The sequence below is a fragment of the Collinsella sp. AF05-9 genome (assembly GCF_003465595.1).
Taxonomy (GTDB): domain Bacteria; phylum Actinomycetota; class Coriobacteriia; order Coriobacteriales; family Coriobacteriaceae; genus Collinsella.
This window is the reverse complement of record NZ_QSBB01000015.1, coordinates 1-48,610: the sequence shown is the minus strand read 5'-3', so window position 1 is coordinate 48,610 and position 48,610 is coordinate 1. Positions and strand designations below refer to the sequence as shown.

The following is a 48,610-nucleotide window of genomic DNA, read 5'->3' as shown; positions in this document are numbered from 1 at the left end:
TTTCATGCAGCAGGGGCTCTCAATGTTTTTATGTCCTGCTCATATCGTCTCTGTCGGCAGTTTGGGACGGTCCTTAGAGCTGCAGTGCGCCATGAGCGACGAGGCGAAGCGGATCATCCTGTCTTTCGAGTTCTAAGCAGAATTCCCCGTCTCCGAGTAATGATTAGTGCGCATTTGTGCGTATTTGCGTGCGTAGGATTGCGTGGCTATGCGTGTATAAGCGCCGTCTGCGGCTGTATTTTGACCATTTGGCGGTTATATACGCAAAAGCACGCACATACGCGCTAATTTGTGCGAATATAGAGCTGTCAGAAATGCAAGACGTTCTATGACACAGGAGACACATAATGGCAGATTCCAAGCAGGCTCCACTCGACTCCGCGGCAGCAGCAAAGGCAGCGTTCGCTTCGGTTCAGGACAAGCCGTTCCCTAACGACATCTTTACGGCACCCGAGCTTCGCTGGGCTGTAATCGGTTGCGGCGTTATCGCCAACCAAATGGCCCAGTCCCTCGCTCTGGCCGGTCGCAAGCTTGCGGGTGTCGCCAACCGTACGCTGTCCAAGGCCCAGGCTTTTGCCGAGCAGTATGGTGTCGATAAGGTGTATGAGACGGTTGAGGACCTCTACGCCGATCCGGACATCGATGCCGTCTATATCACCACACCGCACAACACGCATATCACCTATCTGCGTGCCGCGCTGGCCGCCGGCAAGCACGTGCTCTGCGAGAAGGCCATTACCCTCAACTCTGCCGAGCTCGACGAGGCCCGCGCCATCGCCGATGATCACAACGTGGTCCTTATGGATGCCACCACGGTGCTCCACATGCCGCTGTATCAGGAGCTGCGCCGTCGCATGGATGCTGGCGACTTTGGCCGCATGAACCTCGCCCAGCTTAACTTTGGCAGCTATAAGGAGTACGGCGACCTGACCAACCGCTTCTACAACCGTAGTCTTGCTGGCGGCGCCATGCTCGATATCGGCGTGTATGCCCTGTCCGTCATGCGCCTGTTTATGGCCAGCCAACCCGCCGAGGTCGTGTCTCTGGGCAATACCTGCGAGACTGGCGTTGACGTCGCGGGTGGCATTGTCTGCCGTAATGCCGAGCAACAGCTGGGCGTCGTGAGCCTTACGCTCCACTCCAAGCAGCCCAAGCGCTCGGTCATCAGCTTCGATAAGTGCTATATCGAGGTCAACGAATATCCGCGTGCCGATCATGCGACGATCGTGTGGACTGCGGACGGTCATCGCGAGGAGGTCGCCGCGGGCACCGAGGCTTACGCCCTATGCTACGAGATGGCTGACCTCGAGAAGGCCGTCGCCGGAGATGATTCCAAGCGTGAGCTTCTGGATTATGCTTCTGATGTTATGGAGCTGATGACCAAGCTCCGTGCCGATTGGGGAGTCGTCTACCCCGAGGAGGAGTAAGCGATGCTCGCGGAAGATAGGCTCAATGCGATCGTGTCGATGGTGCAGCAGGCTGGCTCAGTAACGGTGCCAGAGCTTGCCGATGCCCTGGGTGTGACGGCTTCTACCATTCGACGCGACCTGCAGACACTTGACCGAGCGCACCGCATCGCCAAGGTGCACGGCGGCGCGACAAGCCTTGAGCGCGCGCACGTGACGCGCGACTTAACGATCAGTGAGCGCAGTGATCTCCATAACGACGACAAGGAGCGCATCTGCGCTCGCGCCGCGGCGCTCGTGGAGCCCGAGAGCTTTGTGTACATCGATTCGGGTTCGACGACGCTCAGGCTCATCGAGCATCTTCCGCGCCTTGACGGCGTCACCTATGTGACCGACTCCGTGCTCCATGCTCAGCATCTCGCCCTGCGCGGCATGCGCACCGTGGTGCTGGGTGGCGAGCTCAAGCCCGAGACCGAGGCGCTCGTTGGCCCCGATGCCTTGGCAACTCTAGACCGCTATAACTTCAACTGCGGCTTTTGGGGTTCCAACGGCATTGCTGCCGAGCAGGGCTTTACGACGCCCGATATCGAGGAAGCGCAAGTAAAGCGTATGTCGATGCGCCATACGGCCAAACGTTACGTAATCTCGGACGCCAGCAAATTTGGCATGGTGGCGCCCGTCAAGTTCGCGGACTTCCGCGATGCAACGATCATCACCGCGGGCGAGGTGCCCGCCAAGTACCAGGCGATGGAAAACGTCATCACGGTCTAGCAACGGGGCGAAGTAAGGCCAAAACCATTTAGTTTTCTCAATAGAAAAGCGGCAACATCCATTACGGGCGTTGCCGCTTTCGTTGTCTACCGGTTTTGTCTAAGTCTGTAACAACTAGACCGTTAAAAGTGGGTTAGATGTTACAGATGAGATTGTTTGGGGCGACGCTGGTGGTTTGTCTAAATCTATAACATCTGAGGCTGATTTTGCCGAGTTACTGTTACAGATTGAGATTTTCCCTTGAGGGGGATTCGAATGTCTCGATCTGTAACAGATAGACCGGAAAATGGGCTCTAACTGTTACAGATCGAGACGTTTTGGGACCGCGGCTGAGTCATCGTGGCGGCATGACGTTTGACCAGATAAAACCTGTCAAAATAAACCTGTCCCTTTTTGGCAGGATTTAGGGCTCCCAGGGGCAGGGGGCTTCGATGTGGATGTGCTCGCCGGTTGCGGGATGCGTGAAGGATACGCTGTGGGCGTGGAGCATCAGGCCGCAGGGACGCGGCGTTCCGTACAGGTCGTCGCCAATCAAGGGATGATGCTCGCTTGCCAGGTGCACGCGGATCTGGTGCTTGCGGCCGGTGAGCAGCTCGACATCAATATACGAGCGCGTAGGCAGGCCACGGCGGCTCTTAAGGCGCTTGAGTACCTTGACGCGCGTCTGAGACGGCTTGCCGCTGGCGCCAACGCGCATCTTGCGGCTATCGTGGCGGTCGCGGGCGATAGGCTTGTCGATGAGCTTCTCGTTCCAGTCGATTTTGCCCTCGGCGAGCGCTAGGTAGTGCTTTTCGAACGCGTGGTCGATAATCATCTGGTCAAAGGCGGGCTGCGTCTGCTTGTCGAGTGAGAACAGCACCACGCCGGTGGTGTCGCGGTCCAAGCGGTTGAGCGGCTGCATGTCGGTCGCGGCAAAGCCGTCGCCCATCGCCAGCAGCAGGTCGCTGGCGTAGTCGGTGAGCGTGCGCTCGCCGGTGCCGTCGCCGTGGACGATCATGCCGGCGGGCTTGTCGATGGCCATGAGCCAGGCGTCGCAGTAGAGGACTTGAGGTTCTTCGTTCACGTGTAAGCCTTTCGGTTAGCTGATTCCCACAAACATGCAGCCCGAGGTGGCACCGCGCAGGCGGGCGGCGGGCTTGCGGCCGGCTTGCGCTGCCTCGACGGCGCGGCGGACGCGAGCGGTGGCGCGGCCCACCTCATCCGTCTCGAGCAGTGTGCCGTCCACCATAAGACGACGGACGCCGGCGTCGAGCAGCTGTGGTACCTGCGGCGTGAGGTCGATGGGGTAGGCGTCGTACAAGCGTGAGCGGCCGTGGATGTCGGTACGCACGGGCATGACCTTTCCGTCGATATTCTTGAGCGAGAGCTTACGGGCACGCAGGCGGCAGCTGGCACAATCGTGGATGCAACCGTTGGCAACCTGCAGAATGCAATGCTCGCTTGTCATAACGCGCGGGCGGCCAAAGACGGTGATGCCTAGAGCCGCGGGCGCGGCGGCGCCGAGCGAGACAATCTCGTCGAGCGTGATCTCGGGCGAGAGCCAAAACGCACCGGCTCCGCGCTCGGCAAGCGCCTCCATGCAGGGCGTGTTGTGCACCGGCAGGCAAGAGCGAATCTCGGCCGTGGCGCCAACCTGGGCGGCCAGGGCAAGCTCGGAGATGTTGCCAATAGCGACCGTGGCGCCGGCAACAACCCATGGGTCAACGCGGACGTGGTCAACGGCGCGGCAGACCTCGTCGAGTGCGGGCACAATACCCTGCTCAAATGCATCGGCAGGGGAGAGTCCGACAGCCTCGAGCGCGTCGGTGGTCATGTAGATGCGCGTTGCACCCTCCGCGCGAGCGGCCTCGGCGGCCTCGAGCGAGGTGACGGTAGCGCAGATCTGCGGCTCATCGCGGTAGTGCTCGGGCGCGGGGCGGGAATCATTGGTGACAATCGCCGGTAGCTCGAGCGTGCGGGCGCGCTCCTCGTACGGTGCCAGAATGGCCTCTTCCAGCGCCTTACAAGCGGCGGCGCGCACCTTGTGCACGGCGGAAAAGCCCATGCCGCAACTCTCGTCGAGGGCCACGTCAAAGCTCGCGGCCTCAAAGGGAGAGGAGCCCATGCGCCCGACGTGCTCAACCAGATCGGATGCCTCGACGGCGCGGGTCTTGGCGGCCTCGACGGTGAAGCCCGTGGCGGTGGCGGTGAGCGCGGGGTCGTCACAGCAGGTGAGCGTGACAGTAAACGGCTTGCCCAGGCGCGCCACGACGGATACATCAACAGCTCGGCGGCGCAGCACATCGCGCTTGAGCGCGGCGCTGGCAGCGTCAATAGCGCGCTGGCTTCGAATCACGCGCACGCGGCAGCCCTCGGGCATGCTACGGGGCACGCGACACTCGATAACATCGCCGGCAGCGGCATCATCGGCGGCGATGGTGGTCAGGAACTGGTCGAACTCATCGTCGTGGCGAAGCTCCAGCAGGTCGCCCTTGCCCACGGGCTCAAACAACTCAATGCGGGCGATGGCGGCGCGGCGACGGCGGTCGTCGGGCTTGAGCCCGCGCACATCGCGGTTGGCCAGGTGGCTGCCGAGCACCGTGCCCACGATCTGGCCGCGGTTGTTGGAGCGCTCGTAACTCATCATCTCGTCACCCGAGGTACCGTCCTGATAGGCGTGCGTAAAGTCGCGGTTAAAGCAGCGCTTGAGCTGGCGCTGGCGGGCGGCTTCCTCGTCCTTGGCAACGGTGGCTCCGGATAGCATGTCGTCAATTTCGTGACGATACACATCAACGATGGAGTACACGTAATCGGGCGCCTTCATGCGGCCCTCGAGCTTGAGCGACGCGGCGCCGGCGTCATACAGACGGCGAACAAGCTGCGAGGTGTTGGTGTCACGCGGGCACAGCGCGCGCTCGCGACCGGCAGGGGAGAGCGAGCGACCGTTCTCGTCGATCAGCTCGTAGGGCAAGCGGCAGGGCTGGGCGCACATGCCACGGTTGGCCGATCGTCCCGCCATGGCAAAGCTCGAAAGCAGACACAGGCCCGAATAGCAAAAGCAGATGGCGCCATGGCTAAAGACCTCAAGGTCCACATCGGGCGCGGCATCGTGAATGGCGGCAATCTCGTCGATGGAAAGCTCGCGCGAGAGGGTCACGCGGTCGGCGCCCTGCTCGCGGCACCAAAGGGTTCCGCGGTCGTCGTGGATGTTCGTCTGGGTCGAGATATGCGTCTCGATGCTGGGCATCGTGCGTTTGACCTCAAAGAACAGGCCCCAGTCTTGGATGATAAAGGCGTCGGCGCCCAGCGTGGAGCAGCGATGGATGAGCTGCAGCGCATCGCTCATCTCGGATTCCTTGATGACGATGTTGACCGTGACGTAGACGCGCGAGCCGGCCAGATGCGCGGCGCGGCAGGCCTGCTCAAAGGCCTCGTCGGTAAAGTTGGTGGCCTTGCGGCGGGCGTTGAAGCTGCCCATGCCGCAGTAGATGGCGTCTGCCCCGGCGGCGAGTGCGGCGGCAAAGGGCTCGGGCCCTCCGGCGGGCGCCAAAAGCTCGGGTCTGCGGTTGGTGGTTCGACTGGCGGTTGCGGTCATATCCTGCCTTTCAAAATGCTCAGATAATCAAAAGTATAGTGGTGCCGTCGCGGCAGGCGATGCCCGTGCTCTAAGCGGGATAAAGTCTTCAGCAGCTTGGACTGGCTGCTTCACATGAGAACCGTTCAGCGGTCCGGGGAAACCGTTGGGCGATAAAATATTCTCGCAACGTGATAATAATCTTGCATCGCGCGGACACCTTGAGTACTATCCCAATCAAGCGCGGTGTTCAGACCGAACTGTGCCTCCCGGTGTGAACGCCGCGCTCCCGTTCCCTTTTACTTGTAAGGAGAAAAACATGAGCAAGACCGTCGTGTCTTCCGATAACGCACCCGCAGCCATCGGCCCGTATTCCCCTGGTATCCAGACCGGCAACATGGTGTTCCTGTCCGGCCAGCTGGGCATCGATCCCGCAACTGGCAAGATGCCCGAGGGCGTCGAGGCCCAGGCCAAGCAGTCCCTTGCTAACGTCGAGGCCCTGCTGACCGCTGCCGGCGCCACCTTTGCCGATGTCGTCAAGACCACAGTCTACCTGGCTGACATTGCCGACTTCGCCGCCGTGAACGAGATCTACGCCTCCAAGTTCGAGGCCCCGTTCCCCGCGCGCAGCGCTTTCCAGGTTGCCTCTCTTCCGGCTGGCGGTCTGGTCGAGATCGAGGTCGTCGCCGCTCTCTAAGGCGTTGACCACAACTAAACATGACATGCAAAAAGACCCTGCAGCGCGTGCGAGCTGCAGGGTCTTTTGTCAGGTGACGAATCGCTTGTGGAGCCGCGCTCCATTTTGCTCGTTAGCCCTCCTTGCGGACTTTTTGCAGGTAGCGGTACACGCTGGGCTCCGAGATGCCCAACGCGGTGGCAGCGCAGGCCACGGCGCCCTTGAGCATGAACACCCCGTTGCCGTTGAGGTGGCGAATGACGTCCACGCGGTCGTTCTGACCAAGCGACGCTACATCCAGCCCGCGCGCGCTCAGCAACTCGGCAATGCTGCGGTCGATGAGCTCCTGGGTGGACTCCGAAAGGCTTTCGACCTCGATAGGGGCGGGCTCCGTGCGCGTCGGCGCTGCGTCGAAGCACGCCATGAGCTGCTGCGCCATGGCGTTGATGGAGCGTACGGTCGAGAGGTCGGTGTTGACGCAGAGCATACCGACGATCTCGTCATCCTCGCGGATAAAGAACGTCGCGGACTCCAACGTCTTGCCGCCGGCACCGCGCCCCTCGTAGCCCGTAATAAACGGCAGGTCGCGATACTTGGGGTCGTGCATGATCTTGAGCGCCAGATCGGTGGCGGGACCGCCGATCTTACGGCCGCTCACGATGCCGTTGCGAATATCGACGATGGCGTGGTCGGGATCCGAGAAATCGTGCAGCACGATTTCGCTGTTCTTACCGAGTATCTGCTCCAGGAAATCGACCATCGGCAAAAAGCGACGTACGGTCTCGTTCACGGGCAACTCCTTTGGGTGAAAGCGGAAGTTTCATAACAATTTTTTCTCATGGTAACACGCTGCTCATCATCTCGTATATCCGCAGGTACATGACGTAATGCAGACGAACGGTATGATTTTGGCGGTAAACGGTTGACCAAAAGAAAAGTTAGATGCTATTTTGACCAGACACTTTCCTGACCTGCGGAAATGCATTATCTCAGCTGAAGAATAGTCTGATAACAAAAAATTATTATTGAGAATGAGAATCATCTTTAATACGATATGCAACGAAGGCACAACCTCAACCCCGCACTGCGTCACAATAGAGCGTTAGATGCGAAAACAACTATTTCGAGGATTGGTGGTCAAATGACCCAGGAGACGGTTACGAACGGCACTGAAGCCCTGTTCACTCGTGAAGGCATGCCTCCCGTTAAGGAAATGATCCCGTGTGCCCTTCAGCACGTACTGGCATCGTTTGCCGGCATCATCACCCCGGCTGTCATCATGGCCGGCGTCTACGGCTTTAATAGCCAGCAGAGCACCGACATCATCCAGGTCGCGCTCATTCTTTCGGCGATCGACACGGCCCTTCAGGCCTTTGCCCCCTTCCGTCGCATCGGCGGCGGCCTGCCCATCGTCATGGGCGTTTCGTTCGCGTTCCTCCCGGCCCTGCAGGCCATGGGCGCCTCGGGCTTTAGCTTTGGCGCGCTGTTGGGCGGCGAGATTGTCGGCGGTGCCGTCGCGGTCCTCTTTGGTCTGGCCTACAGCAAGATTAAGTGGCTGTTCCCACCCGTCGTGACCGGTACGGTCATCTTCTCCATCGGCGTTTCGCTGTATCCCACGGCCGTCAAGTATATGGCCGGCGGTATGGGTACGCCACTGTGGGGCACCCCGCAGGCCTGGTGCGTCGCTCTTATCACCTTCGCCGTGGTCTTTGCGCTCGCCAACTTTGGCAAGGGCACGCTCAAGCTGGGATCCGTGTTCTTTGGCATGATCGTTGGCATGATCGTCTCCATCCCCTTTGGCATGATCGACTTCTCAAGCGTCGCCACCGCTCAGGTCTTCGCCCTTCCCAAGCTCATGCCCTATGCGCTCGAGTTTGATCCCGAGGTCTGCATTACCCTCGCCGTCGTGTTCCCCATGGTTGCCATCCAGGTTATCGGCGACGTCTCCGCCGCCTGCCTGGGCTCCATCGACCGTATGCCCACCGAGCGCGAGCTCTCCGGCGCTATCGTGTCCCAGGGCCTCACCTCTATGGTCGGCGGCCTGCTGGGCGGTCTTCCCACCAGCGCCCTTGGCCAGAACGTGGGCATCATCTGCTCCAACAAGGTCGTCAACAAGTGGGTCTTTGTGATCATCGCGGCCGTCTTTGCCATCGCCGGTCTGTTCCCGCAGCTCTCTGCCGTCCTTTCCGCTATCCCGCAGCCCGTCATCGGCGGCGCGACCGTCGGCGTCTTTGGCACCATTACCATGAACGGCGTGCGCATGTTCACCCGCGAGGGCCTCACGCAGCGCACTACCACCATCGTCGGTACCTCCGTCGTCTTTGGCCTGGGTATCTGGATGGCCAGCGGTTGCCTTGCCGGCGAGGGTATGCCCGCCTGGGTGTCCACCGTCATCGGCTCCAATGCCGTAACCCCCACCGCCATCATGGCCATCGTCCTTAACCTGATTCTTCCGCAGACGCCGGTCGTGGCTCAGCACATCGATGCTGCCAAGGACGCTGCCGTGGATCTGGTCTTGCCCGAGAGCAAGAAGTAACCAATTCGGTGCTATTCGTCGGCGGACGCATCGCCTCGTCCGCCGACGTCATGCGGCGTCAAGCCGCACTTCAAAGGGTTTGTCCCTTTGGTGAAGCGTTGACGGGAGAGGGCCCGTTTCCGGTGTAGGCCGGCGCTTCGCACTCCGCCATGTCAGAGGTGTCAAACCCCGCCTCTGATGTTGAAGGGAGCATCCATGCTTCTGGTCGCTAACGGTTCCGTTTTTACCCGCAACGCTCAGACCCCGTTTATTCCAAACGGTGCGGTCGCCATTGACGGAGATACGATCGTCGAAGTGGGCCCCGAGTGCGAGCTCAAGGTCAAGTACCCGGATGCCGAGTACGTCGACGCCCAGGGCAACCTCATCATGCCCGGACTCATCAATTGCCACACCCACATCTACTCGGGTCTGGCTCGCGGCCTTGCCATTAAGGGCTGCAACCCCACCAACTTCCTGGAGAATCTTGAGCAGCAGTGGTGGAAGATCGATGACAACCTGACGCTCGACGGCACCAAGGCCAGCGCCTATGCCACGATTCTGGACTCCATCCGCGATGGCGTCACAACGATCTTCGATCACCACGCGAGCTTCTGCGAGATCCCAGGCAGCCTCTTTACCATTAAGGATGCAGCTCAGGAGCTGGGCATGCGTTCGTGCCTGTGCTACGAGGTCTCCGACCGCCGCGGCCAGGAAAAATGCGACCAGGCCATTGCCGAGAACGCCGAGTTTGCCCAGTGGGCCGCCAAGGAGCGTCGCGATAACGACAATCACATGATCGCCGCCATGTTTGGCGGTCACGCCACCTTTACGCTTTCGGACGAGACCATGGACAAGATGGCCGAGGCCAACAACGGCCTGACCGGCTTCCACATCCATGTGTGCGAGGGCATGAATGACGTGTGGGACTCCCGTCTCAACCGTGGTGGCATCAGCCCCGTCGAGCGCCTGCTGCAGCACAATCTGCTGGGTCCCGACACCATGCTCGGCCACTGCATCCACGTGACGCCCGCCGAGATGGATATCGTCAAGGAGTCCGGCACCTGGCTGGTCAACAACCCCGAATCCAATATGGGCAACGCCGTGGGCTGCGCTCCCGTGCTCGAGTTCTTCCGCCGCGGCATCCCCGTGTGCATGGGCACCGACGCCTACACCCACGATATGCTCGAGAGCCTCAAGGTCTTCCTGATCATTCAGCGCCACAACGCCGCCATGCCCAACGTGGGCTGGTGCGAGGCCATGACCATGCTGTTCGAGAACAACGCCAAGATGGCGAGCAAGTACTTCGATCGCAAGCTCGGTGTGCTCGAGGCCGGTGCTGCCGCCGACGTCATCGTTATGGACTACAAGCCCTTTACGCCGCTGAGCGAGGAGAACATCGACGGCCACATGCTCTTTGGCATGATGGGCAAAAATTGCCGCACCACCATCATCAACGGCCGCGTCCTGTACAAGGATCGCGAGTTCGTTGGCATTGATGAGGACAAGATCAACGCGTGGACCATGGCCGAGTCCAAGAAGCTCTGGAGCACGCTCAACGATCGCGCCTACTAATTACAAGTAGATTTGCGCGCGTCAGATGTTTCGCCGCATCCGACGCGCGTATAGGCGACCTCCGCGGGGTCGCCGGCGCTGTGCTAGCGCTACACCGTATTTGCGCCCGCCGCGCGGTCTCGCCGGGCGTTACAGAGAGGAGCTCACTATGAGCGACATCATGAGGCCGATCCCGTTTTCGCAGCTGATGAACTGGATCATCGAGGAGCACAAGACTCAGGGCGCCGTCTTTGGCGTGCGCAAGATGGCCACGACCAACCAGGAGGGCGCGCTTCCCATTTTTGACGAGCGCATCGAGACTCCGTTTGGCCCGGCCGCCGGCCCCAATACACAGCTTGCCCAGAACATCGTGGCCTCTTATGTGGCCGGTTCTCGCTTCTTTGAGCTCAAGACCGTCCAGGTTATGGACGGCGAGGAGCTTTCCCGTTGCGTCAACAAGCCCTGCATTGTGGCGCAGGACGAGTGCTACAACTGCGAGTGGTCGACCGAGCTCGAGGTTCCGCAGGCCTTTGCCGAGTACGTGAAGGCATGGTTCGCCTGCCACCTGATCGCTCGCGAGTACGGCCTGGGTAGCCCGGACGGCTTTGTCTTCAATATGTCCGTGGGCTATGACCCGGAGGGCATCAAGAGCCCCAAGGTCGACGCCTACATCGAGGGCATGAAGGACGCCAGCGGATCTGACGTCTGGAACGAGTGTCGCACATGGGCGCTCGCCAATCTGGACCAGTTTGAGCATGTCGATGCCGCGTTTGTCGAGTCCATTCCGGCGCGCGTCTCCAACTCTATCACCGAGTCTACCCTGCACGGTTGCCCGCCAGCGGAGATCGAGCGCATCGCGACCTATCTGATCACCGAGAAGGGCCTCAACACCTACATCAAGTGCAACCCCACGCTGCTGGGCTATGAGTTTGCCCGCCAGCGTCTGAATGAGCTGGGCTTTGACTACATCGTCTTCGACGATACGCACTTCCGCGAGGACCTGCAGTGGGCCGACGCCGTGCCCATGTTCGAGCGCCTGATTGCCCTGTGCGCCGAGCGCGGCCTGGAGTTTGGCGTCAAGCTGACCAACACGTTCCCCGTCGACGTGACGAGGAACGAGCTGCCTTCTACCGAGATGTACATGTCCGGCCGTTCGCTGTTCTCGCTGACCATCGAGGCCGCCCGCCGCATTACCGAGCAGTTCGATGGCAAGCTGCGCATCAGCTACTCCGGCGGTGCCACGGTCTACAACATCCGCGCTCTGTACGATGCCGGTATTTGGCCCGTTACCCTGGCGACCGACGTGCTCAAGCCCGGTGGCTACGAGCGCTTTAGCCAGATGGCCGGCGAGTTTACCGACCTGGATGGCAAGCCGTTCGCGGGCGTCTCTCTCGAGGCCGTGACCGCGATCCAGACCGACTCGCTCACCAACCCGCTCTATAAGAAGCCGCTGCGCCCGCTGCCCGACCGCAAGGTCGCCGGCAAGAGCCCGCTTTCCGACTGCTTTACCACGCCGTGCCGCACGAGCTGCCCCATCCAGCAGGATATTCCCGCCTATCTGGCGGCTGTTGACGAGGGCCGTTACGAGGACGCACTCAACATCATCATCGAGCGCAACGCCCTGCCGTTCATTACCGGCACCATCTGCCCGCATCCCTGCGGCCGTGCCTGCGAGCGTGCGTTCTACGAGCCCGAAGGCGCCCAGATCCGCGCCAGCAAGCTCAAGGCCGCCCGCGAGGCCATGACCGCCGTGCTGCCCAAGCTGCGCGCCCAGGCCGTCGCCAACGACGGCGAGCGCAACGTTGCCGTTATCGGCGGCGGCCCGGCCGGTCTGGCGACGGCGTTCTTCCTGACGCGTGCCGGCGTGCCCGTCACCATCTTTGAGGCCCGCGACTCTCTTGGCGGCGTGGTCCGTCACGTAATCCCCGAGTTCCGTATCGCGAGCGACGATATCTCCCACGACGCCGAGCTCTGCCTGGCCTTTGGCGCCAAGGTGCAGCTCAACGCTCGCGTTGATTCCATTGACGAGCTCAAGGCCCAGGGCTTTACCGACGTGGTCGTGGCCACCGGTGCCTGGATGCCCGGCTCTGCGGGCTTGGGCGAGGGTGCCGAGCTCGATGTGCTGGAGTTCCTCGAGGCCGCCAAGAAGGGCGAGAAACTCGAGCTGGGCGAGGATGTCGTGGTCATCGGCGCCGGCAATACCGCTATGGACGCGGCCCGCGTGGCCAAGCGCCTGGCTGGCGTGAAGAACGTGCGCCTGGTGTATCGCCGCACCAAGAAGCAAATGCCCGCCGACGAGGAAGAGCTCGATCTTGCTCTTGCTGACGGCGTTGAGTTCTGCGAGCTGCTGGCGCCCAAGGCGCTCAACGGCGCCGTGCTGACCTGCGATGTTATGGAGCTTGGCGAGCCGGATGCAAGCGGCCGTCGCAGCCCTGTCGCCACGGGCGAGACCGTCGAGCTTCCCGCCACCACGGTGATCTGCGCCGTGGGCGAGGGCATCGATGCCAGCCTGTACGATGCCGCGGGCGTCGAGCACGACCGTCGCGGCCGCCTTGCCGCCACCTCCACCGGCGTCGAGGGCGTCTGGGCTGCCGGTGACTGCCGTCGCGGTCCGGCCACCGTGGTCGAGGCTATCGCCGACGCCGCCGAGGTCGCCCGTGCCATCGCTGGCGTGGACTTTAACAAGTACGCCGACCAGAATGCTCAGGCCGGTCGCGAGGACGCCTGCTACGAGCGCAAGGGGTCGCTGTGCCGCGACAAGCGCAATTGCACCAAGACCCGCTGCCTAGGCTGCGGCTCGGTGTGCGAGGTCTGCTGCGACGTATGCCCCAACCGCGCCAACGTGGCAATTAAGGTGCCGGGCCTGGCCAAGCACCAGGTCGTCCATGTCGACGGCATGTGCAACGAGTGCGGCAACTGCGCCGTGTTCTGCCCCTACCAGGAGGGTCGTCCCTACAAGGACAAGCTAACCCTGTTCTGGAGCGAGCAGGACATGGAGAACTCCGAGAACGAGGGCTTCCTGGCCGTGGACGAGGATCACTTTAAGGTCCGCGTCGCCGGCACGGTCCGCACCGTCTCGGTCGATGCCGTCAACACCGGTCTGCCCGAGGCCGTCCGCCTGACCATCAAGGCCGTGCGCGACAGCTATCCGTACCTTCTTAAGAAATAGGCGAGTCTCTTATGGCCAAATCCATTCAACATAACGTGGCCTACGTTGCCTGCGGAAGCGGTTGCGCCTCCGCAGGCGGCGACGCCCGCTGCAGCGAAGGCTGCATTGGCTGTGGCGCCTGCGTCACGGCCTGCCCCTACGGTGCCATTGCGCTGGTCGACGGCATCGCCCGCGTGGATCGCTCCAAGTGCACGGGCTGTGGCCTGTGCGGCATGGCGTGCCCGCAGCGCGTGATTGCCTTCGTGCCCGGCTACCAGAATATCCTGGTGCGCTGCAACAACACCGATAAGGGCGCCATCGCCCGCAAGATCTGCGACACGAGCTGCATCGGTTGCGGCATGTGCGCCAAAAAGTGCCCCGCCGGCGCTATCCGCATCGAGGACAACTGCGCCCATATCGACGGCGCGGACTGCCTGTCGTGTGGCATGTGCGCTGTCGTCTGCCCGCATGGCGCCATCCACGACCGCACCGGCATCGCCGCCGGCGTGTAGAAGGGAATCACCATGGCACAGGAATTCACTTTTACCGTTAACGGCGTCGAGCGCACGACGACCCAAAACAAACCGCTGCTGCGCTACCTACGCGATGACCTGCATATCCATTCCGCCAAGGACGGCTGCTCCGAAGGCGCTTGCGGCACCTGCACCATCCATGTGGACGGTGCGGCCGTCAAGGCGTGCGTACTGACCACCGCTCTTGCCGCCGGCCGTAACATCGTGACCGTTGAGGGCCTGCCCCAGGACGTGCGCGAAGCCTTTGTGTACGCCTTTGGTGCCGTGGGCGCCGTGCAGTGCGGTTTTTGCATCCCCGGTATGGTCATGGCGGGTGCAGCGCTCATCGCCGAGGACTCCGAGCCCACCGAGGAGCAGATCAAGTACGCCATTCGCGGTAACGTCTGCCGCTGCACCGGCTACAAAAAGATTATCGAGGGCATCTCGCTGGCCGCTGCGGTGCTCCGTGGCGAAAAGCAGATCGACAAGGACCTGGAGCGCGGCGATGACTACGGCGTGGGCAAGCGCGCCTTCCGTATTGACGTGCGCAAGAAGGTGCTCGGTGAGGGCAAGTACCCCGACGATATCGACGAGCTCGATCAGCCGGGCCTGACCTATGCCAGCGCCGTGCGCTCCAAGTATCCGCGCGCCCGCGTGCTCTCCATCGACACCTCCAAGGCCGAGGCCCTGCCCGGTGTGGTGGGCATCCTGCGCGCCGAGGACGTGCCGGTCAACCAGGTCGGCCACCTTATCCAGGACTGGGACGTCATGATCGCGGCGGGCGATATCACCCGCTGCGTGGGCGATGCCATCGTGCTGGTGGTTGCCGAGGACGAAGCGACGCTCGAGAAGGCTAAGAAGCTCGTAAAGATCGATTACGAGCCGCTGGAGCCCGTGCGTAACATTGTCGAGGCCAGGGCTGCTGACGCCCCGCGCCTGCACGACAGCTTCTTTGCCTTTGGCAACACGGTAGAGCTCAAGGACAACGTGTGCCAGAGCCGCCATGTGACGCGCGGCGACGCCGCCAAGGCGTTGGCGGAGAGCGCATTTACCGTGACGCAGCGCTTTACCACGCCCTTTACCGAGCATGCCTTCTTGGAGCCCGAGTGCGCCGTCGCCTTCCCGTACAAGAACGGCGTCAAGGTGCAGTCGACCGACCAGGGTGCCTACGATACGCGCAAAGAGTGCGCCCACATGTTTGGCTGGGATAGCGAACCCGAGCGTGTGGTCGTCGAGACCATGCTCGTGGGTGGCGGCTTTGGCGGTAAGGAGGACGTTTCGGTCCAGCACCTGGCCGCGCTCGCCGCATATAAGTTCCAGCGTCCTGTGAAGTGCAAGCTCACGCGTGCCGAGTCGCTCGCTTTCCATCCCAAGCGTCATGCGATGGACGGCACCTTTACGCTGGGCTGCGACGCCGAGGGCATCTTTACCGGCCTGGACTGCGAGATCAACTTTGACACCGGCGCCTACGCGTCGCTGTGCGGCCCGGTGCTCGAGCGCGCCTGCACGCATGCCGTCGGCCCCTACAAGTACCAGAACACCGACATCCGCGGCTTCGGCTACTACACTAACAACCCGCCCGCCGGCGCGTACCGAGGCTTTGGCGTTTGCCAGTCCGAGTTTGCGCTCGAGAGCCTGATCGACCTGCTGGCAGAGAAGGTTGGCCTGGATCCGTGGGAGATTCGCTACCGAAACGCCATCGAGCCGGGCGAGGTTCTGCCCAACGGTCAGATTGCCGACTGCTCCACGGCGCTTAAGGAGACGCTGCTCGAGGTCAAGGATGCCTACTACGCGCATCCCGGCCACGCCGGCATTGCCTGCGCCATGAAGAACGCCGGCGTGGGCGTGGGTCTACCCGATGCCGGCCGCTGCAAGATTCGCGTCGAGGATGGCCGCGCCGTGGTCTACGCCGCCACGTCCGACATCGGCCAGGGCTGCAACACGGTCTTTTTGCAGGACGTTGCCGAGGCCTGCGGTCTGCCGCTGAGCTGCATCGCCAACGGCGAGTGCTCCACCGAGAACGCTCCCGACTCCGGCACCACGTCTGGCTCGCGCCAGACGGTCGTGACCGGCGAGGCCGTGCGCGGCGCCGCCTTCCTGCTGCGCGATGCTATGGTTGGCATCGAGGCCGGCAAGCCTGCACCCGATGCTCCCGTGAGTGCGCACGGCGACGGCGTCAAGATCGAGTATGACGACGGTCGCGCCTACCAGCTGCGCACACAGGAACTCGTCGCCGGCCAGGGTATGCATCCTCAGGACCCTGCGGCCACCATCAAGGCGCTCGAGGGATGCGAGTTTGGCTACGTGTATCTGGAGCCGACCGACAAGCTGGGCGCCGATGTTCCCAACCCCAAGAGCCACATCTGCTACGGTTTTGCCACACATGTGGTCATTCTGGATGATGACGGTCGCGTGAGCGAGGTCTATGCCGCACACGATTCCGGCAAGGTGGTCAACCCCATCTCCATCCAGGGTCAGATCGAAGGCGGCGTGCTCATGGGTATGGGCTATGCGCTGACCGAGGACTGGCCGCTCAAGGACTGCGTACCCCAGGCAAGGTACGGCACGCTCGGACTGTTCCGTGCGCCCGAGATTCCGGATATCCACGCCATCTACGTGGAGAAGGACGAGCTGCTGCCCGTGGCATACGGCGGCAAGGGCATTGGAGAGATCGCAACGATCCCCACGGCGCCCGCCGTGCAGAACGCCTACCGCGCATTCGACGGCAAGCTGCGTCCGGATCTGCCCATGGTGGATACGCCGTACAGCCGCGCTCGTCACCGCGGGTAGAGTAGAGCGCGGACGGCCATTACTGACGGGCTGTCCATGCTCAGCATCAACTGCATACGCTGCGCCTTTGGCCCCGGCTCCATCGCGAGCCGGGGCCTTTTGTTTGGAGCGGAAACTGCGTCCCGGAATTGGCGCTCAGAATGGGATGCGCTGCAGAGCCTCAAATGGAACATGCGTTCCAGGACCCGCAACGGCGCCGCCGCGCAATTTTGTGTCCGCACGGGCAGCTACACTTGCTGTGATATGACCGTTCGAGAAACGAGCGGCAAGCAACGGAGAGAGGCCCTAACCGTGTCAGCTGAAAAGATGCCGGGTGTCTCGGCTGTCGATACGACGAACTTTGCGCGCCAGATCGTGCTGGACTTTGAGTTTGCGCCGGTGCCAAAGCAGCGTCAGCGCCGTGGACTGTGCAATGAGATTATCGAGGCCGGCGCCGTCAAGCTCGATTACCACGGCAACGTTATGGGCGAGTTCTCGCAGTTTGTACAGACGGAATTTACCGAAGGCGTTGCGTTCCCCGTTCGCGAGCTCACAGGGATATCGGCCGTGGGCACCGCGATGGCCGATCCGCTCTACATGGTGATCAAAAGGCTCAGCGATTGGATCGGGCGCTACTCCGCCCAGGTGGTCTGTTGGAGCGGGGCGGATCGTCGACAGCTTTTGATCGAGTGCCAAGCAAAGCACATCGATCTTTCCGCATTTCCTACGGACTGGGCCGACCTGCAGGCGTTTTACACCTCGATCATGGACATGAGCAGCCACGGGTGCGTCTCTTTGAGTGACGCAGCGACGTGGTTTGGCATCGAGTTCGACGAGTCGACGGGTCACGCCCACAGCGCCCTAGCCGATGCGCGCGTGACCGCCAAGCTGCTCAAGCAGATGATGGACGGGGACTACCGCGTGAGCCCGCGCGCCCAGGAGGTCCGTCAACGGTGGGGGATGGGCGGGCGAGCTCAGACGCGCCTTTCCAGCAAGTGCTCCGAGCTGGGCGACCTGCTGCTAAAGCTGAAGGCGGAGGGGGTAGGCCTTTTGAGAACGCCATTCGGTTTGGCATGGCGGGGCTGTAAGCGCGAGCCCGCCCTGCTGTTTGAATCGAAGCGTCAACCAGTATGACGAGCTGTCTGGCCTGTCTGCCTACGCCCCCGCAATCCCGCGGGCCGCACTCAACAGCTCATACTCCCTCTGGCTCCACTAGTACAGCTCGGCCGTGCGTACGGCGTCGCGGCACAGGTCCAGGAATGCCTCGGCTCCCTCGCAGAAGCACTCTCGGGCAAAGGCGCCGGATCCGTCCGCAACGCATATGCCGTCAGCAAAGAGCTTCCAGCTAGACGGCTCGCGAGAGTCGTCTCCAAGCAGCTTGATCTGCAGCACGTGCGGGCTGCCGGCGGCGCAGAGTTCTTCCTAGAGCACCTGCACCGTAAAGCGCATCTGGTGGGAGAGGCTGCTCTTGATCATGGCCGAGGCGTAGCCATTTGGCTTATCCAGAAGATGCATGTGATTCGGTTTGACGATCAGGTTGTGGAAGTTACGCTCGCTGCGCACGGAGAAATTGTCCATACGGACTCCTTTCATCGATGTTGGCAGGGCCACCGTGCCTCTTGGCCGGTTGGCGTCGGGATCGTGGAGCCAACTCTCTACCCCGACTCTGGATATAATGCGCCCGCTCCTTGCGGGCAAGAGGAAGTCTATCAACGTGTACGGACAGAAATCAAGCGCCGCCTGCGAAATGACGCGTGAACGGCGTTGGTTTCCCAAGTGATTATTCGGCTTTCATCCGGAAAAGTGTCGAAATCAGCCGTGTAAAAGTACGGAAAAGTGTCGAAATAGGCACCTTAAAACTTCGGAAAAGTGTAGCTGGATGACAAAACAGCACTTAGAAGCCGGTGCTGGATGCGGGATCCTGCGGCCGCCTTCAGCTCTCGCTACTCATCGTCTCCGTCGTTGGGGTCGCCCTTGAGGGTGTTGATGTCCAGATACTCGTTATCGTCCTCTTTTTGCTGGGTCTCCGACTCCGCTTGGGTGGGGCCGGAGAACAGCCGGAATCCCTCAAACGCAATGACGCCGAGCAGGGCAATGACAATGGCGATAAAGGCAACCTTGACTGCCTGCGGAAATTCCGAGAAACGCAGCGCCTTTTCCTCGGCGTAATAATCGGCGAAGCGCTCTTCGCCCGTGCTTTTGGTATACGCCGGCGCGGACGCGGCCTCCGGGTCATATTCCGGTGCAGGCGTGGCAGCGTACGGATCGTTGAGATAATCGCTCGATGCGGTGCCATAATCCTCGGTCTCGATGCGATCGGTGCCAGTATAGCCATCGGAATAATCGGAATATGCCGCACCGCCCTCATAGTCCGCGGCGCTCGTGTTGGCGGCAAAAAGCGGGTTAACTGGAACGTCGAGCGCCGGCATGTCGGTAGAGGTCTCATCCAGATCGGCTGCAGCCCAGGAATCGTAGGCAACCTGATGGGCAACGGGCTCATCGAGCCTTGTGATCGGAGGCTTGCGTGCCGCAGGAACAGGCAACTGCTGGGCGCTGTACATAACGGTGCTGTCGGCCGATTTGCCCTGCGTCGCTGCAGCGAGAAATGCCGCCGTCTCGGACGGGTCGCTTGCGGGGTGGGGAGCGGGCGCGGGCGCCGAAATGGGTGCGGGCGTAGATGCGGGCGTCGAAACAGGCGGCTGCGCAGGAGTCGGCGCAGCCGCGGGCTTAGGCGCAAGTGCGGGATTGGGGCTTGACGGGCGAGCCCCACCGCCCATGAGTTCGTCGGCGGTCCACGGGCGATCATCCATCACGTCGTCAAGGCTCAGCGAAAACAGGTCGTCTTCACCCTCATCGAACATGCGGTGCACATGTCCACCAATTGCCGGAATCAATCCGCGACCGGTGCATGATGCCTTGCTCAACGCCATTCTATTCCACCCTTTCGAAATACTAATGACATCGATTATATGGAACTTCCCAAGCGGCTCGGTCTTGGATTCGAGCTTTCCAGAACTCGCGCCCAAAAGGGGAGGGGCAATCTAGGCGAGTGTCTACTTGTCGTCGGCCGCCGCCTTGGCCTCATTGAGGTAGCTATAGAAGCTGTACTTGGAGATGCCAAAGAACTCGCAGGCGCGCTCGCTCGACTTGGAAATGAGGAAGGCGCCGCGACGGTCGAGGTAGCCAATGGCGCGAATGCGCTCATCTTTGGTCATGAGCGCCGCGGGCTTGCCCACAAACTGCTCGCACTCGTGCAGCAGGTCCTCGAGCAGGTCGCCGATGTTCTTGGTAATGGGCTCGGGCTCGGTGTAGCCCGTGCCGCCGGTGCCGGTAAAGGCGTCGAGCGAACGCTCAAAAGCCTTCATAAGCGTAATGTCAAAGTTGATGCCCAAAATGCCGACGGGCTTGCCTTCGTCGTTGCGGATAAAGATGGTCGAGGACTTGAGCAGCTTGCCATCGGTGGTTTTGGTGAGGTATGGCTCGCGGTCGTGCACGTCGGTGGTGCCCTCGTGCATGGACTCAAACACAATATGGCTGGGGCCGTCACCCAGTTTGCGCCCGCTGACGTGGCCATTTTCGATCACTACGATGGAGTGGTCCACGTCCTCGGTCTCCAGATCGTGGACGACGACTTCGCAGTTGGGGCCAAATTGGAGCGCCAGACCGTGTGCAAGGCGCTTGTAAAACTCAATCTGTGCGGGGGTCATGGGTGCCTTCCTAAAAATTAGTTTGGGCACACTTTGCCATAAACCACACTTGTTCGCAAATAACGAAAGCGTTGCTGCGTTATGTGACCGTTCGGCGGCGAAAAGGTACCGATTGCGGCAACAAACAATTTGTTAGGTTATCCAATCAAAAAGTGTGATAGAACATTGCTAACAAACTTTTTGTTTGGCATCCACATAAAAGTTCAGCCGTGTGAATGGGATCGGGCTGAAACGCGTATGCGGGGGCCGGCAAGAGAGGACTTAAGGAGTTCACCGTATGGCCGATAAGATCCAGTGGGCGGGCAACACGATGCCCAAGAGCGATGACAAGCACTTGGGAATCATGAGCCTCGACCACGTGAAGAAGGCCCGCGCCTTCCACCAGTCGTTCCCTCAGTACACCGTTACTCCGCTTGCCCGCCTGGACGGCCAGGCCGCGCGCCTGGGCCTGTCCAACCTGTGCGTTAAGGACGAAAGCTATCGCTTTGGCCTCAACGCCTTTAAGGTCCTGGGCGGCTCGTTTGCCATGGCCAACTATATTGCCGACGAGACCGGCAAGGACGTTGCCGACTGCACCTTCGATTACCTGACCTCCGATCAGCTGGCCGAGGACTTTGGCCAGGCTACCTTCTTTACCGCCACCGACGGCAACCATGGCCGCGGCGTGGCATGGGCTGCCAACAAGCTGGGCCAGAAGGCCGTCGTGCACATGCCCAAGGGTTCCACCAAGCCCCGCTTCGATAACATTGCCGCCGAGGGCGCCACGGTGACCATCGAAGAGGTCAACTACGACGAGTGCGTGCGCATGGCCGCCGCCGAGGCCGACGCCTGCGAGCGCGGCGTCATCGTTCAGGACACCGCCTGGGAGGGCTACGAGAAGATCCCGTCCTGGATCATGGAGGGTTACGGCACCATGGCTTCCGAGGCTGCCGAGCAGCTGCGCGAGATGGCTATCAACCGCCCGACGCACGTCTTTGTCCAGGCTGGCGTAGGCTCGCTCGCCGGCGCCGTGGTGGGCTACTTCACCAACCTGTATCCCGATAACCCGCCCACCTTCGTCGTGGTTGAGTGCGCACCGGCCGCCTGCCTGTACAAGGGCGCTGCCGCCGGCGACGGCGACCCGCGTATCGTGGACGGCGACATGCCCTCCATCATGGCCGGCCTGTGCTGCGGCGAGCCCAACATCCTTGGCTGGGATATCCTGCGCAACCACACCACCGCCTTCGTGTCCTGCCCCGACTGGGTCACCGCTCGCGGCATGCGCACCCTGGGCGCTCCCGAGAAGGGCGACCCGCGCGTCATCTCCGGCGAGTCCGGCGCCGTGACCACCGGCCTGGTCGAGACCCTCATGCTCGATCCCGAGTACGCCGAGCTCAAGGAGCTCATCGGCCTGGACAAGACGAGCTCCGTGCTCTGCTTCTCCACGGAAGGTGACACGGACCCGGATCAGTACCGTCGCATCGTCTGGGAGGGCGAGTATCCGACTTGCTAATACTGGGCGGAGCAAATAGGTATCGCTCTGCCACCTCACAGGTAGATTCCTTCGTTTGAAAGGTTATGAACAATGACTAAAGAACTCGATTTCGACGCTATCAAGGCTGCTGCGGAGTCTCATCGTGCTGATATGACTCGCTTCCTGCGCGCCATGATCTCTCACCCCTCTGAGTCTTGCGAGGAGGGCGAGGTTGTCGCTTGCATCAAGGCCGAGATGGAGAGCCTTGGCTATGACGAGGTCAAGGTCGACGGCCTGGGCAACGTCATGGGCTTTATGGGCGAGGGCGACAAGATCATCGCCATCGACTCTCACATCGACACCGTCGGCATCGGCAACATCGAGAACTGGGATGCCGATCCCTATGAGGGCTACGAGACCGACGAGATCATCTACGGCCGCGGCGGCTCCGACCAGGAGGGCGGCATGGCTTCTGCTACCTACGCTGCCAAGATGATGAAGGACATGGGCCTCATCCCCGAGGGCTACAAGATCATGGTCGTCGGCACCGTCCAGGAAGAGGACTGCGACGGCATGTGCTGGCAGTACATCTACAACAAGGACGGCATTAAGCCCGAGTTCGTCATTTCCACTGAGCCCACCGACGGCGGCATCTATCGCGGTCACCGCGGCCGCATGGAGATCCGCGTCGACGTTCACGGCACCTCCTGCCACGGTTCCGCTCCCGACCGCGGCGACAACGCCATCTACAAGATGGCCGACATCATCGCCGACGTCCGCGCCCTCAACAACAACGGCTGCGACGAGTCGACCGACATCAAGGGCCTCGTCAAGATGCTCGACCCCAAGTACAACCCCGAGCACTTTGAGGACGCCCGCTTCCTGGGCCGCGGCACCTGCACCGTCAGCCAGATCTTCTACACCAGCCCCAGCCGCTGCGCTGTCGCTGACTCTTGCGCCATCTCCATCGACCGTCGCATGACCGCCGGCGAGACCTGGGAGTCCTGCCTGGACGAGATCCGCAACCTGCCGGCCGCCAAGAAGTACGGCGACGACGTGAAGGTCTCCATGTACATGTACGACCGTCCGTCCTGGACCGGCGAGGTCTACGAGACCGAGGCTTACTTCCCCACGTGGATCAACAAGGAGACCGCTCCGCACGTCAAGGCCCTCGTCGACGCCCACAAGGCCATGTTCGGTGACGAGCGCATCGGCTGCGAGCCCAGCATGGACAAGCGCACCGGTCGTCCGCTGTGCGACAAGTGGACCTTCTCCACAAACTGCGTTTCCATCCAGGGCCGCTATGGCATCCCCTGCGTCGGCTTTGGCCCGGGTGCCGAGTCTCAGGCTCACGCTCCCAACGAGGTCACCTACAAGGACGACCTGGTCACCGCTGCCGCCATGTATGTGGCTGCCCTGAACCTCTACGATCCGAGCCAGGCCGATGGCGACGCTACCGTGTTCCGCGCCGGTCTGACCAACAACAAGATCGACTAGTCCCATTCCTTGATCTTGTTGAGCCGGGGGCCGCTCGTGTCCCCGGCACCCCCTGTTGACTTGGGGCCCGCGGTCGTTATCTCCCATGCTTCCTCAACGGTAGCGGGTCCTCGTCATAGCGCTCTGCATGTTCTAGCCACACGCGCATGCCGGAGCACATCTACTCATTGCGATCGTTTCATCTATGGAAAGGATATTTACATGGACGCCAAGTTTACCGAGCTCGTCGAGCAGCTGAACGGCCTCGATTTTAAGGGCATGTACGGCAGCGACTTCCTGCACACCTGGGATAAGACCACCGATGAGCTCAAGGCTCTCTACATCGTTGCCGACGCCCTGCGCGAGCTGCGTGAGAACAACGTTTCGTCCAAGATCTTCGACTCGGGCCTGGCCGTCTCCCTGTTCCGCGACAACTCCACCCGTACGCGCTTCTCCTTCTCTAAGGCCGCCAACCTGCTCGGCCTCGAGCTGCAGGACCTGGACGAGAAGAAGTCCCAGATCGCTCACGGCGAGACCGTCCGCGAGACCGCTACCATGATCTCCTTCATGGCCGACGTCATCGGCATCCGCGACGACATGTACATCGGCAAGGGCGACGCCTACATGGCCGAGGTCTCCGAGTCTGTCCAGCAGGCCTACGAGGACGGCGTTCTGGATCACCGTCCCACGCTCATCTCCCTGCAGTCCGATTCCGACCACCCCACGCAGTCCTCTGCCGACATGCTCTACCTCATCAACGAGTTTGGCGGCCTCGAGAACCTCAAGGGCAAGAAGGTTGCCGTCACCTGGGCCTATTCGCCTTCTTACGGCAAGCCGCTGTCCTGCCCGCAGTCGCTGATCAGCCTGCTGCCCCGTTTTGGCATGGACGTCACCCTGGCCCACCCCGAGGGCTACGATCTCATGCCCGAGGTCGTCGAGCGCGCCAAGGGCTATGCCGCCGAGTCCGGCACCACCTTTAAGCAGGTCAACACCATGGCTGAGGCCTTCGAGGGCGCCGACATCGTGATCCCCAAGAGCTGGGCTCCGTTTGCCGCCATGGAGAAGCGCACCAACCTGTACGCCGAGGGCGACGACGCCGGCATCGCTGCGCTCGAGAAGGAGCTGCTCGCTCAGAACGCCACCCATCAGGATTGGTGCTCCACGACCGAGCTCATGGAGAAGACCGCCAACGGCCAGGACACCATCTTTATGCATCCGCTGCCCGCCGACATCTCTGGTGTCTCTTGCGAGCACGGCGAGGTCAACGCCGACGTCTTTGACATGCACCGCGTGGGCATGTACAAGGAGGCCAGCTACAAGCCGTACGCCATCGCAGCCATGATGTTCCTGCAGAAGGTTGCCGATCCCGCCGCTACCCTCAAGGCCCTCGACGAGCGCAACACCGCCCGTTGGTTCCAGGCCTAAAGCCGCGCTGAGGTAAGCCATGTAAAGGGGGCGCTCTGCCAACCGGCGGGGTGCCCCTTTTTGCATCGTGGGCGTGCGGGATAAGCGCTTTCGATGTAGATGCCCCGCGACGCGAGTTATGGGTACGATGGTTTCAGGGGAGGTATCGCCATGAAACTCGGTTGCGTCATTATGGCTTCGGGCGAGGGCAAGCGGTTTGGCTCTAACAAGATGCTTGCCGATATCTATGGCAAGCCGCTGATTGCCCGGACTATCGATTCGGTTCCCCGGGGCTTTGACGTCGTGGTTTCGACGCGTTGGCCCGAGGTCGCCCAGATTTGCGAGGACAAGCATTGCCCGTGCGTGCTGCACGATGGCAAGCTCAGGAGCGAAAGCGTCCGTGCGGGCCTTTCGTGGGGGGCGAGCCGCGGCTGGAAGGGTTGCCTCTTTTTGCCGGGCGACCAGCCGCTCGTGAGTTCGGATTCTTTTGAGGCCATGGTTCGCGCGTTTGATGAGCGTGGCCGCAAGTATCCGGTGCGTCTTGCGTGCAACGGTGAGCCTTCGAGCCCGGTGCTCTTTCCGGCGGAACTGTTCGATGCACTTATGTGTCTTGAGGGTAAGGACGGCGGCGGTTCGATCCTCAAGGACCGTACCGACGTGGTGCTGGTCGAGGCGCGTGCCTACGAGCTGTGGGACGTCGATACCGTCAAGGGACAGCGACGCATAACGGAGCATATCGCCGCCTGCTCGTATTTTGATCGCGTGGCCAACTGCATCAATCAATAAGGAGCAATTATGATCATCATCAAAAACGGCGCACTCGTGACGCCCCAGGGGCTTCGCCGCGCCGATCTTGCCATGGATGGCGATAAGATCGTGCGGATTGCCGCGGCGATTGAGCCGGCCGAGGGCGATACCGTCGAGGATGCTGCGGGCTGCTGGGTGTTCCCGGGCTTTATCGACGGCCACACACACATGCAGTGCTGGACCGGCATGGATTGGACGGCCGATAGCTTTGAGACCGGTACGCGTGCGGCTGCCTGCGGCGGTACGACGACCATCGTGGACTACGCGACGGCCGATCGCGGCGTGACCATGCCCGATGCCTTGGCCGAGTGGCATCGCCGCGCCGACGGAACCTGCACGGCCAACTACGCCTTTCATATGGCACTCGCCGAGTGGAACGAGCGCAACCGCGCCGACCTCTCGGCCATGCGCGAGGCGGGCGTATCGTCGTTCAAGACCTACTTTGCCTACGATCATCTGCGCCTGGACGATGCCGAGACGCTCGAGGTGCTGGAGGAACTCAAGCGTATTGGCGGCATACTGTGCGTGCATTGCGAGAACGGTACGCTGGTGAATGAGCTGCAGAAGCGCGTGTTTGAGCAGGGTATCCACGGGCCCGAGGGCCATGCGCTCAGCCGTCCGGATGTGTGCGAGGCCGAGGCCGTGAGCCGTCTGCTGTATCTGGCACACCTGGCCGGCGACGCACCGGTCAACGTGGTACACCTTTCGACCAAGTTGGGGCTCGAGGCCATTCGCGCTGCCAAAGCGCGCGGGCAGAAGAACATCTATGTCGAGACCTGTCCTCAATATCTGATGCTCGACGATACGCGCTACTTGGAGCAGGGCGAGGACGGCTTTGCGGGCGCCAAGTATGTGATGAGCCCGCCGCTGCGCCATGCCGGCGACCGTGCGGCACTGCGCGAGGCGCTTGTGGCCGGCGAGATCGATACGATTGCGACCGACCACTGCAGCTTTAACCTGCACGGGCAAAAGGACCGCGGGCGCGATGACTTCCGCGCGATTCCCAACGGCGGGCCCGGTGTGGAGCATCGCCCCGTCGCGATCGCTACGAGTTTTGAGGGACAGCTGGGCCCCGAGGATCTGTGCCGCTTGATGAGCGAGAACCCGGCGCGCGTCTTTGGCATGTATCCGCGCAAGGGCTGTCTTGCCGAGGGCTCCGATGCCGACGTGTGCGTGTGGGATCCCAAGGCGCGCTGGACGATTAGCGCCGCGACGCAGCATCAGGCTGTGGACTATACGCCGCTCGAGGGCTTTGAGGCGCACGGCCGCGCCAAGGCCGTGTTTGTGAACGGCGTGCTGGCTGCGCGCGACGGCGAGCCCACCGGAGCCCAACCCGGCCGCTACGTGCCCCGCTAACGGGAAGACCGCCGGGGTAGCTAATTTGGGAGATGATTTTTTGGGACGGGGTAGCAAAAAGAGCCCCGTCCCAAATTTGCTACCCCTGGAGGCTGGTGGCGATGAGGGGGCGGCCGAGGGCTGCCTCGAAGCAATCTGCCATCGTTGGATCGGCAAGCGTGTCGACTTGGTTGAGCATGATGCGGGCATTGTCGAGGTTCAGCATCTGCAGCTCGGCATTGAGCACCATGGCGACGCGCTCTGGGGTGGCAGCGTCGGTGGGCTCGCAGCCGCAGCGCTCGCAGAAGAGCTCGGGGCGGTGGACAACCTTGGCGACGGGCTTGCCCAGCCCTGAGGCGCCGACGACCCAGACAACGTTTGCCGTGGCGGCGGGAATTACCGGCTCCCAGGCGGCATGCGCCTTGAGCGGGAGTCGCTTGCTGCCATCTGCCTCGGCCAACACATAGTCAAAGCGCTGCGCCAGCTGGTCGAGCGGCTCAGCGGGGGCGGAGAGCTTGCCTGTCTCCGGGTCCAAGACGCCTGCCTGGCAGATGCTTCCGCGCACAAGGCCCGCGCAGGCCTCGCAGGTGCAGCCGGGGGCATGCGCGGCACCCGGCTTCCAAGGCGCGGCATCCAGGCGACGGTTTGACCCGTCCCACGGCACGCCGGCGACGGGAAACATGTGCGTGGTGGTGCAGAGGAGCACGCGGCCGCCAGCGCGCATGAGCTCGAGACCCAGCGTCTTTAGCAAGGTCGACTTACCGCCACTGCCGATAATCGCGGTAATGCCCGACTCGATCCTGAGCGCGGAGGCAAGATTGCCGCTAACCGTTTCCATCTGTTCACCGCCGTATAATACTGTGATAATAAATAATCATCAGAGTAGCGGCCGAACCGCTTTTGCTCTGCTCAAACCGTAGCACAGGGAGGTGCCCCGGGAATGCTCGTTTATGTTCGCGGCGCCGGCGATATCGCCACGGGCGTCGCCGCTCGCTTGGTGCGCGCCGGCGTTTCGGTCGTTATGGCCGATATCGCGGTTCCCACGTGCATCCGCCGCACAATCTGTTTTTGCGAGGCCATTCGCCTGGGCGAGGTCGAGGTCGAAGGCATTCGCGCTCGCTTGGCACAGACGCCGGCTGAGGCGCTTGCGATTGCCGAGGCTGGAGACGTCGCCGTTGTGGTGGACCCTCAGGCCAAGATGCTCGGCGAGCTGAAACCCGCGGCTGTGGTCGACGCGATTTTGGCTAAGCGCAACTTGGGCACCACGCGCGACATGGCGCCCGCCGTCATCGCTGTGGGGCCGGGCTTTACCGCGCCGGTTGACTGCGACGCCGTGGTCGAGACCATGCGCGGGCATTTTCTCGGCCGTGTCATTACCCAAGGTTCGCCCCAGCCCAACACGGGCGTGCCGGGCATTATCGCCGGCTATGGCAAGGAACGTGTTATCCACAGCCCCGCCGCCGGCGTGTTTCGGTCCGACCGCGCAATCGGCGACATCGTGAGCGCCGGAGACGTGATTGGCTACGCGGGCGATACGCCCATGTGCACGCAGATCGATGGCTGTCTGCGCGGGCTTTTGGCGAACGGCGTGCAGGTGACTGAGGGCTTTAAATGCGCCGATGTCGATCCGCGCGGCGACGCCAGCTACATCAACTATATTTCGGACAAGGCGACGTCGGTCGGCGGCGGCGTGCTCGAGGCACTCGCTATGCTCACCGATGTCTTTAGAGGATAGAAGGCGGCAATGGAAAAGCTCGATGTTGTGAATGCGGCGCTTGCCGCCCTGCGTGCTGGCGAGACGTGCGAGCTGGTGGTCGTGGCCGGTACGGCGGGGTCGTCCCCGCGCGGTGTGGGCGCCTGGATGGCCGTCTTTGCCGATGGCAGCCAGGCGGGCACTATCGGCGGCGGCAAGATTGAGCTCTTTGCGCTGGATGAGGCGCGCGAGCTCCTGAGCGCGGGACAGTCGCGTCTGGTCCGCTACACCATGGGCGGCGAGAACTCCGATACCGGCATGATCTGCGGCGGAGCCATCTGCCTGTGCTATCTGCGCCTGGATGTATCGCAGGCGCCGTTGTTCCAGTCGGTTGCCGACATCTTGGCCTATCGGCGCATCGGCGACTTCGTCATCGACTTTGAGCCGTTTATCGCGAGCGTGCTCGAGGGCGATGTGGCCGAGTACCATGGCGAGGAATCGCGCCGCACCATTGCGGGCTGCCCCGGGCTTTCGCTGGTGGAGGAGGGGAGTAAGGTCACCTACACCAACGCCGCCTCCGAGATTCCCACGGCGCACATCGAGACGCTCTGCCCCGAGGGCCTGACCTATATCTTTGGCTGCGGCCACGTGGGTGCTGCGACGGCGCGGGTGCTCACGGCGGCGGGCTTTGCCGTCGTGGCTTGCGACGACCGCCCCGGCACGCTGACCCCCGAATGGGTGCCAGGTGTCTACGACCGTCGTCTGGTCGACTACAAGAACCTGAGCAAGCAGTGCCCCATCGGCCCGCGCGACCTGGTGGTCGTCGCCACGGCGGGTCACAAGTCCGATATCGACGTGGTGATTCAGGCCGTGCGCGCCAAACCCGCCTATCTGGGCTGCTTGGGTTCGCGCCGCAAGACGGCCTTTGTGCGCGCCCGCCTGGAGCAGGAGGGCTTTACGCAGGAGCAGATCGACGAGCTGCACCTGCCGATCGGCGTTTCCATCGAGGCCGAGGACCCCGAGGAGATCGCTATCTCCATCGCCGCCGAGATGATCCACCTGCGCCGCACCAAGCTCGTCCCCCGCAAGCGCTAATCGCATCCCCATATATGAGTTGCGGTGGAATACGGACTGTTTAAGCCAGTTAAGCCGTCAAACAGTCCCTATTTCACCGCAACTGCCAAGGGATCCGTTTTCCTCCGTCGCATGCGGACGCATTTGTGCGGGGGAGTTGTGGAGTTGTGCAGGCAGACGAGGTTTTTCTGGAAATACGCTCCCGATGCGCGTATAGTACCGATTGTTTTGTCGGCTCCTGCTGCGTCGAGTCCAAACCGCAAAATGCCATGAGCGGCGCGGATGCAGCCAGGAGGCACGAGGACAACCCATCGTGGCCACGCCCCGTGCTTAAAACCCCAAGAAGGAGTGAACAATGGCAGAAGAGAAGTATGTGCCGCGTCTGAAGACCAAGTACAACAACGAGGTCAAGCAGCAGCTTCAGGACAAGTTCCAGTACGAGAACGTCATGATGATCCCCAAGTTTGAGAAGATCGTCGTGAACATGGGTGTCGGCGAGGCCGCTACCGATTCCAAGGCCATCGACGGTGCCGTGCGCGACCTGCGCGCCATCACCGGCCAGCAGCCGATGATCACCCGTGCCCGCAAGTCCATCGCTACCTTCCGCCTGCGCGCTGGTATGCCGATCGGCTGCAAGGTTACCCTGCGTGGCGACCGTATGTGGGAGTTCTTCGATCGTCTGACCTCCGTCGCGATCCCCCGTATCCGCGACTTCCGCGGCATCTCCGCCAAGAGCTTCGACGGCCGTGGTAACTTCTCCATGGGCGTCACCGAGCAGCTCATCTTCCCCGAGATCGACTTCGACTCCGTCGATCACCAGCGTGGTATGGACATCACTTTCGTGACCACCGCCAACACCGATGAGGAGGCCAAGGCCCTTCTGGACGCCTTCGGTTTCCCGTTCAAGAAATAGGTTCACCTGCCCTATAAGCGCCGTTCCCACAAGGGGGCGGCGCTTGGGGCGAACAATACTCTATGTGAGGAGGATATAAGTGGCTAAGACATCGATGATCGTCAAGTGCAATCGCAAGCAGAAGTTCTCTACTCGTGAGTACACGCGCTGCCAGCGCTGCGGCCGTCCGCACTCTGTGTACCGCAAGTTCGGCCTGTGCCGTGTCTGCTTCCGCGAGCTTGCACTCAAGGGCGAGCTTCCCGGCGTTAAGAAGGCCAGCTGGTAAGTCACTACCAGCGTTTCAAGCATCAGTTTGGAACAGGGAAAACGCGCTAAAAAGGCTTTGCCGTTAAGGGCGGCGAAGAACCAAGAGCACGTGTTCATCAAGAACGAAGGAGAATCTGTATGAACCTTACAGACCCGATCGCAGATATGCTTACGCGCATCCGTAACGCTAACTCTGTGAACAAGGCCACGGTCTCCATGCCGAGCAGCAAGAAGCTCGTCGAGATCGCTCGTGTTCTGCACGAGGAGGGCTACATCGAGGGCTACGATGTCGAGGACACCGTTCCCCAGAAGACTCTGCACATCACGCTTAAGTATGGTCCCAAGAAGGCTAAGGTCATCAACGGCATCCGCCGCATTTCCAAGCCGGGCCTGCGTAAGTACACCGGCGTTGCCGACATGCCCCGCGTCCGCGGTGGCCTTGGTACCGCCATTATTTCCACCAGCCATGGCGTCATGACCGACCGCGATGCTCGCAAGCACAACGTCGGCGGCGAGATCATTGCTTACGTCTGGTAATTCGCTCGGTAGGTAGAAGGAAAGGAGATCACCGTGTCTCGTATCGGTAATAAGCCTGTCCAGATTCCCGCCGGAGTCGAAGTGGCAGTCAACGGCAACAACGTTGTCGTCAAGGGCCCCAAGGGCCAGCTCGAGCTCGATGTCTTTGAGAAGCTCGCTATCAACGTCGAGGACAACGTCCTCACCGTTTCCCGTCCCGACGACGAGCGTGAGACCCGTGCCCGCCACGGCCTCACCCGCGCCCTCATCCACAACATGGTTGTCGGCGTTTCCGAGGGCTTCGAGAAGAAGCTCGAGCTCGCCGGCGTCGGTTACCGCGTGCAGCAGAAGGGCAAGAACCTCGAGTTCTCCCTGGGCTTCTCGCACCCCGTGATCGTCGAGGCTCCCGAGGGCATCACCTTCGAGGTTCCCGACAACACCCACGTGAACGTCAAGGGTATCAACAAGCAGCAGGTCGGTCAGATCGCCGCTGAGATCCGCGGTCATCGTCCTCCCGAGCCTTACAAGGGCAAGGGTATCCACTACGTTGGCGAGCACATCCGCCGCAAGCTGGGTAAGGCCGCCAAGTAGTCGTAACCGACTCACTCGCATAAGACCAGCACCCCGTCAGGTGCTGGCAAGATCAACCTTTTTAGGAGTTTACGTATGAACAAGCATAAGGCGAAGCTGGAAGGCCTCAAGCGTCGTCAGCGTCGTGTTCGCGGCAAGGTCTCGGGTACCGCCGAGCGTCCGCGTCTTCGCGTGACCCGTACTAACGCCAACATCTATGCCCAGATCATCGACGACAGCAAGGGCTCCAGCCTGACGCTCGTCTCTGCCTCGACCCTCGAGGCCGAGTTCAAGGGCACCCACACCTCGAACAAGGAGGCTGCGGAGAAGGTCGGTCAGCTCGTTGGCAAGCGCGCCATCGAGGCCGGCATCACCAAGGTCGCCTTCGATCGTGGTGGCCGTATCTACCATGGCCGCGTCAAGGCCCTCGCCGACGGTGCTCGTGCCGCCGGTCTCGAGTTCTAGGAGGTATGTAGCACATGGCTCGTAATCAGAAGCAGCAGCGCGAGGCCTCCGAGTTCGAGGAGCGCGTCGTTTACATCAACCGCGTGTCGAAGACCGTCAAGGGTGGTCGTCGCATGAGCCTCGTCGCTCTCGTCGTCGTTGGCGACGGCAAGGGTAACGTCGGCGTTGGCATGGGCAAGTCCGCTGAGGTGCCCCTGGCCATCTCCAAGGCGTCTCTCGATGCCAAGAAGAACATGTTCCACGTGCCGGTGACCGAGCAGGGCACCATCCCGCACGAGGTTCTCGGCCACTTTGGTGCCGGCCGCATCATCATCAAGCCCGCTGTCGAGGGTACCGGCGTTATCGCCGGCGGCGCTGTGCGTCCCCTCTTTGAGCTTGCTGGCATCAAGAACGTCCTGTCCAAGTCCCTCGGTACCGACAACGGCCTCAACATCATCAAGGCTGCCGTCGAGGGCCTCAAGGAGCTCTCCAGCCCTGAGGACGTCGCGGCTCGCCGTGGCCTGACGGTCTCCGAGATGTTCGTCGGTAAGGAGAACTAAGCATGGCTGACACCATCAAGATCAAGCAGGTCCGCAGCACCAACGGTTGCAAGCAGGACCAGGTCCGTACTGTCCGTGCCCTCGGTCTCCACAGGATCCGCGAGGTTCGCGAGATTGCTGACAACGAGTCCGTCCGCGGCATGATCTTCAAGGTCAAGCACCTTGTCGAGATTGTAGAGGAGTAGCAAATGCAGCTTCACGATCTTACTCCCGCGCCCGGTTCCACCAAGAACCGCAAGCGCGTCGGCCGTGGCAATTCTTCGGGTCACGGCACCACTTCTGGCCGCGGTCAGAAGGGCCAGGGTTCCCGCTCTGGCGGCACCAAGGGTGCCGGCTTCGAGGGTGGCCAGACTCCGCTGGCTATGCGCCTGCCCAAGCTTCCGGGCTTCCGCAACCCCCGTCGTATCGAGTACACCGCTGTTAACGTTGAGCGTCTCGAGCGTAAGTTCGAGGATGGCGCTGTGATCGACGGTGCCGCTCTTAAGGCCGCTCGCATCACCAAGAGCGAGTTCGAGCCCGTCAAGGTGCTCGGCAATGGTGAGCTCACCAAGAAGTTCACGGTCAAGGTCGACAAGGTCAGCGCTTCTGCGCAGGCCAAGATCGAGGCCGCCGGCGGAAAGGTCGAGCTGCCGTGCTAAATGGTCTTAAGAATGCTTTCCGCATCAAAGAATTGCGCGAAAAGATTCTTTTTACCATAGCTATGCTCGTCGTGTACCGCTTTGGTGCGCACGTTCCTGTGCCCGGCATTCCCTTCCAGGGGATGCTGGGCCTTTTCTCGACCGATAACAATTCGGTCGCCGCAGGTGCTATGGCCCTCCTGAATCTTTTCTCTGGCGGCGCGTTGAGCTATGTGTCGGTGTTTTCGCTGGGCATCATGCCTTACATCACCAGCTCGATCATCCTCCAGATGCTCCAGGCCGTCGTGCCTTCCCTGCATGAGCTTGCCCGCGAGGGCGAGGTTGGTCAGACCAAGATTACGCAGTATTCGCGTTACCTCACCCTGGCTCTGGCAATCCTCAACTCCGTGGGTTACCTCTTCCTCTTTAAGAGCTTCGGCATCAGCTTTAATGGCGCCGGCGCTCCCGAGATCATCTTTGACTTCATGATCGTCGGTACGCTCACCGCGGGCGCCATGCTGATCATGTGGATTGGTGAGCTCATCACCCAGCGCGGTATCGGCAATGGCATGTCGCTGATCATCTTTGCGAACATCATGGCCGGTCTGCCGCAGGCTATCTTCTCCAGCACCGAGGGCAATGCCGGTGGCATCATCACCATGGTGATCATCTGCGCCATCATCCTGCTGGTTATCCCGCTGATCGTTTTCCTTGAGCGCGGCCAGCGCCGCATTCCGGTCTCCTACGCCAAGCGCGTCGTGGGCCGTCGCATGATGGGTGGACAGACCACCTACCTGCCCATCAAGGTCAACACCGCGGGCGTCGTGCCGATCATCTTCGCTTCGGCGCTGCTGTACTTCCCGGCTCAGATTGCCGTGTTCTTCCCCGGCATCGGCTGGATTCAGGCAGTTGCCTCTGCGCTTTCGACCGGTTGGCTCAACTGGGTGCTTAACGTTGTCCTCATCGTGTTCTTCGCGTACTTCTACACCTCCATGGTGTTCAACCCCGATGACACGGCCGATAACCTTAAGAAGCAGGGCGGCTTTATTCCGGGCGTGCGTCCGGGTAGGGCTACCGCGGCCTACATCAAGAACGCGCTCAACAAGATTACGCTTCCCAGCGCTGTCTTTTTGGCGCTCATCGCCATCGTGCCTTCGATCATCTTCTCCTTCACGGGTAACCATCTGATCCAGGCATTTGGCGGCACGTCCATCCTCATCATGGTCGGCGTCGTGCTCGACACGGTCGATAAGCTCGAAGGCCAGATCAAGATGTATGATTACGATGGATTCTTTAAATAGGCTAGAGGAGGATTGCTCATGAACCTCGTATTGCTCGGAGCTCCGGGTGCCGGTAAGGGCACCGTCGCACAGGAGCTCGTCGCCGAGTTTGGCGTCGCTCACATTTCCACGGGCGACCTGCTGCGTGCTGCCGTCAAGGGTGGCACCGAGCTTGGTATTCAGGCTAAGAAGTACATGGACGCTGGCGAGCTCGTTCCCAACCAGCTCGTGATCGACCTTGTCAAGGAGCGCCTTGCCGCCGATGACGCCCAGCAGGGCTTCATCCTCGATGGCTTCCCGCGCAACACCGCCCAGGCTGTGACGCTCGATTCCGAGCTCTCCGCCATGGGTCGCGAGATCGACTGCGCCCTTCTGGTCGACGTGGCCCCCGAGGTCATCATCGATCGTCTGTCTTCGCGTCGCACCTGCCGCGCCTGCGGTTACACCGGCACCGCTGCCGATGCTACCTGCCCCAAGTGTGCCGGCGAGATGTATCAGCGCGACGACGACAAGCCCGAGACCATCAAGAACCGTCTCGACGTCTACGAGAAGTCCACGAGCCCGCTCGTCGACTACTATCGTGGCCAGGGTCTGCTCAAGTCGGTCAACGGTGACCAGGCTCGCGAGACCGTGTACGGGGATGTCAAAGAGGCTCTCGGTCTATGATCAAGATTAAGTCTGCAACGCAAATCGAGCAGATGAAGAAGGCAGGAGCGCTATCTAAGATGGCGCTCCGCCACGTTGGAGCCATGGTGCGCCCTGGCGTTTCGACTTTTGAGCTCGATCAGCTCGCGGAGCAGATTATCCGCATGCATGGCGGCACCCCGGCCTTTAAGGGTTACGGCGGGTTCCCGGGAACCATTTGCGCATCGATCAACGATGCCGTGGTCCACGGTATTCCCAACCCCGACATGATCCTGCGCGATGGCGATATCATTTCCATCGATACGGGAGCCGTTGTCGACGGTTGGGTCGGCGATAACGCTTGGACGTTTTTCGTTGGCACCCCAACGCCCGAGGCCAAGGCCCTGTGCGAGGTTACGCGCGATTGCCTTAAGGCTGCCATCGAGCAGGCTGTCCCCGGTAACCATATCGGGGATGTTGGTTATGCCGTTCAGTCTCTCGCCGAGTCTCACGGCTATGGCGTTCTTCGTGACTATGTTGGCCATGGCATTGGCCGCGTGATGCACGAGGACCCCAACGTTCCTAACTATGGAAAGAAGGGGAGGGGCGTTCGCCTCCAGGCCGGCATGGTCATTGCCATCGAGCCGATGGTTACGATGGGTTCCAACCATGTGAGCACGGGCTCCGACGGTTGGATTGTTACGACCAACGACCACCTGCCCGCCGCGCACTACGAGAACACCGTCGCCATTACCAATGACGGTCCGGTGATTCTCACCACGGATGCCCAAGGTGCTTGGTGTTCGCTCCAAGGCGGAGAAATGTAACAAGTTCCACTTAGTTGTGGAGCCATTACGAAGTTATTACGATGCGTGCATACGTGTTGTAGAATACTCAATCGCTGTCGTTTTCTAGAGAAAGATGATTGCTTGTGAAGAAGGAAGACGCAATTGAGCTCGAGGGTACGGTAAAGGAACCGCTGCCCAACGCCATGTTTAAGGTCGAGCTCGAGAACGGTCATTCGGTTCTATGCAACATTTCTGGCAAGATCCGAATGAATTACATCCGTATTCTCCCCGGTGACAGGGTTGTCGTGGAGCTTTCCCCGTACGACCTGACCCGCGGCCGCATCACCTATCGCTACAAATAGCGGCACGCATACACGCACTCCATTTCCGACTGCAGGCTTAGCTCAACCTACGGTCGGATTGTGTGTGAAGACCAGCCATAGTTTTAAACGCCTGCGGCTGGGCGAGTAGATAGTAGGGAAGTAGTTTGAGCGCTACCGAAAGGAAGAACGATGAAGGTACGTCCTTCGGTCAAGAAGATGTGCGATAAGTGCAAAATCATTAGGCGCCATGGCAAGGTCCTCGTCATTTGCGAGAACCCCCGTCATAAGCAGCGTCAGGGTTAAGAGAGGAGACTACGTTGGCCCGTATTAATGGTGTCGACCTCCCGCGTGAGAAGCGCGTTGAGATCGGTCTGACCTACATTTACGGCATCGGCCGCACCACTGCGACGAAGATCTGCGTCGAGTGCAACGTTAACGTGGATACGCGCGTTAAGGACCTCACCGAGGATGAGGTTAACGCCATCCGCGATTATATCGATAAGAACCAGATCATGGTTGAGGGCGACCTCCGCCGTGAGCGCAACCAGAACGTCAAGCGCCTTATGGACATCGGCTGCAACCGCGGCCTTCGTCACCGCAAGGGCCTCCCGGTCCGCGGCCAGCGCACCCACACTAACGCTCGTACCCGCAAGGGCCCGAAGCGTCAGATCGGTGCTAAGAAGAAGAAATAAGGAGCGCTAGATAGATGGCTACTGCTAAGAAGAACGTTCGCGCTGCCCGTCTGAAGCGCGCGGACCGTAAGAACATTTCCGTGGGCCAGGCTCACATTCGTTCTACGTTTAACAACACGATCGTTTCGATCACCGATCCCCAGGGCAACGTCATTTCCTGGAAGTCGGCTGGCCAGGTGGGCTTCAAGGGCTCCCGTAAGTCCACGCCGTTCGCTGCCCAGATGGCTGCCGAGGCTGCTGCCAAGCAGGCCATGGAGCACGGTATGAAGAAGGTTTCCGTCTTCGTCAAGGGCCCCGGCTCCGGTCGTGAGACCGCCATCCGCTCCCTCCAGGCTGCTGGCCTCGAGGTCTCGAGCATCCAGGACAAGACCCCCATTCCGCACAACGGCTGCCGCCCCAAGAAGCGTCGCCGCGTGTAACTGAAAGGATCGTATCAATATGGCAATCGACAGGACTCCTGTTCTTAAGCGCTGCCGTCAGCTCGGGATCGATCCCGCTGAGCTCGGTTACAGCAGCAAGAAGGAATCTATCCGTCAGCCCAAGCGCCGTCGCAAGGAATCTGAGTACGGCATGCAGCTGCGCGAGAAGCAGAAGGTCAAGTTCATCTATGGCGTTCTGGAGAAGCAGTTCCACGGCTACTTCAACAAGGCCCGCAAGATGAACGGTGTCACCGGTGAGAACCTCATGATCATCCTTGAGTCTCGCCTCGACAACGTCGTCTTCCGTCTTGGCTTCGCCCGCACCCGCAAAGAGGCTCGTCAGTCCGTCCGTCACGGTCACTTCACCGTGAACGGCAAGCGCGTGGACATCCCGTCCTACCGCGTCAAGGCCGGCGACGTCGTCGCTGTCGGCGAGAAGTTCCGTGACCTCCTCCCCATCAAGGAGGCCCTGATTTCCTCCGAGCGCTTTGAGGTCCCTGGCTGGCTCGAGGTCGATATCGAGAAGCTGTCTGGTAACGTGCTCGCTCTGCCGACGCGTGAGCAGATCAGCGGTGATATCAACGAGCAGCTCATCGTCGAGCTCTACTCTAAGTAGTCCATCCGGGCTGCTGAGGCTGGAGGTAATACATGTCAGAATTCATTAGGCCTCAGGTTCAGGTCGAAGAGATCAACGAGACGTCTGCTCGTGTCTCCGTCGAGCCGCTCGAGCGTGGCTACGGCGATACGCTGGGTAACTCCCTTCGCCGCGTACTTCTGTCCTCGCTCGAGGGTGCCGCCGTCGAGGCTATTCAGATCGATGGTGCACAGCACGAGTTCATGACCATCCCTAACATGGTCGAGGATGTCACCGACATCGTCCTGAATGTCAAGGGTCTTGTCTTCAGGGCTCTCGGCGCGACCGACGAGGCGACCGCCACCATTTCTGTTGACGGCCCCTGCGAGGTCACCGGTGCGGACTTCTTTATTCCGTCCGAGTTTGAGCTGGTCAACCCCGAGCAGCACATCGCTACGCTTACCGAGGGTGGCCATCTCACCATGAGCATGCGCATCGGCTATGGCCGCGGCTATGTCTCTGGCGAGGCTAACAAGCGCGACAACGATCCCATCGGTGTGATCCACGTCGACTCGCTGTACTCGCCGGTGTCCCGTTGCGCCAAGCTCGTTGAGGCTTGCCGTGTCGGTCAGCACACCGACTACGACCGCCTTGTCCTCGAGATCGAGACCAACGGCTCCATCGCTCCGCGCGACGCCGTGGTCCAGGCTGCCAATATCATCAACCAGCATATGGCTGCCTTTATGAACCTTGCCGAGACCCCCGAGGTCGAGGAGGAGGCTTCGATCTTCGCTCCCGAGGTCACCAACGACAACGCCGAGCTGGACAAGCAGATCGAGGATCTGGACCTTTCCGTCCGTTCCTACAATTGCCTTAAGCGCGCCAGCATTCACTCGGTCCGTCAGCTCGTTGAGTTCTCGGAGAACGATCTGCTTAACATCCGTAACTTCGGTGTTAAGTCGATCGAGGAAGTGAAGGACAAGCTTGAGTCCATGGGCCTGAGCCTGAAGGCTTAATGCTTCGCATATTTGAGGAGAAACTAGACCATGCGTCACAACGTTAAGAAGGGCCTGAAGCTCGGCACCGATGCGAGCCACACCAAGGCCATGAAGAAGAGCCTGGCCAAGGCCCTCTTCGAGAACGACCGCATCAAGACCACCGAGACCCGCGCTAAGGCGCTGCGTTCGGTCGTCGATCCGATCATCACCTGGGCCAAGAAGGGCGACCTGCACTCTCGTCGTCTGGCCATCGCCAAGCTCGGCGATAAGCAGCTCGTTGCCGAGATCTTCGACAAGGCTGCCCAGGGCATGTGGCAGGACCGCAACGGCGGTTACACCCGCATCATGAAGCTCGGCAATCGTAAGGGCGACAACGCTCCTATCGTTATCATGGAGCTCGTCACCGAGCCTTGCACGCCTAAGGCCAAGAAGGCTGCTCCGGCCCCCAAGAAGGCCGCTGCTCCCAAGAAGGTCGAGGCCGTCGAGGAGGCTCCTGCTGAGGAGACCGCTGAGTAGACAATCCGTCTGCATAGGCTATATTCGAGGGGTACGTTCGCGTACCCCTCTTTTTTTGTCGCGATACCGTTGATTGTTTGTTGGGAGCGCCCATGACCGCGCCGTCTGATTTCAATTCGATTCCTGAGCTCGATGCCACGCTTGTATTCCGTGTTGCCTATGATGGCTCGTCCTATAGCGGATTTGCCGAGCAGCCGGGCCAGACGACCGTTGCGGGCGAGTTACGCCGCGCTATCGAGACGCTGCTGCGCCGCCCGATCGATCTGACGTGTGCGGGTCGTACCGATGCCGGCGTGCATGCGGTGGCCCAGTACATTAGCGTGCCCGTAACGGACGCTGAGCTCGCTTGTACGCGCCGTAGGTGGCTGAGGGCTATGGATGCCCTCCTGCCCAAAGATATCGCCATAAACGAGGTCTACAAGGCCCGTAGGGGCTTTTCTGCCCGCTTTGACGCGCGGTCCCGTACGTATACGTACCGTATTGCCGATCGCGATGCGCGCCCCGTGCTCTCGCGCGGTGCGGTGTGGTGGCATCGCTATCCCCTCGACGTCGATGCGATGGCGGCCGCCTGCCCTGCGCTTTTGGGCGAGCAGGACTTTAAGAGCTTTTGCAAGGTTGCCTCGGCCGTTGGCAAGCCCACGCATCGCTGCGTGATGCGTGCCGAATTTGGCCATGAGGTTGCGTTTGGCGAGGACATCCTGACGTTCACCATCGAGGGCAATGCGTTTCTGCATTCGATGGTCCGTACGATCGTGGGCACGCTTGTCGAGATTGGCATGCATCGCCGTGAACCCGAGTGGATGCGCGAGGTTATCGATGCTTGCGACCGTACCGCTGCGGGCCCCACGGCTCCTGCCTGCGGCCTTACGTTTATGGGCGTGGATTACGATCCCGCCGAGCTTGTCGTGCTCGACTAGGGGAGGGCTCGACGTGTCGTGCGTCGACACCTGTCATCTGTGGGCTGCGCGTGTGCAACATCTGTTCTTGGCGTGCAATGCAACCGGTGTCTCATTGCTTTTATTGCCGGGGTGTACCATGAACCACGGTTTGATTCATTGCTGTCGAGAGGACGGATAATTTGGTTCGACGTGGCTCGCATCCGCGACTTTCGGTGATCCTTGTGGTAGAAGGTTCGCCCAGCTATGCGATGCGTGCGCTCGAGAGTATCCAGAACCAAGACCTCTACGATTTGCAGATTGTCGTTGTCTGTCGCGATACTGCGCCCGGTGTGCGCCATTCGCTTCAAGTTGCTGCCGACAGGGACATCCATATTGATTTGATTGACGTCGAGGACGCGACGCGCGGCGCGTGTCTTCGTGCCGGTTTTGCTGCCTCGCGCGGCTCTCAAATCATCGCCATGAACGCCGATGAGTGGTTTGCTCCGCAATCCCTTTCCAAGATGGTCGATATCGCGTGCGATACTGCGGCAGACATAGTGTTCCCCACGGTGTCGCTCGACCGCTATGATGCACATCGAGAGCGCCATTCGCGTGTCTTGGATGCTGCCTCTATTGTCATTGAAGACAAGTCTTCGATGGTGGCCGGGCTGCCTCAGTTGATTTTAGGCGGCTTGGTTGCTCAAGTCTCTGGCGTGATGTATAGCCGTCCGCTGTTTGAGGCATGCCTTTTGTGCGACAAGGCGTTTCGCACAGTTGGGTTTATGGCATGCGCGCTCTCGCAGGCGCAGCGCGTCTCCGGATGCGGCGACGCTTGTTTCCACGCGGTGGCGCCTAAGCTTACAGATGCCTTTGATCCCACCATGTATGCCAGGGTATCCGATGACACCCGAGCACTCGACGAGCTTGCGGACTCACTCTCGGAAGCAGATAGCGGTGGCCGGCTCAAGCTGGCAAGCCAAAAGTTCTACTTTGCCGGACTGGTCGCCTGCATCGAGAATTTGTGTCTGAGCCCGCATGGGGTGTCGTCAATCGAGCGTTCCGCCCGCATGCGTGATATGCTCGAGGCGCCTCGAACCCGTCAGATGGTCGCCGCGCTCAAGGATAACCATCGGGGGCTCGGTCTGTTGTTTGGGCCGATCGCTAGCGCCAAGCCCGCGCGTTGCGTGATGTGTACGCATCTGGCAGCTTTTCTTAACCGGACGGGCGCAAAAACCGCCTAAACGGCTCATTACGAAACAAACTTGCATAGAATTGTTTCGAAATGCGTTCTTATACACAAAAGCCTTCAAATAGCGTTAAACTATTCAATCACTGATTGATTGTCTCCGCCATCTTTTGGAGTGAGGGTTTGTATGGCTAAAAAACGCAATGGGCGCCAGGATGCCATTAGAGATATTGTGCGCAATAAGGACGTCCGCACGCAGCGTGTGCTGGTCGATGAGCTCCGTGCTATGGGCTTTGATTGCACGCAGGCGACTGTCTCTCGCGATATTGCCGATATGGGGCTGCGTAAGCTCCCTGAGGGCATCTATGTTCTGGCAGAGGACCTGCACCTGCAGCGCATGGTTTCCGAGCTCGTAACGGGCGTTCTGCGTACCGATAATCTGGTTATGATCAAGGCTCAGCCTGGCACGGCTTCCGGCATCGCCGCCGCCGTTGATGCGGCAGAGTTGCCCGATGTGCTTGGCTCGCTTGCCGGCAACGATACGATTTTGGTTATTGCCCAGACGGCCGAGGACGGCGAGCGTCTCGAGGCGCTGATCAATAAGCTGAGCAATTCTCGCAAGTAGGCGTGCGGGTCGTGCGCTCGGCACTGCGTGCGCTTACATAGTGGCTTGTAAGGGGTGTCGACGTTGGTCGGTATCCCTTTTTGTTTGCCGGTATAAAGACCGCCCACCAGGTCGCTTCAAACTAAAAGGCCCCGAGCAGTTCAATAAGCTGCTCGGGGCCTTGTTGGCTTTAGTCGCGTACTTCTTAGCCGACCGTATCGTCAGGCGTGGGCGAGGGGTCGGGAGTGGGAGTGGGCGTAGGCGTAGGCGTGCCGCCATCGCCGCCGGTCGAACCACCAGTGGAGCCGCCCGTCGAGCCACCGGTCGTACCGGTGCCGCCGGTGGTGTCGCCGCCCGTGGTCTCGGTGGTCGTGGTCGTCGTGGTAGTCGTTGTGGTGGTTTCCTCTTCCTCTTCGTCCTTGTCCTTGTCGTCGTTCTCCGACTTCTTGGTGTTATTGGTGCCGTAGAACTTCCAGACGCTGTTGTTCTTGTAGGTGGGCGCCGTTCCGGTCGCAAACTCCTCGCGCTCGGTACCGGTCAGAACGGTGTTCATAAACCGCTTAAAGACAGGCAGGTTGGTGCTGTCGCCCAGCAGGTCCGTGCCGTACTTTTGGATGGGGATCTCGCCCGCGGAATAGCCGGTCCACAGGGCGCACGCCAGCTGCGGGGTATAGCCGCAGAACCACAGGTTGGTGGTGTTGTCGGTGGTGCCCGTCTTGCCGGCATAGGGCTGGTTGACACTCAGGGCGCCGGCAGCACCCGTACCGCTGCCCTTCATGACGCCGGACAGAACATCGGTGACCGCGGCGGCCTCGCCCTCGGTAAGCACCTGTGAGGGATTGTCGGTGTGCTGGTACAGCACCGAACCGGTACGAGAATCAATCTCGGTGATGGCGATCGGCTGGCGATAGTAGCCGCCGTTGGCAAACGTCGCGTAGGCGGCGGCCATCTCGAGTGGCGAGATCGAGCCGGTGCCGAGCGTCATGACGGGAACGTCCTCGATGTTGTCCTTGGCGGGGTCGATGCCGAGCTTTTTGACGAGCGAGATGATCTTGCTGTTGCCGACGGCTTCCGCCACCTGGATGTAGCCGGTGTTGGAGGAGTATGCCGTCGCCTGCTTAAGAGTGATGTTGCCATAGCTCTGGTTGGCGTAGTTTTGTACCTCGGTTGTGGTGCCCTTGGCCTTGAGCGGCGAGTTGCAGTTGAGGGTGACGTTGGGGTTCATGCCGTTTTGGATGGCAGTTGCCAGCGTAAAGGCCTTAAAGGTGGAGCCGACGGGACGCTTGGCCGTGGCATGGTTTACGTGGTTCTCGTCGGCGTTGTAGTCGTAGCCGCCCACCATGCACTTGATGTAGCCGGTCTTGGGGTCGACGACGACCATGCCCATGTCCAGGCCGTCAAGCGAGAGCGTGTCGAGCTGCTCGCGGACGGCATTCTCTGCCACCTGCTGCATCGTGGGGTCGATGGTGGTCTTGACGGTCAGGCCGCCCTTAAAGAGCACGTCGGTCGAGAACTCCTGCTCCAGTAGCTGCTTGACGTAGGAGACAAAGTAGGGCTGCGAGTATACGTCGACGCCGCTGCCCGAGATTTCGGTCACGTTGAGGGTGATGGGCTCGGCCTGTGCGGCATCGTGCTCCTCCTGGGTGATGTGGCCCAGGCGCAGCATGTTGTCGAGAACCTTGTTGCGGCGAGACAGTGCCAGATCGGGGTTGACCGTGGGGTCGTACTGCGAAGGCGAGTTGGGAAGGCCGATGAGCAGCGCGGCCTCGCTGAGGGTGAGGTCGGCGGCGCTCTTGGACAGATAGGTCTCGGCTGCGGCCTCGATGCCGTAGGCGCCGTGGCCGTAATAGATGGTGTTGAGGTACATCATGAGGATCTCGTCTTTGGAGTACATGTCCTCCATCTTGATGGCGATGTAGGCCTCGCGCACCTTACGCTCAATGGTCGAGTCGAACTGCTCCTCCTGCAGGATGGTGTTGCGCACCAGCTGCTGGGTGATAGTCGAGGCGCCTTCGTGCCCGCCGCCGAGGGTTGCCACCGCAGCACGCGCGATACCCCACAGGTCGATACCGCCGTGCTCGTAGAAGCGCTCGTCCTCGACGTCAACGGTGCCCTGCAGCACGTAGGGGGAGACCTCGTCCTTGGTGATGGATTTGCGGTTTTGCGTGTAGAAGCTCGCGATCTTGTTGCCGTTGCAGTCGACGATCTCGGTGGGCTCGCTCACCAGATACGCGTTGGCGTCGGTGTAGTCGGGCAGATCGGACAGCCAGCGGTTGACGTTGCCGACCATGCCGATGCCAAACGCCACGCCCGCAATCAGCAGAAAGCCCAAAAACGAGAGCAGGATTATGGGCAGGGCGTGCGTCTTTGAACGGCTGTGTCCCTGTCGTTGGCGAGGACCCATATATTGACCTCCAGGTATGTCGTGCCGGACGGTGGATGTGCCGTCGGGGCAGGATGGACATAAGTTATTACACGATAAACCAAACGGGGCGCGCGAGGCCTCGTGTATGCTGGAAGACGGCATTTTTCAGAGTGAATGCATACCTTGGTAAGGAGTTTGTCGATGGCGATTCGGGCGATGGGGCCGAGCGGACAATGCGAGACTGGATTGGATGTCGTCAGTGCGGCGCTGCCCGAGCTGCTGGCGCCGGCGGGCGGACTCGACCAGATGCTTGCGGCTATCGCCGCGGGTACCGATGCCATCTATGCGGGGTTGGGCGGCTTTAACGCCCGTGTGAGCGCCCACGGCTTTACGGATGACGAGTTTGCGCGCGGCTGCGCCGTGGCGCATGCCCATGGCGTGCGTGTGTACGTAACGCTCAACGTGTTCGTGTTTGACGATGAGTTGTCCGACGCGGTGGCGTTGGGAGCTCATGCACTGGAGCTGGACGCCGATGCTCTGATTGTCGCCGATGCCGGGTTGGCCTGCGCGCTGCGCGCGGCGATTCCCGGGGTCGAGATTCACCTGTCCACGCAGGCGGGCGCTCATAGCGAGGGTGCCGTGCGGCTTGCCGCCGATGAGCTGGGGGTCGAGCGCGTGACGACGGCACGCGAGCTGACGGTCGACGAGATTGCGGCGCTCTGTGCCACGGGCGTGCCCATCGAGGTATTCTGCCACGGTGCGATTTGCATCGGCTATTCGGGGGCGTGCGAGTTCTCGGCCCTGCGGCGTGGACGATCGGCGATGCGCGGCGACTGCACGCAGCCGTGCCGTCTGGCGTACGACCTAGTGGACGAGGCGGGACAGAGCGTTGTCGCCGTCGAGGGAGATCGTCTGCTGTGTCCGCATGACTATCTGGGTATTGCGCATCTGCCCGAGCTTGTAGATGCTGGCGTTGCGTCGCTCAAGATCGAGGGGCGCATGAAGAACCCCGATTACGTATTCAACGTGGTGCGGGCGTGGCGCCGGGCGCTCGATATGCTGCGCGACGGCGCGTGGGACCCCGGTACCGTGGAAGAGCTTGAGCGCGAGCTGGGAAGGTCGTTTAACCGTGGGTTTACCGATGCGTACCTGCGAGGGCGTTCGGGTGCCGAGCTGATGAGCTTTGAGCGTGCAATTAACCAGGGCGTGCGCGTGGGGCGCTTGGTCGCTGTGGGCCACGAAGAGGTGACCGTTGAGCTCGATGCCGCCGTGGCGGCGGGCGATACGCTCGAAATCCGATTTTACCCGGGTGCCGACGCGCGTCCCGATGTGCCCAAGCGCTGGCCACAGGTGCCTTGCCCCGTGGATGCCGCTGCGGGAGAGCGCATCGTCGTGCATTGCAAACGTAAGGTGGACGCGGGCTGCGAGGTCTATCTGATTCGCAGCGCCGGCGTGTTGGATCAGACGGCGGCGGTGTTGGAGCGCATGCGGGCCGAGGCGGATGCGATTGCGCCCGTTGCGCGTGCCGTTGAGGTGCTGCCCTTTGAGGACGCTGCGGTGGATGGCGGTGCGTCGACGGAGTTGGTGGGGTCGGCGGGGCCGGCAAAGCGCGAGGATTTTGCTCGTATGGTCTTTGCCTGGGAGCTGATGGATGTGGGTCCGCGCGATGAGCGAGATCTGTCCGATACAACGGTGGTGCTCGACGAAGTGTGCCGCGCGGGCGACGCCGAGCGGACTCGGGCGCTTATGCAGCGTGCCGGGCGCGTCGTCTGCCGCAATCTGGGACAAGTGGCGATGGCCCGCGAGCTGGGCACAACGTTTGACGTGGCGGCGCCGGTGTTCTGTGCCAATCGGGCCACGCTTACCTGGCTGCGCGGACTCGGTGCGGGGCGGGTGTGCTTGTCGGCCGAGTTGCTCGGCAATGATGCGGAGCGTGTTGCCGAGCTTGCCGCTTGCCCCGGTGTCTTGGGGCCTGTCGATGCCGACCGTCCCGAGCTCATGGTGTGCGAGCACTGCTTGCTGACTGCCGAGGGCGCCTGCGCCACGGATGCAACGGGGCAGGTCCGTTGCCGTGACTGCTCGCGCCGTCAGCAGGCGCGCTTTTTGGTCGAACGTGACGGCACGCGTTTGCCGGTCGTTATCGACGCGTGCGGCAGGACGAGGATTTTCCTGTCGTAGGTGCCGCGTCGCGCTGTTTTGGTTATTATTAGTGGGTTTATGAACTTCCAGCACCGCCGTATCCGGTGAGGGTGCTATAGCAAAAGGAGGATACCCAATGCTGTCTGTTGACGAGCAAATGCGTATCATCACCTCGGGTGCAGCGCAGATCGTCCCCGAGGCCGACCTTCGCAAGAAGCTTGAGAAGGGCGAGCCCCTCAACATCAAGCTCGGCGTCGATCCCACCAGCCCCGACCTGCACCTGGGCCATGCCGTGCCCCTGCGCAAGATGCGTCAGTTCCAGGACCTGGGCCACAACGTCACCCTTATCATCGGCAACGGCACTGCGCTGATCGGCGACCCCTCGGGCAAGAACTCCACCCGCCCGCAGCTTTCGCAGGAGCAGATCGAGGCCAACGCCGAGACCTACGTGAGCCAGGCCATGAAGATCCTGGACCCCGAGAAGACCACCATCGTGCACAACGGCGACTGGATCCTTTCGATGGACCTGGCCGGCCTGCTGCAGGTGTGCTCCAAGTTCACCGTCGCCCGCATCCTCGAGCGCGACGACTTTACCAAGCGCTACCAGTCCCAGACGCCGATTGCCCTGCACGAGTTCCTGTACCCTGTGATGCAGGCCTTCGACTCCGTGCAGATCAAGGCCGACGTCGAGATGGGCGGCACCGACCAGCTCTTTAACCTGCTCGCCGGCCGCGAGCTCATGGAGAAGATGGGCATGGAACCGCAGATCGCGCTCACCATGCCGCTGCTCGAGGGCACCGACGGCGTCCGTAAGATGTCCAAGTCCTACGGTAACTACATCGGCCTGACCGATGCTCCCAAGGATATGTTCGGCAAGACCATGTCCATCCCCGACGAGATGATTGGCAAGTACTATCGTCTGGCCAGTTCGCTCACCCCGGCCGAGGTCGACAAGATCGATGCCGCCCTGGCCGATGGCTCCGCCGACCCCTACGAGCTCAAGCGCGCTCTAGGCCGCGACCTGTGCGACACCTACCACGGTGCTGGCGCCGGCGACGAGGCTCAGGCCGAGTTCGACCGTGTGTTCAAGGAGGGCCAGCTTGCCGACTTCCCCGATAAGCACGTTGAGCTGACCGTCAACGACGAGGGCCAGATTTACCTCGCTGGCCTGCTCAAGGACCTGGGCCTTTCGGCCAGCGCCGGTCAGGCCCGCCGCGACATCGACGGCGGCGGCGTCAAGATCAACGGCAAGGCTGTGGCTCCCAAGAGCTACAACATCGATCCGAGCGCCCTCAAGCTGGGCGACACCCTCTCCGTGGGCAAGCGCAAGGGCTTTAAGTTGGTCTAACGAGCGAGTTGACCTCACAAGTGCAATAAGGCCGCAGCCGGGATTTCCGGCCGCGGCCTTTTAGTTACGCGGTTTTACGAAACCGCGTAACGGCTCGACGCTGCAAACCCGCCAGAGCGGCAATCTGCCTTTCAACTTCGGCGGCATGACCAGAAGGTCA

Annotated in this window: 48 protein-coding genes; 39 read left to right on the top strand and 9 right to left on the bottom strand. The window is 61.3% G+C overall.

All coding sequences use genetic code 11. The annotated features are described in order from the left end of the window. Positions 1–347: 347 nt before the first annotated feature. Positions 348–1,427 (top strand): Gfo/Idh/MocA family protein, encoded by a 1,080-nt coding sequence (locus DWV43_RS06040; protein ID WP_117817332.1) that lies wholly within the window; start codon positions 348–350, stop codon positions 1,425–1,427. Positions 1,428–1,430: 3 nt separating this feature from the next. Beyond that, positions 1,431–2,177, top strand: a complete 747-nt coding sequence (locus DWV43_RS06035) for a DeoR/GlpR family DNA-binding transcription regulator (protein WP_117817331.1) — start codon at positions 1,431–1,433, stop codon at positions 2,175–2,177. Positions 2,178–2,580: 403 nt separating this feature from the next. Here DWV43_RS06035 and DWV43_RS06030 read toward each other — a convergent pair whose 3' ends face one another. Then, a complete protein-coding gene (locus DWV43_RS06030) occupies positions 2,581–3,240 on the bottom strand; it encodes an RluA family pseudouridine synthase (protein ID WP_233539213.1) in 660 nt (219 codons plus the stop codon). A gap of 15 nt (positions 3,241–3,255) precedes the next feature. Next, positions 3,256–5,751 (bottom strand): U32 family peptidase, encoded by a 2,496-nt coding sequence (locus tag DWV43_RS06025; protein WP_117817330.1) that lies wholly within the window; start codon positions 5,749–5,751, stop codon positions 3,256–3,258. 298 nt (positions 5,752–6,049) lie between these two features. Here DWV43_RS06025 and DWV43_RS06020 point away from each other — a divergent pair, with 298 nt between their 5' ends. Beyond that, positions 6,050–6,427 carry a RidA family protein gene (locus DWV43_RS06020; RefSeq protein WP_117583058.1) on the top strand — a complete coding sequence of 126 codons (378 nt, stop codon included), beginning with the start codon at positions 6,050–6,052 and terminating at the stop codon, positions 6,425–6,427. Positions 6,428–6,539: 112 nt separating this feature from the next. Here the strand turns inward: DWV43_RS06020 and DWV43_RS06015 are convergent, their stop codons facing one another. Continuing rightward, entirely contained in the window at positions 6,540–7,196 is a 657-nt protein-coding gene (locus DWV43_RS06015; RefSeq protein ID WP_233505654.1) for a transcriptional regulator, read from the bottom strand. Positions 7,197–7,547: 351 nt separating this feature from the next. Here DWV43_RS06015 and DWV43_RS06010 point away from each other — a divergent pair, with 351 nt between their 5' ends. The 6 genes from DWV43_RS06010 (at position 7,548) to DWV43_RS05985 (ending at position 18,035) form a co-directional block, all read left to right on the top strand. Continuing rightward, on the top strand, positions 7,548–8,942 hold the full coding sequence (locus tag DWV43_RS06010) for a uracil-xanthine permease family protein (RefSeq protein ID WP_055285183.1): 1,395 nt from the start codon (positions 7,548–7,550) through the stop codon (positions 8,940–8,942). A gap of 195 nt (positions 8,943–9,137) precedes the next feature. Further along, positions 9,138–10,493, top strand: a complete 1,356-nt coding sequence (ssnA, locus tag DWV43_RS06005; protein WP_117583057.1) for a putative aminohydrolase SsnA — start codon at positions 9,138–9,140, stop codon at positions 10,491–10,493. Between the two features lie 148 nt (positions 10,494–10,641). After that, positions 10,642–13,641: a putative selenate reductase subunit YgfK gene (gene ygfK / locus DWV43_RS06000; protein WP_117817329.1), complete on the top strand. Its 3,000-nt coding sequence runs from the start codon at positions 10,642–10,644 to the stop codon at positions 13,639–13,641. Positions 13,642–13,652: 11 nt separating this feature from the next. Further along, complete coding sequence (locus tag DWV43_RS05995) at positions 13,653–14,132, top strand: 4Fe-4S binding protein (RefSeq protein WP_117802959.1); 480 nt, start codon at positions 13,653–13,655, stop codon at positions 14,130–14,132. Positions 14,133–14,144: 12 nt separating this feature from the next. After that, entirely contained in the window at positions 14,145–16,922 is a 2,778-nt protein-coding gene (gene xdh / locus DWV43_RS05990; RefSeq protein ID WP_117817328.1) for a selenium-dependent xanthine dehydrogenase, read from the top strand. A gap of 291 nt (positions 16,923–17,213) precedes the next feature. After that, positions 17,214–18,035: a 3'-5' exonuclease gene (locus tag DWV43_RS05985; RefSeq protein WP_158569837.1), complete on the top strand. Its 822-nt coding sequence runs from the start codon at positions 17,214–17,216 to the stop codon at positions 18,033–18,035. 78 nt (positions 18,036–18,113) lie between these two features. Here DWV43_RS05985 and DWV43_RS05980 read toward each other — a convergent pair whose 3' ends face one another. The 4 genes from DWV43_RS05980 to DWV43_RS05965 form a co-directional block, all read right to left on the bottom strand. Next, complete coding sequence (locus tag DWV43_RS05980) at positions 18,114–18,293, bottom strand: hypothetical protein (RefSeq protein WP_117639623.1); 180 nt, start codon at positions 18,291–18,293, stop codon at positions 18,114–18,116. 30 nt (positions 18,294–18,323) lie between these two features. Beyond that, positions 18,324–18,479 carry a hypothetical protein gene (locus tag DWV43_RS10180; protein WP_158549261.1) on the bottom strand — a complete coding sequence of 52 codons (156 nt, stop codon included), beginning with the start codon at positions 18,477–18,479 and terminating at the stop codon, positions 18,324–18,326. A gap of 365 nt (positions 18,480–18,844) precedes the next feature. Continuing rightward, positions 18,845–19,831, bottom strand: coding sequence for a hypothetical protein (locus DWV43_RS10175; protein WP_158569836.1), 987 nt, complete (start codon positions 19,829–19,831; stop codon positions 18,845–18,847). A gap of 123 nt (positions 19,832–19,954) precedes the next feature. After that, the gene (locus tag DWV43_RS05965; protein ID WP_117583047.1) at positions 19,955–20,608 is read right to left on the bottom strand and encodes a transcriptional regulator; all 654 of its coding nucleotides are present in this window, start codon (positions 20,606–20,608) and stop codon (positions 19,955–19,957) included. A gap of 277 nt (positions 20,609–20,885) precedes the next feature. Between DWV43_RS05965 and dpaL the strand changes: the two genes are divergently transcribed. From dpaL to hydA, 5 genes are all read left to right on the top strand, one after another. Further along, positions 20,886–22,100 carry a diaminopropionate ammonia-lyase gene (gene dpaL / locus DWV43_RS05960; protein WP_117583046.1) on the top strand — a complete coding sequence of 405 codons (1,215 nt, stop codon included), beginning with the start codon at positions 20,886–20,888 and terminating at the stop codon, positions 22,098–22,100. Between the two features lie 72 nt (positions 22,101–22,172). Further along, on the top strand, positions 22,173–23,558 hold the full coding sequence (locus DWV43_RS05955) for a YgeY family selenium metabolism-linked hydrolase (protein WP_099432046.1): 1,386 nt from the start codon (positions 22,173–22,175) through the stop codon (positions 23,556–23,558). 201 nt (positions 23,559–23,759) lie between these two features. Continuing rightward, complete coding sequence (gene ygeW, locus DWV43_RS05950; RefSeq protein WP_055252229.1) at positions 23,760–24,962, top strand: knotted carbamoyltransferase YgeW; 1,203 nt, start codon at positions 23,760–23,762, stop codon at positions 24,960–24,962. A 150-nt stretch (positions 24,963–25,112) separates the two neighbouring features. Next, positions 25,113–25,727, top strand: coding sequence for a nucleotidyltransferase family protein (locus DWV43_RS05945; protein ID WP_158564926.1), 615 nt, complete (start codon positions 25,113–25,115; stop codon positions 25,725–25,727). Positions 25,728–25,736: 9 nt separating this feature from the next. After that, a complete protein-coding gene (gene hydA, locus DWV43_RS05940) occupies positions 25,737–27,104 on the top strand; it encodes a dihydropyrimidinase (protein WP_117806137.1) in 1,368 nt (455 codons plus the stop codon). Positions 27,105–27,183: 79 nt separating this feature from the next. On the opposite strand, the gene yqeC is transcribed toward hydA, so the two are convergent. Continuing rightward, positions 27,184–27,921, bottom strand: a complete 738-nt coding sequence (yqeC, locus tag DWV43_RS05935) for a selenium cofactor biosynthesis protein YqeC (protein ID WP_117817324.1) — start codon at positions 27,919–27,921, stop codon at positions 27,184–27,186. Positions 27,922–28,023: 102 nt separating this feature from the next. Here yqeC and yqeB point away from each other — a divergent pair, with 102 nt between their 5' ends. The 23 genes from yqeB to DWV43_RS05820 all read left to right on the top strand — a co-directional run bounded on the left by yqeB (position 28,024) and on the right by DWV43_RS05820 (position 42,619). After that, positions 28,024–28,818, top strand: coding sequence for a selenium-dependent molybdenum cofactor biosynthesis protein YqeB (gene yqeB / locus DWV43_RS05930; protein ID WP_117817323.1), 795 nt, complete (start codon positions 28,024–28,026; stop codon positions 28,816–28,818). A 9-nt stretch (positions 28,819–28,827) separates the two neighbouring features. Continuing rightward, complete coding sequence (locus DWV43_RS05925) at positions 28,828–29,871, top strand: XdhC family protein (protein WP_117817322.1); 1,044 nt, start codon at positions 28,828–28,830, stop codon at positions 29,869–29,871. Between the two features lie 334 nt (positions 29,872–30,205). Beyond that, a complete protein-coding gene (gene rplE, locus DWV43_RS05920; RefSeq protein ID WP_006235260.1) occupies positions 30,206–30,763 on the top strand; it encodes a 50S ribosomal protein L5 in 558 nt (185 codons plus the stop codon). 79 nt (positions 30,764–30,842) lie between these two features. Continuing rightward, the gene (locus tag DWV43_RS05915) at positions 30,843–31,028 is read left to right on the top strand and encodes a type Z 30S ribosomal protein S14 (RefSeq protein WP_022094280.1); all 186 of its coding nucleotides are present in this window, start codon (positions 30,843–30,845) and stop codon (positions 31,026–31,028) included. Between the two features lie 119 nt (positions 31,029–31,147). Next, positions 31,148–31,546: a 30S ribosomal protein S8 gene (gene rpsH, locus DWV43_RS05910; protein WP_006235262.1), complete on the top strand. Its 399-nt coding sequence runs from the start codon at positions 31,148–31,150 to the stop codon at positions 31,544–31,546. 33 nt (positions 31,547–31,579) lie between these two features. Beyond that, a complete protein-coding gene (rplF, locus tag DWV43_RS05905; RefSeq protein ID WP_006235263.1) occupies positions 31,580–32,116 on the top strand; it encodes a 50S ribosomal protein L6 in 537 nt (178 codons plus the stop codon). Between the two features lie 75 nt (positions 32,117–32,191). Then, positions 32,192–32,560, top strand: a complete 369-nt coding sequence (gene rplR, locus DWV43_RS05900; RefSeq protein WP_055252235.1) for a 50S ribosomal protein L18 — start codon at positions 32,192–32,194, stop codon at positions 32,558–32,560. Positions 32,561–32,574: 14 nt separating this feature from the next. Further along, positions 32,575–33,099, top strand: coding sequence for a 30S ribosomal protein S5 (rpsE, locus tag DWV43_RS05895; protein WP_055252236.1), 525 nt, complete (start codon positions 32,575–32,577; stop codon positions 33,097–33,099). Positions 33,100–33,101: 2 nt separating this feature from the next. Then, positions 33,102–33,284, top strand: coding sequence for a 50S ribosomal protein L30 (rpmD, locus tag DWV43_RS05890; protein ID WP_006235266.1), 183 nt, complete (start codon positions 33,102–33,104; stop codon positions 33,282–33,284). A 3-nt stretch (positions 33,285–33,287) separates the two neighbouring features. Next, the gene (gene rplO, locus DWV43_RS05885) at positions 33,288–33,737 is read left to right on the top strand and encodes a 50S ribosomal protein L15 (RefSeq protein WP_006235267.1); all 450 of its coding nucleotides are present in this window, start codon (positions 33,288–33,290) and stop codon (positions 33,735–33,737) included. Further along, complete coding sequence (gene secY / locus DWV43_RS05880; protein WP_117817321.1) at positions 33,731–35,017, top strand: preprotein translocase subunit SecY; 1,287 nt, start codon at positions 33,731–33,733, stop codon at positions 35,015–35,017. Before rplO ends, secY begins: the two co-directional genes overlap by 7 nt. 18 nt (positions 35,018–35,035) lie before the next feature. Next, a complete protein-coding gene (locus DWV43_RS05875) occupies positions 35,036–35,662 on the top strand; it encodes an adenylate kinase (protein ID WP_117817320.1) in 627 nt (208 codons plus the stop codon). Next, positions 35,659–36,447 (top strand): type I methionyl aminopeptidase, encoded by a 789-nt coding sequence (gene map / locus DWV43_RS05870; RefSeq protein ID WP_006235270.1) that lies wholly within the window; start codon positions 35,659–35,661, stop codon positions 36,445–36,447. Before DWV43_RS05875 ends, map begins: the two co-directional genes overlap by 4 nt. A gap of 104 nt (positions 36,448–36,551) precedes the next feature. Further along, the gene (infA, locus tag DWV43_RS05865; protein ID WP_035137443.1) at positions 36,552–36,770 is read left to right on the top strand and encodes a translation initiation factor IF-1; all 219 of its coding nucleotides are present in this window, start codon (positions 36,552–36,554) and stop codon (positions 36,768–36,770) included. Between the two features lie 150 nt (positions 36,771–36,920). Beyond that, positions 36,921–37,034, top strand: coding sequence for a 50S ribosomal protein L36 (rpmJ, locus tag DWV43_RS05860; protein WP_006363204.1), 114 nt, complete (start codon positions 36,921–36,923; stop codon positions 37,032–37,034). Between the two features lie 14 nt (positions 37,035–37,048). Beyond that, on the top strand, positions 37,049–37,423 hold the full coding sequence (rpsM, locus tag DWV43_RS05855; RefSeq protein WP_022094275.1) for a 30S ribosomal protein S13: 375 nt from the start codon (positions 37,049–37,051) through the stop codon (positions 37,421–37,423). Between the two features lie 14 nt (positions 37,424–37,437). Further along, positions 37,438–37,842 carry a 30S ribosomal protein S11 gene (gene rpsK, locus DWV43_RS05850; protein WP_006235274.1) on the top strand — a complete coding sequence of 135 codons (405 nt, stop codon included), beginning with the start codon at positions 37,438–37,440 and terminating at the stop codon, positions 37,840–37,842. A 19-nt stretch (positions 37,843–37,861) separates the two neighbouring features. After that, positions 37,862–38,458: a 30S ribosomal protein S4 gene (rpsD, locus tag DWV43_RS05845; protein WP_006235275.1), complete on the top strand. Its 597-nt coding sequence runs from the start codon at positions 37,862–37,864 to the stop codon at positions 38,456–38,458. A gap of 32 nt (positions 38,459–38,490) precedes the next feature. Beyond that, complete coding sequence (locus tag DWV43_RS05840) at positions 38,491–39,432, top strand: DNA-directed RNA polymerase subunit alpha (protein WP_117817319.1); 942 nt, start codon at positions 38,491–38,493, stop codon at positions 39,430–39,432. Between the two features lie 30 nt (positions 39,433–39,462). Further along, positions 39,463–39,930 carry a 50S ribosomal protein L17 gene (gene rplQ / locus DWV43_RS05835; RefSeq protein WP_006235277.1) on the top strand — a complete coding sequence of 156 codons (468 nt, stop codon included), beginning with the start codon at positions 39,463–39,465 and terminating at the stop codon, positions 39,928–39,930. A gap of 92 nt (positions 39,931–40,022) precedes the next feature. After that, a complete protein-coding gene (gene truA, locus DWV43_RS05830; protein WP_117817318.1) occupies positions 40,023–40,847 on the top strand; it encodes a tRNA pseudouridine(38-40) synthase TruA in 825 nt (274 codons plus the stop codon). A gap of 203 nt (positions 40,848–41,050) precedes the next feature. After that, the gene (locus DWV43_RS05825; protein ID WP_147344016.1) at positions 41,051–42,049 is read left to right on the top strand and encodes a glycosyltransferase; all 999 of its coding nucleotides are present in this window, start codon (positions 41,051–41,053) and stop codon (positions 42,047–42,049) included. A 132-nt stretch (positions 42,050–42,181) separates the two neighbouring features. Beyond that, entirely contained in the window at positions 42,182–42,619 is a 438-nt protein-coding gene (locus DWV43_RS05820; protein WP_006235280.1) for an arginine repressor, read from the top strand. 184 nt (positions 42,620–42,803) lie between these two features. On the opposite strand, the gene DWV43_RS05815 is transcribed toward DWV43_RS05820, so the two are convergent. Next, positions 42,804–45,002, bottom strand: a complete 2,199-nt coding sequence (locus DWV43_RS05815; RefSeq protein ID WP_117817317.1) for a transglycosylase domain-containing protein — start codon at positions 45,000–45,002, stop codon at positions 42,804–42,806. Between the two features lie 162 nt (positions 45,003–45,164). Between DWV43_RS05815 and DWV43_RS05810 the strand changes: the two genes are divergently transcribed. Together DWV43_RS05810 and tyrS are read left to right on the top strand one after the other, a co-directional pair. Continuing rightward, entirely contained in the window at positions 45,165–47,141 is a 1,977-nt protein-coding gene (locus tag DWV43_RS05810; RefSeq protein WP_158569835.1) for a U32 family peptidase, read from the top strand. 97 nt (positions 47,142–47,238) lie between these two features. Continuing rightward, a complete protein-coding gene (gene tyrS / locus DWV43_RS05805; RefSeq protein ID WP_117817315.1) occupies positions 47,239–48,450 on the top strand; it encodes a tyrosine--tRNA ligase in 1,212 nt (403 codons plus the stop codon). The last annotated feature ends 160 nt before the right edge of the window (positions 48,451–48,610 follow it).

What these genes read in the sequence shown, in the direction of transcription:
- DWV43_RS06040 (WP_117817332.1), top strand. Translation starts at nt 348, where the DNA reads ATGGCAGATTCCAAGCAGGCTCCACTCGACTCCGCGGCAGCAGCAAAG.
- DWV43_RS06035 (WP_117817331.1), top strand. Translation starts at nt 1,431, where the DNA reads ATGCTCGCGGAAGATAGGCTCAATGCGATCGTGTCGATGGTGCAGCAG.
- DWV43_RS06025 (WP_117817330.1), bottom strand. Translation starts at nt 5,751, where the DNA reads ATGACCGCAACCGCCAGTCGAACCACCAACCGCAGACCCGAGCTTTTG.
- DWV43_RS06020 (WP_117583058.1), top strand. Translation starts at nt 6,050, where the DNA reads ATGAGCAAGACCGTCGTGTCTTCCGATAACGCACCCGCAGCCATCGGC.
- DWV43_RS06010 (WP_055285183.1), top strand. Translation starts at nt 7,548, where the DNA reads ATGACCCAGGAGACGGTTACGAACGGCACTGAAGCCCTGTTCACTCGT.
- ssnA (WP_117583057.1), top strand. Translation starts at nt 9,138, where the DNA reads ATGCTTCTGGTCGCTAACGGTTCCGTTTTTACCCGCAACGCTCAGACC.
- ygfK (WP_117817329.1), top strand. Translation starts at nt 10,642, where the DNA reads ATGAGCGACATCATGAGGCCGATCCCGTTTTCGCAGCTGATGAACTGG.
- DWV43_RS05995 (WP_117802959.1), top strand. Translation starts at nt 13,653, where the DNA reads ATGGCCAAATCCATTCAACATAACGTGGCCTACGTTGCCTGCGGAAGC.
- xdh (WP_117817328.1), top strand. Translation starts at nt 14,145, where the DNA reads ATGGCACAGGAATTCACTTTTACCGTTAACGGCGTCGAGCGCACGACG.
- DWV43_RS10180 (WP_158549261.1), bottom strand. Translation starts at nt 18,479, where the DNA reads ATGGACAATTTCTCCGTGCGCAGCGAGCGTAACTTCCACAACCTGATC.
- DWV43_RS10175 (WP_158569836.1), bottom strand. Translation starts at nt 19,831, where the DNA reads ATGGCGTTGAGCAAGGCATCATGCACCGGTCGCGGATTGATTCCGGCA.
- DWV43_RS05965 (WP_117583047.1), bottom strand. Translation starts at nt 20,608, where the DNA reads ATGACCCCCGCACAGATTGAGTTTTACAAGCGCCTTGCACACGGTCTG.
- dpaL (WP_117583046.1), top strand. Translation starts at nt 20,886, where the DNA reads ATGGCCGATAAGATCCAGTGGGCGGGCAACACGATGCCCAAGAGCGAT.
- DWV43_RS05955 (WP_099432046.1), top strand. Translation starts at nt 22,173, where the DNA reads ATGACTAAAGAACTCGATTTCGACGCTATCAAGGCTGCTGCGGAGTCT.
- ygeW (WP_055252229.1), top strand. Translation starts at nt 23,760, where the DNA reads ATGGACGCCAAGTTTACCGAGCTCGTCGAGCAGCTGAACGGCCTCGAT.
- DWV43_RS05945 (WP_158564926.1), top strand. Translation starts at nt 25,113, where the DNA reads ATGAAACTCGGTTGCGTCATTATGGCTTCGGGCGAGGGCAAGCGGTTT.
- hydA (WP_117806137.1), top strand. Translation starts at nt 25,737, where the DNA reads ATGATCATCATCAAAAACGGCGCACTCGTGACGCCCCAGGGGCTTCGC.
- yqeC (WP_117817324.1), bottom strand. Translation starts at nt 27,921, where the DNA reads ATGGAAACGGTTAGCGGCAATCTTGCCTCCGCGCTCAGGATCGAGTCG.
- yqeB (WP_117817323.1), top strand. Translation starts at nt 28,024, where the DNA reads ATGCTCGTTTATGTTCGCGGCGCCGGCGATATCGCCACGGGCGTCGCC.
- DWV43_RS05925 (WP_117817322.1), top strand. Translation starts at nt 28,828, where the DNA reads ATGGAAAAGCTCGATGTTGTGAATGCGGCGCTTGCCGCCCTGCGTGCT.
- rplE (WP_006235260.1), top strand. Translation starts at nt 30,206, where the DNA reads ATGGCAGAAGAGAAGTATGTGCCGCGTCTGAAGACCAAGTACAACAAC.
- rpsH (WP_006235262.1), top strand. Translation starts at nt 31,148, where the DNA reads ATGAACCTTACAGACCCGATCGCAGATATGCTTACGCGCATCCGTAAC.
- rplR (WP_055252235.1), top strand. Translation starts at nt 32,192, where the DNA reads ATGAACAAGCATAAGGCGAAGCTGGAAGGCCTCAAGCGTCGTCAGCGT.
- rpsE (WP_055252236.1), top strand. Translation starts at nt 32,575, where the DNA reads ATGGCTCGTAATCAGAAGCAGCAGCGCGAGGCCTCCGAGTTCGAGGAG.
- rpmD (WP_006235266.1), top strand. Translation starts at nt 33,102, where the DNA reads ATGGCTGACACCATCAAGATCAAGCAGGTCCGCAGCACCAACGGTTGC.
- rplO (WP_006235267.1), top strand. Translation starts at nt 33,288, where the DNA reads ATGCAGCTTCACGATCTTACTCCCGCGCCCGGTTCCACCAAGAACCGC.
- DWV43_RS05875 (WP_117817320.1), top strand. Translation starts at nt 35,036, where the DNA reads ATGAACCTCGTATTGCTCGGAGCTCCGGGTGCCGGTAAGGGCACCGTC.
- map (WP_006235270.1), top strand. Translation starts at nt 35,659, where the DNA reads ATGATCAAGATTAAGTCTGCAACGCAAATCGAGCAGATGAAGAAGGCA.
- rpmJ (WP_006363204.1), top strand. Translation starts at nt 36,921, where the DNA reads ATGAAGGTACGTCCTTCGGTCAAGAAGATGTGCGATAAGTGCAAAATC.
- rpsK (WP_006235274.1), top strand. Translation starts at nt 37,438, where the DNA reads ATGGCTACTGCTAAGAAGAACGTTCGCGCTGCCCGTCTGAAGCGCGCG.
- rpsD (WP_006235275.1), top strand. Translation starts at nt 37,862, where the DNA reads ATGGCAATCGACAGGACTCCTGTTCTTAAGCGCTGCCGTCAGCTCGGG.
- DWV43_RS05840 (WP_117817319.1), top strand. Translation starts at nt 38,491, where the DNA reads ATGTCAGAATTCATTAGGCCTCAGGTTCAGGTCGAAGAGATCAACGAG.
- rplQ (WP_006235277.1), top strand. Translation starts at nt 39,463, where the DNA reads ATGCGTCACAACGTTAAGAAGGGCCTGAAGCTCGGCACCGATGCGAGC.
- truA (WP_117817318.1), top strand. Translation starts at nt 40,023, where the DNA reads ATGACCGCGCCGTCTGATTTCAATTCGATTCCTGAGCTCGATGCCACG.
- DWV43_RS05820 (WP_006235280.1), top strand. Translation starts at nt 42,182, where the DNA reads ATGGCTAAAAAACGCAATGGGCGCCAGGATGCCATTAGAGATATTGTG.
- DWV43_RS05815 (WP_117817317.1), bottom strand. Translation starts at nt 45,002, where the DNA reads ATGGGTCCTCGCCAACGACAGGGACACAGCCGTTCAAAGACGCACGCC.
- DWV43_RS05810 (WP_158569835.1), top strand. Translation starts at nt 45,165, where the DNA reads ATGGCGATTCGGGCGATGGGGCCGAGCGGACAATGCGAGACTGGATTG.
- tyrS (WP_117817315.1), top strand. Translation starts at nt 47,239, where the DNA reads ATGCTGTCTGTTGACGAGCAAATGCGTATCATCACCTCGGGTGCAGCG.